56 protein-coding genes and 1 riboswitch (2 of these 57 cut by a window edge) are annotated in these 57671 nt (G+C 57.3%); of the genes, 18 read left to right on the top strand and 38 right to left on the bottom strand.

Annotation, left to right across the window (positions count from 1 at the left end):
* Window positions 1-410, top strand: partial view of a C40 family peptidase gene (locus DHN12_RS12905; RefSeq protein ID WP_108860574.1) — the 3' portion only. 328 nt of this gene lie to the left of the window's left edge; 410 of the gene's 738 nt are visible here — the last part of the coding sequence; its start codon lies beyond the left edge, outside the window; it ends in the stop codon at window positions 408-410.
* Here the strand turns inward: DHN12_RS12905 and DHN12_RS12900 are convergent.
* From DHN12_RS12900 to DHN12_RS12855, 10 genes are all read right to left on the bottom strand, one after another.
* On the bottom strand, window positions 407-757 hold the full coding sequence (locus DHN12_RS12900; RefSeq protein WP_058275250.1) for a DUF2794 domain-containing protein: 351 nt from the start codon (window positions 755-757) through the stop codon (window positions 407-409). The genes DHN12_RS12905 and DHN12_RS12900 overlap by 4 nt on opposite strands.
* Before the next feature lie 76 nt (window positions 758-833).
* Entirely contained in the window at window positions 834-2498 is a 1665-nt protein-coding gene (locus DHN12_RS12895) for an iron ABC transporter permease (protein WP_108860573.1), read from the bottom strand.
* Window positions 2499-2618: 120 nt separating this feature from the next.
* The gene (locus tag DHN12_RS12890; protein ID WP_108860650.1) at window positions 2619-3836 is read right to left on the bottom strand and encodes a phenylacetate--CoA ligase family protein; all 1218 of its coding nucleotides are present in this window, start codon (window positions 3834-3836) and stop codon (window positions 2619-2621) included.
* Between the two features lie 19 nt (window positions 3837-3855).
* Entirely contained in the window at window positions 3856-4689 is an 834-nt protein-coding gene (locus DHN12_RS12885) for an ABC transporter ATP-binding protein (protein WP_058275083.1), read from the bottom strand.
* Window positions 4690-4764: 75 nt separating this feature from the next.
* Complete coding sequence (locus DHN12_RS12880; protein WP_058275084.1) at window positions 4765-6045, bottom strand: ABC transporter substrate-binding protein; 1281 nt, start codon at window positions 6043-6045, stop codon at window positions 4765-4767.
* Between the two features lie 75 nt (window positions 6046-6120).
* Window positions 6121-7197 (bottom strand): branched-chain amino acid ABC transporter permease, encoded by a 1077-nt coding sequence (locus DHN12_RS12875; RefSeq protein ID WP_058275085.1) that lies wholly within the window; start codon window positions 7195-7197, stop codon window positions 6121-6123.
* 3 nt (window positions 7198-7200) lie between these two features.
* Entirely contained in the window at window positions 7201-7458 is a 258-nt protein-coding gene (locus DHN12_RS12870; RefSeq protein ID WP_108860572.1) for a hypothetical protein, read from the bottom strand.
* Window positions 7459-7461: 3 nt separating this feature from the next.
* Window positions 7462-8448: a branched-chain amino acid ABC transporter permease gene (locus DHN12_RS12865; protein WP_058279216.1), complete on the bottom strand. Its 987-nt coding sequence runs from the start codon at window positions 8446-8448 to the stop codon at window positions 7462-7464.
* Window positions 8449-8477: 29 nt separating this feature from the next.
* Window positions 8478-9296 carry an ABC transporter ATP-binding protein gene (locus DHN12_RS12860; protein WP_058275088.1) on the bottom strand — a complete coding sequence of 273 codons (819 nt, stop codon included), beginning with the start codon at window positions 9294-9296 and terminating at the stop codon, window positions 8478-8480.
* A 78-nt stretch (window positions 9297-9374) separates the two neighbouring features.
* A complete protein-coding gene (locus DHN12_RS12855) occupies window positions 9375-11318 on the bottom strand; it encodes an AMP-binding protein (protein WP_199913509.1) in 1944 nt (647 codons plus the stop codon).
* A gap of 410 nt (window positions 11319-11728) precedes the next feature.
* Here DHN12_RS12855 and DHN12_RS12850 point away from each other — a divergent pair, with 410 nt between their 5' ends.
* A complete protein-coding gene (locus tag DHN12_RS12850) occupies window positions 11729-12163 on the top strand; it encodes a hypothetical protein (RefSeq protein WP_159090023.1) in 435 nt (144 codons plus the stop codon).
* Window positions 12164-12235: 72 nt separating this feature from the next.
* Here DHN12_RS12850 and mutT read toward each other — a convergent pair whose 3' ends face one another.
* Genes mutT through DHN12_RS12835 form a run of 3 tightly spaced genes read right to left on the bottom strand, consistent with a single transcriptional unit; the run spans window position 12236 to window position 14711 of the window.
* Complete coding sequence (gene mutT / locus DHN12_RS12845; RefSeq protein WP_108860569.1) at window positions 12236-12634, bottom strand: 8-oxo-dGTP diphosphatase MutT; 399 nt, start codon at window positions 12632-12634, stop codon at window positions 12236-12238.
* Window positions 12631-13857: a bifunctional glutamate N-acetyltransferase/amino-acid acetyltransferase ArgJ gene (gene argJ, locus DHN12_RS12840; RefSeq protein WP_108860568.1), complete on the bottom strand. Its 1227-nt coding sequence runs from the start codon at window positions 13855-13857 to the stop codon at window positions 12631-12633. The genes mutT and argJ overlap by 4 nt, the downstream gene beginning before the upstream one ends.
* Before the next feature lie 5 nt (window positions 13858-13862).
* Window positions 13863-14711, bottom strand: coding sequence for a peptidylprolyl isomerase (locus DHN12_RS12835; RefSeq protein WP_108860567.1), 849 nt, complete (start codon window positions 14709-14711; stop codon window positions 13863-13865).
* A gap of 176 nt (window positions 14712-14887) precedes the next feature.
* Between DHN12_RS12835 and secA the strand changes: the two genes are divergently transcribed.
* The 3 genes from secA to DHN12_RS12820 all read left to right on the top strand — a co-directional run bounded on the left by secA (window position 14888) and on the right by DHN12_RS12820 (window position 20213).
* Window positions 14888-17605, top strand: coding sequence for a preprotein translocase subunit SecA (gene secA / locus DHN12_RS12830; protein WP_108860649.1), 2718 nt, complete (start codon window positions 14888-14890; stop codon window positions 17603-17605).
* A 100-nt stretch (window positions 17606-17705) separates the two neighbouring features.
* Complete coding sequence (locus DHN12_RS12825) at window positions 17706-18632, top strand: hypothetical protein (protein ID WP_108860566.1); 927 nt, start codon at window positions 17706-17708, stop codon at window positions 18630-18632.
* 24 nt (window positions 18633-18656) lie between these two features.
* The gene (locus DHN12_RS12820; RefSeq protein WP_108860565.1) at window positions 18657-20213 is read left to right on the top strand and encodes a phosphate ABC transporter substrate-binding/OmpA family protein; all 1557 of its coding nucleotides are present in this window, start codon (window positions 18657-18659) and stop codon (window positions 20211-20213) included.
* Window positions 20214-20216: 3 nt separating this feature from the next.
* Here the strand turns inward: DHN12_RS12820 and radC are convergent, their stop codons facing one another.
* The 13 genes from radC to dnaK form a co-directional block, all read right to left on the bottom strand.
* Window positions 20217-20972, bottom strand: coding sequence for a DNA repair protein RadC (gene radC, locus DHN12_RS12815; protein WP_108860564.1), 756 nt, complete (start codon window positions 20970-20972; stop codon window positions 20217-20219).
* Between the two features lie 35 nt (window positions 20973-21007).
* On the bottom strand, window positions 21008-21742 hold the full coding sequence (locus DHN12_RS12810) for an ABC transporter permease (RefSeq protein WP_108860563.1): 735 nt from the start codon (window positions 21740-21742) through the stop codon (window positions 21008-21010).
* Window positions 21739-22467 carry an ABC transporter ATP-binding protein gene (locus tag DHN12_RS12805; protein ID WP_108860562.1) on the bottom strand — a complete coding sequence of 243 codons (729 nt, stop codon included), beginning with the start codon at window positions 22465-22467 and terminating at the stop codon, window positions 21739-21741. The genes DHN12_RS12810 and DHN12_RS12805 overlap by 4 nt, the downstream gene beginning before the upstream one ends.
* Complete coding sequence (gene tenA / locus DHN12_RS12800; RefSeq protein ID WP_108860561.1) at window positions 22464-23138, bottom strand: thiaminase II; 675 nt, start codon at window positions 23136-23138, stop codon at window positions 22464-22466. The genes DHN12_RS12805 and tenA overlap by 4 nt, the downstream gene beginning before the upstream one ends.
* Window positions 23135-24070: an ABC transporter substrate-binding protein gene (locus DHN12_RS12795; RefSeq protein WP_108860560.1), complete on the bottom strand. Its 936-nt coding sequence runs from the start codon at window positions 24068-24070 to the stop codon at window positions 23135-23137. Before DHN12_RS12795 ends, tenA begins: the two co-directional genes overlap by 4 nt.
* Before the next feature lie 20 nt (window positions 24071-24090).
* Window positions 24091-25053: a HesA/MoeB/ThiF family protein gene (locus DHN12_RS12790; protein ID WP_108860559.1), complete on the bottom strand. Its 963-nt coding sequence runs from the start codon at window positions 25051-25053 to the stop codon at window positions 24091-24093.
* Window positions 25050-25646 carry a thiamine phosphate synthase gene (locus tag DHN12_RS12785; protein WP_108860558.1) on the bottom strand — a complete coding sequence of 199 codons (597 nt, stop codon included), beginning with the start codon at window positions 25644-25646 and terminating at the stop codon, window positions 25050-25052. Before DHN12_RS12785 ends, DHN12_RS12790 begins: the two co-directional genes overlap by 4 nt.
* Entirely contained in the window at window positions 25643-26407 is a 765-nt protein-coding gene (locus DHN12_RS12780) for a thiazole synthase (RefSeq protein ID WP_108860557.1), read from the bottom strand. The genes DHN12_RS12785 and DHN12_RS12780 overlap by 4 nt, the downstream gene beginning before the upstream one ends.
* Before the next feature lie 3 nt (window positions 26408-26410).
* Window positions 26411-26605 carry a sulfur carrier protein ThiS gene (thiS, locus tag DHN12_RS12775; protein WP_058279229.1) on the bottom strand — a complete coding sequence of 65 codons (195 nt, stop codon included), beginning with the start codon at window positions 26603-26605 and terminating at the stop codon, window positions 26411-26413.
* Window positions 26589-27566: an FAD-dependent oxidoreductase gene (locus DHN12_RS12770; protein WP_108860556.1), complete on the bottom strand. Its 978-nt coding sequence runs from the start codon at window positions 27564-27566 to the stop codon at window positions 26589-26591. Before DHN12_RS12770 ends, thiS begins: the two co-directional genes overlap by 17 nt.
* Window positions 27563-28366 carry a bifunctional hydroxymethylpyrimidine kinase/phosphomethylpyrimidine kinase gene (gene thiD / locus DHN12_RS12765; RefSeq protein ID WP_108860555.1) on the bottom strand — a complete coding sequence of 268 codons (804 nt, stop codon included), beginning with the start codon at window positions 28364-28366 and terminating at the stop codon, window positions 27563-27565. Before thiD ends, DHN12_RS12770 begins: the two co-directional genes overlap by 4 nt.
* Window positions 28367-28411: 45 nt before the next feature.
* Window positions 28412-28517: riboswitch (TPP riboswitch) on the bottom strand.
* Between the two features lie 129 nt (window positions 28518-28646).
* Complete coding sequence (gene dnaJ, locus DHN12_RS12760; RefSeq protein ID WP_108860554.1) at window positions 28647-29801, bottom strand: molecular chaperone DnaJ; 1155 nt, start codon at window positions 29799-29801, stop codon at window positions 28647-28649.
* Between the two features lie 74 nt (window positions 29802-29875).
* Window positions 29876-31786 (bottom strand): molecular chaperone DnaK, encoded by a 1911-nt coding sequence (gene dnaK / locus DHN12_RS12755; RefSeq protein ID WP_108860553.1) that lies wholly within the window; start codon window positions 31784-31786, stop codon window positions 29876-29878.
* A 212-nt stretch (window positions 31787-31998) separates the two neighbouring features.
* Between dnaK and DHN12_RS12750 the strand changes: the two genes are divergently transcribed.
* Window positions 31999-32601: an alpha-ketoglutarate-dependent dioxygenase AlkB gene (locus DHN12_RS12750; RefSeq protein ID WP_108860552.1), complete on the top strand. Its 603-nt coding sequence runs from the start codon at window positions 31999-32001 to the stop codon at window positions 32599-32601.
* Here DHN12_RS12750 and DHN12_RS12745 read toward each other — a convergent pair.
* A complete protein-coding gene (locus DHN12_RS12745; RefSeq protein WP_108860551.1) occupies window positions 32598-33419 on the bottom strand; it encodes an ABC transporter permease in 822 nt (273 codons plus the stop codon). The two genes, DHN12_RS12750 and DHN12_RS12745, sit on opposite strands and share 4 nt — an antisense overlap.
* 123 nt (window positions 33420-33542) lie before the next feature.
* Between DHN12_RS12745 and cysQ the strand changes: the two genes are divergently transcribed.
* From cysQ to DHN12_RS12710, 7 genes are all read left to right on the top strand, one after another.
* Window positions 33543-34340, top strand: a complete 798-nt coding sequence (cysQ, locus tag DHN12_RS12740; RefSeq protein WP_108860550.1) for a 3'(2'),5'-bisphosphate nucleotidase CysQ — start codon at window positions 33543-33545, stop codon at window positions 34338-34340.
* Window positions 34340-35140 carry a 3-deoxy-manno-octulosonate cytidylyltransferase gene (locus DHN12_RS12735; RefSeq protein ID WP_108860549.1) on the top strand — a complete coding sequence of 267 codons (801 nt, stop codon included), beginning with the start codon at window positions 34340-34342 and terminating at the stop codon, window positions 35138-35140. The genes cysQ and DHN12_RS12735 overlap by 1 nt, the downstream gene beginning before the upstream one ends.
* Before the next feature lie 68 nt (window positions 35141-35208).
* On the top strand, window positions 35209-36192 hold the full coding sequence (gene galE / locus DHN12_RS12730; RefSeq protein WP_108860548.1) for a UDP-glucose 4-epimerase GalE: 984 nt from the start codon (window positions 35209-35211) through the stop codon (window positions 36190-36192).
* A gap of 55 nt (window positions 36193-36247) precedes the next feature.
* Entirely contained in the window at window positions 36248-37258 is a 1011-nt protein-coding gene (locus tag DHN12_RS12725) for a glycosyltransferase family 2 protein (RefSeq protein ID WP_234416634.1), read from the top strand.
* A gap of 147 nt (window positions 37259-37405) precedes the next feature.
* Window positions 37406-38392: a glycosyltransferase family 2 protein gene (locus DHN12_RS12720; RefSeq protein WP_108860546.1), complete on the top strand. Its 987-nt coding sequence runs from the start codon at window positions 37406-37408 to the stop codon at window positions 38390-38392.
* Window positions 38389-40089 carry a beta-1,6-N-acetylglucosaminyltransferase gene (locus tag DHN12_RS12715; protein ID WP_108860545.1) on the top strand — a complete coding sequence of 567 codons (1701 nt, stop codon included), beginning with the start codon at window positions 38389-38391 and terminating at the stop codon, window positions 40087-40089. The genes DHN12_RS12720 and DHN12_RS12715 overlap by 4 nt, the downstream gene beginning before the upstream one ends.
* Before the next feature lie 6 nt (window positions 40090-40095).
* On the top strand, window positions 40096-41541 hold the full coding sequence (locus DHN12_RS12710) for a nodulation protein NodH (RefSeq protein WP_108860544.1): 1446 nt from the start codon (window positions 40096-40098) through the stop codon (window positions 41539-41541).
* Here DHN12_RS12710 and DHN12_RS12705 read toward each other — a convergent pair.
* From DHN12_RS12705 to DHN12_RS12670, 8 genes are all read right to left on the bottom strand, one after another.
* Window positions 41525-42043, bottom strand: a complete 519-nt coding sequence (locus DHN12_RS12705; RefSeq protein ID WP_108860543.1) for a murein L,D-transpeptidase family protein — start codon at window positions 42041-42043, stop codon at window positions 41525-41527. The two genes, DHN12_RS12710 and DHN12_RS12705, sit on opposite strands and share 17 nt — an antisense overlap.
* A 57-nt stretch (window positions 42044-42100) precedes the next feature.
* Window positions 42101-42886, bottom strand: a complete 786-nt coding sequence (locus DHN12_RS12700; protein WP_108860542.1) for an ion transporter — start codon at window positions 42884-42886, stop codon at window positions 42101-42103.
* Window positions 42887-42907: 21 nt separating this feature from the next.
* A complete protein-coding gene (locus tag DHN12_RS12695; protein ID WP_108860541.1) occupies window positions 42908-44131 on the bottom strand; it encodes a class I SAM-dependent RNA methyltransferase in 1224 nt (407 codons plus the stop codon).
* A gap of 39 nt (window positions 44132-44170) precedes the next feature.
* A complete protein-coding gene (locus DHN12_RS12690) occupies window positions 44171-46003 on the bottom strand; it encodes an ABC transporter ATP-binding protein (RefSeq protein WP_108860540.1) in 1833 nt (610 codons plus the stop codon).
* Entirely contained in the window at window positions 46003-47838 is a 1836-nt protein-coding gene (locus DHN12_RS12685) for an ABC transporter ATP-binding protein (RefSeq protein ID WP_108860539.1), read from the bottom strand. The genes DHN12_RS12690 and DHN12_RS12685 overlap by 1 nt, the downstream gene beginning before the upstream one ends.
* Before the next feature lie 190 nt (window positions 47839-48028).
* Window positions 48029-49183 (bottom strand): CCA tRNA nucleotidyltransferase, encoded by a 1155-nt coding sequence (locus DHN12_RS12680; protein ID WP_108860538.1) that lies wholly within the window; start codon window positions 49181-49183, stop codon window positions 48029-48031.
* Entirely contained in the window at window positions 49180-49785 is a 606-nt protein-coding gene (locus DHN12_RS12675) for a CoA pyrophosphatase (protein WP_108860537.1), read from the bottom strand. Before DHN12_RS12675 ends, DHN12_RS12680 begins: the two co-directional genes overlap by 4 nt.
* Window positions 49769-50746 (bottom strand): Hsp33 family molecular chaperone HslO, encoded by a 978-nt coding sequence (locus DHN12_RS12670; protein ID WP_108860536.1) that lies wholly within the window; start codon window positions 50744-50746, stop codon window positions 49769-49771. The genes DHN12_RS12675 and DHN12_RS12670 overlap by 17 nt, the downstream gene beginning before the upstream one ends.
* Window positions 50747-50822: 76 nt before the next feature.
* Here DHN12_RS12670 and DHN12_RS12665 point away from each other — a divergent pair, with 76 nt between their 5' ends.
* Window positions 50823-51266, top strand: a complete 444-nt coding sequence (locus tag DHN12_RS12665) for an NUDIX hydrolase (protein WP_058275119.1) — start codon at window positions 50823-50825, stop codon at window positions 51264-51266.
* Here the strand turns inward: DHN12_RS12665 and DHN12_RS12660 are convergent.
* Window positions 51263-52534, bottom strand: coding sequence for a PP2C family protein-serine/threonine phosphatase (locus DHN12_RS12660; RefSeq protein ID WP_108860535.1), 1272 nt, complete (start codon window positions 52532-52534; stop codon window positions 51263-51265). The genes DHN12_RS12665 and DHN12_RS12660 overlap by 4 nt on opposite strands.
* A gap of 151 nt (window positions 52535-52685) precedes the next feature.
* Here DHN12_RS12660 and DHN12_RS12655 point away from each other — a divergent pair, with 151 nt between their 5' ends.
* Window positions 52686-53009, top strand: a complete 324-nt coding sequence (locus DHN12_RS12655; protein ID WP_108860534.1) for an Hpt domain-containing protein — start codon at window positions 52686-52688, stop codon at window positions 53007-53009.
* Between the two features lie 109 nt (window positions 53010-53118).
* On the opposite strand, the gene ilvA is transcribed toward DHN12_RS12655, so the two are convergent.
* Together ilvA and DHN12_RS12645 are read right to left on the bottom strand one after the other, a co-directional pair.
* Window positions 53119-54345, bottom strand: a complete 1227-nt coding sequence (gene ilvA / locus DHN12_RS12650; RefSeq protein WP_108860533.1) for a threonine ammonia-lyase IlvA — start codon at window positions 54343-54345, stop codon at window positions 53119-53121.
* A gap of 61 nt (window positions 54346-54406) precedes the next feature.
* The gene (locus DHN12_RS12645) at window positions 54407-55138 is read right to left on the bottom strand and encodes a hypothetical protein (protein ID WP_234416633.1); all 732 of its coding nucleotides are present in this window, start codon (window positions 55136-55138) and stop codon (window positions 54407-54409) included.
* Window positions 55139-55315: 177 nt separating this feature from the next.
* Between DHN12_RS12645 and DHN12_RS12640 the strand changes: the two genes are divergently transcribed.
* The 3 genes from DHN12_RS12640 to msrA all read left to right on the top strand — a co-directional run.
* On the top strand, window positions 55316-56542 hold the full coding sequence (locus DHN12_RS12640; protein WP_108860531.1) for an argininosuccinate synthase: 1227 nt from the start codon (window positions 55316-55318) through the stop codon (window positions 56540-56542).
* A 146-nt stretch (window positions 56543-56688) separates the two neighbouring features.
* The gene (locus DHN12_RS12635; RefSeq protein WP_108860530.1) at window positions 56689-56970 is read left to right on the top strand and encodes an SCP2 sterol-binding domain-containing protein; all 282 of its coding nucleotides are present in this window, start codon (window positions 56689-56691) and stop codon (window positions 56968-56970) included.
* A gap of 98 nt (window positions 56971-57068) precedes the next feature.
* Window positions 57069-57671, top strand: the 5' portion of a protein-coding gene (gene msrA, locus DHN12_RS12630) for a peptide-methionine (S)-S-oxide reductase MsrA (protein ID WP_108860529.1). It continues 69 nt past the right edge of the window; 603 of the gene's 672 nt are visible here — the first part of the coding sequence; its start codon is at window positions 57069-57071; the stop codon falls past the right edge of the window.

Here is a 57671-nt window from a genome sequence, read left to right as displayed (position 1 = left end):
TGGGGTTCATTCCGGCGATTCACGCCAAACTCAGCGCAACGCACCTGACCGATCCCGTAGCGGTGGCCGAGCTGTTTCTGGGCACACCCTATCTTTGGGGGGGAAACAGTCGCTTCGGTATTGATTGTTCCGGGTTGGTTCAGGCCGGTTTGCTGGCCTGCGGCATACCCTGCCCCGGTGATAGCAACGATCAGGAACGCGAACTGGGTACGGCGCTGCCTGCCGGAACTGAACCAAAGCGCGGGGATCTGTTGTTCTGGAAAGGCCACGTGGCATGGGTCTATGGCGAGAACATGCTGCTTCATGCCAACGCCTACCACATGGACGTGACGTTCGAGCCGATGGATCAAGCAATCACACGGATTCTGGAGCAGGGCGACGGGTCTGTAACAGCCCACAAAAGGCTCTAATCAAGGTCAACCGACCGGATCAGCTTGCGTTCCAACACGCGCAGCACGGTGCGCAGGTCATGGCCTCGCTTCAAGATACGCCCGTCCATGCCGATCACCGAATACATCCCCTGTTTGGACCGCAGACGAGGGTGTTTTTCGACCCGGTAGATCGGATGCTCTGCCGTACGTCTGAAAATGGAAAAAACCGCCATATCGCGCAGGTTGGAAATGCCATAGTCACGCCATTCTCCGGCGGCGACCATCTTGCCATAGACAGACAGTATATGTGACATCTCGCGCCGGTCGAACGCGACGGGCATCTGGGCCGAGTTTGCAGAAAACCGGCTGGGAGGCTGCATGTTCATACCCTCAGCCTTGCCGGAAAACGCATTTGAATCAAGTCCGGTGCCAACAGGTGTGGTAAATTTGAATCGTTTCGTCCTACCGCCGCCCAACTTGCCGACAGATCAGAATCACCGGCAAAAGCCCAACCGCCAGGATCACAAGCGAGGGAACCGCTGCGCCCTCCAACCGTTCGTCTGAGGCCAGACGATAGGCCTGGACCGCAAGCGTATCAAAGTTGAAGGGGCGCATGATCAAGGTCGCGGGCAGCTCTTTCATCACATCCACAAATACGATCAGCAAGGCTGTCAGCAGCGAGGGTGTCAAGATAGGTAGATGCACACGTCGCAAGGTGCCCAGAGGCGATTGGCCCAAAGACCGGGACGCAGCATCCATATTGGCGTGCACAGTACTCTGCCCGCCTTCGTAAGCGCTGAGCGCTGCCGCCAGAAAGCGCACCATGTAAGCTGCAACCAGCAACCAGATCGACCCGGTCACCAGCAGACCCGTCGAGACGTCGAACGTCTGGCGCATCCACAAATCCAGCGCGTTGTCGAATCTGGCGAAGGGTACCATCAGGCCAACGGCGATTACGCCCCCGGGCACCGCATAGCCCAACCGCGCCAGATAGCCTGTGGTCGATGATCCCCGACCCGGGCGAAGGCGCTGAAAGAACCCAACACAGATCGCGGCGCAGACCGTAACCACGGCGGCCACTCCTGCAAGTGTCAGCGAGTTTTGAATGAACCCAATGTAACGCCGCGACAGCAGGTTTTGTTCAGAGGTCAGGCCCATCTGGATCAGAATAAATACCGGCAACAAGAACCCCAGCACCACTGGAATAACGCACAAGGTAATGGCTGCTGCGGATTGCCAGCCCTTAAGCTGCGCCGAAGGCAGGGACGCATGGCTTTTGCCTGCCTGATAGTACTTTGCCTTGCCGCGCTGCGTCCGCTCGGCCACGGCCATGACCAGCGCAAAGCCCAGCAGGCACAAGGCCAACTGCGCCGCACCCGCCCGGTCGCCGATCGAGAACCAGCTTGTGTAAATACCGGTGGCAAATGTCTGAACGCCGAAATAGGCGACGGTTCCAAAATCGGCGATGGTTTCCATGATGGCCAGCAGAACACCACCGGCAATGGCCGGGCGGGCCATCGGCAAAGACACGTGCCAGAACGCCAACCACGGGCTTTTGCCCAGCGCACGGGCGGCCAGAAAAGCGGTGGCGCTTTGCTGCAGAAACGCGGCCCGCGCCAGCAGATAAACATAAGGATAGAGCACTAGGATCAGCATCACCGCCGCGCCCTCGGTCGAGCGGATTTCCGGGAACCAATAATCGCGCGGGCCCCAACCCGTCACGTCGCGCAGCGTGGTCTGCACGATACCGGGGTGATCCAGAATGAACGTATAGGCGTAAGCCAGAACATAGGCCGGGAAGGCCAGCGGCAGGACCAGTGCAATTTCCAGAAAGCGCACACCGGGAAAGCGTGTCATCGTCACCAGCCACGCCGCGCCAACCCCGATAGAGAACGTGCCCATAGCCACCAAAACGACAAGGATCACGGTTGTCAGTGCATACCCGGGTAAAACCGTCTCGAACAGATGTGAGACCGTATCCGTACCCCCCGTCACCGCCGCCAGAACGACCGCAACCATCGGCAGAAGACAAGCCGCTGCTACCATATAGGCCACAGTGGCCACCAACCGGGTGCCCAGCGCGCCGCGATTGCGTTTCCCGTGTTCTGAATAGTCGATTTCGGCCATGGACCCGGATTGTAACTGGCGTTGGCTATTGATCAGCCTTTAATCGACCAAAATGCTAAGAAACACCAGTGCAGGGGAAAACAAATCTGCGACACATACTGCCGCAGACATGGCTCGGGGTCATTCGTAAACGCGCTGATCCTCGATCACCAACCCGTCCTTCGGCAGTGATCCGGGGGTTACGACCTCGATCGCGCCTTTCAGTTTCAGCACCTCGACTACGGATTTGGCATAAGCCATGTCGTCGCCTCCCGCGCTTTCGATCTGAACGGTCATGGTGTCCATCTCACCCTGACGGGCGGCGATAACACGGGCTTTGACGATTTCCTCGTGCTTATCGACCAATGCTGCCACCTGTTCAGGGCGCACAAACATGCCCTTGATCTTGGTGGTCTGATCTGCGCGACCCATCCAGCCTTTAATACGCAGATTGGTCCGCCCACAGGGCGACACTCCTGGCATGATCGCGGATAGATCACCCGTGGCAAAGCGGATCAGCGGGTAATCAGGGTTCAGAGAGGTCACCACAACCTCACCCACCTCACCCGGCTCTACCGGTGTTCCGGTGCCAGGAGTGACGACCTCGATAATGACATGTTCGTCGATGATCATCCCTTCCATCGCGGCGCTTTCGTAGGCGATGTTGCCCAGATCGGCCGTGGCATAGCATTGCAGGCAGGAAATACCCCGATCAGCATAGTCCTGACGCAAAGATGGGAACAGCGCGCCGCCGCCCACAACAGCCTTTGAGAAGTTCATAGCCACGCCCATCTCATCTGCTTTGTCCAGAATGACCTTCAGATAGTCCGGCGTGCCCGCATAAGACGTGCAGCCCACATCACGCGCCGCAGTCACCTGCAATTCGGTCTGGCCGGTACCCGCTGGCAGCACGGCGGCCCCTACCGCGCGCGCGCCGCTTTCAAAAATCATACCAGCTGGCGTGAGGTGATAGCCGAAACAGTTTTGCACGATATCTCCGGGTCCGACTCCGGCGGCGTTCAGGAAACGCCCCATGCGCCACCAATCATGATCCGTGCTGCCGGGCTCATAGATCGGACCAGGCGACTGGAACACATGATGGAAATGCCGGGCAGGTTTGACGGTGAACCCGCCGAACGGCGGGCGCGACGCTTGTGCAGCTGCCAAATCCGACTTCCGAAGCACCGGCAATTTGACTAGATCTTCAAAGGACGTCACCGCGCTGGTATCTGCGTCCGCCAAATGCGCAGCAAAGCCCGGAGCGGACAGGGCGCGGTCAATCTGAGTACGCAGCGCCTGCGCCTGGTCCGCGGAGCGTTCATCGGCTGATCGGGTTTCGAGAGCGTCGTAGTAGGTCATCGCCAGATCCTCCATTCGCTTACAACCACCTCTTGCGGCGGCGGTAAGATCGCACATCACGGAAGCTTTTGCGGCCTTCGTCGGACATGCCCAGATAAAATTCTTTCACGTCTGGGTTTTCGCGCAAATCTGCTGCCGGACCATCCATCACGACGCGCCCGGATTCCAGAATATAGCCGTAATGCGCAAACCTTAGAGCCACATTTGTGTTCTGTTCGGCCAGCAAGAAGGACACACCTTCTTTCTCGTTCAGGTCCTTCACGATACCGAAAATCTCTTCGACCAGCTGCGGCGCAAGTCCCATCGAGGGTTCGTCCAGCAGGATCGTTTCGGGTCGGGACATCAGCGCCCGGCCCATTGCAACCATCTGTTGCTCACCACCCGAAGTGTAGCCTGCCTGCGACCGGCGGCGTTCTTTCAGACGGGGAAAATATGTGTAGACCAGTTCAAGGTCCTGCTGAATGGCGGCCTTGCCATCCTTGCGGGTATAGGCGCCCGTCAGCAGATTTTCCTCAACAGTCAGGTGTTCGAAACAATGGCGGCCTTCCATCACCTGGATGACGCCCTTTTCCACCAGATCGGCAGGATCGCTTTCATGCACGCTGGTGCCGCGATATTCGATCGTTCCCTTGGTGACTTCACCGCGCTCGGAATGCAGCAGGTTCGACACAGCCTTGAGCGTCGTCGTTTTTCCTGCGCCGTTGCCGCCCAGCAGGGCCGTGATACCGCCCTTGGGCACAGTCAGGCTGACGCCTTTCAGAACGAGGATCACGTGATTGTAGATCACCTCGATATTGTTGACCTCAAGCAGGGTTTCCGACTTGGTGTCAGTGGTTTGTGCCGCATCCAGCATCTGCGCGTGTCCTTAAGCGAGTGTGGGGTTCGGGACGGCGGTCTGCCGCCGCCCCGGTTTGTTCAAAGCGCTGTATCAGCAACGCCCTTCAATGTTGTTTTCTGCTGCATAGGCCGCAGAATCTTCATCGATCAGCGCGCCGATCACTTCACCATCGGTCTGCTTGAAGTCCGAGATCAGCGTCCAGGTCTTGTTTGCTGCATCCCACTGCGTCACACCCACAAGGGCGTCACCGCCATGGTTTTCGCATGAGACCGAGAAGGTCGGACCAAAGTTCGCCAGGCCCAGTTCGGCCATCTTCTCTTCTGTCATCTCCAGTGCTTCCATACCGGCACGCATCTCAGACGGGGTAATTTCCGCATTGCCCGAGATTTCCTGGGCTTTCTTGATGGCTTCGGCAGCCAGAACAGCCGCATAGAGACCACGGTTATACAGAACCGTGCCAACCTGATCACCCGCGCCTGCAGCCTTACCTGCATCGACAACGTGTTTCTGCAGATCGTCAAAGACCGGGAAGTCCGTGCCAACGTTGTGGAAAGTTAGTGCTTTGTACCCATTGGCAGCTTCGCCCGCTGGCAGCACGTCGTTTTCAGAACCGGACCACCAGATGCCGATGAAGTTTTCCATCGGGAACCGGATGTTGGCGGCCTCTTGCACGGCAACCTGGTTCATAACCCCCCAGCCCCACATCAGGACATAGTCGGGACGATCACGGCGGATTTGCAGCCACTGCGACTTCTGTTCCTGACCCGGGTGATCGACCGGCAGGGCGACCAGTTCAAAGCCGTGCTTTTTTGACAGCTCTTCCAGCGTACGGATCGGTTCCTTACCATAGGCCGAGTTGTGGTAGACCAGCGCGATTTTCTTGCCGCTCAGATCGCCACCATTCTCCTCAAGCAGGTAATTGACCGCGCCCGAGGCCCCGTCCCAGTAGTTGGCAGGATAGTTGAAGGTGTGACTGAACACATCGCCGTTCTTGGCCGAGGTCCGACCATATCCCATCGTGTGCAGCGGAATGTCGTCTGCAGTGACTTTTGGGATCAGCTGGTACGTAATACCTGTGGACAGCGGCTGATAAACCAAAGCGCCTTCGCCTTTGGTGGCTTCATAGCATTCCACACCTTTTTCGGTGTTGTAGCCGGTTTCGCATTCGACCATCCGGATCGGAACACCGCCGATGCCGCCATCGCGCTCATTCAGCAGGGTGAAATAGTCATTATAGCCATCCGAGAACGGAATGCCGCCAGCGGCGTAAGGCCCGGTACGATAGCTCAGATCGGGGATCACAAGATCCGCCAGAGCGGGTCCTGCAGCCATCAGGGCGCTTAGCGCCGCGGTTGCCAGTTTCAATTTCATCGGGTGTCTCCTCCCTTGGTTAGTCCGATGTTGCATTCAGGCTTGTTCCGCCCGTTTTTTCATTGGGCCGATCCCTTAGTGTGGGAACGGCCATAGTCTGAGTTTCTCTTTCGCCACACGCCACAGCTGCGCCAGCCCGTGCGGTTCCAGGATCAGGAACATGATGATCAGCGCGCCGACGATCACCAGCTGCAGATGTGCCACGATATCCGTGGGCCAGCCCAGAACGTCGACGCCCACCACTTTCAGGACCACCGGCAGCAGAACAAGGAAAGCGGCACCGGCGAACGATCCGAAAATAGACCCTAACCCACCGATAATGATCATGAACAGGACCAGGAACGACTTCTGGATGCCAAAGACTTCGCCAACCTCGACCGCGCCGAGATAGACCGCGAAGAACAACGCGCCCGCGATACCGATAAAGAACGAGCTGACGGCAAAGGCGCTCATCTTGGCCTTCAGTGGGTTAACCCCGATGATCTCGGCCGCGATATCCATGTCTCGGATTGCCATCCATGTCCGGCCCGTCGTGCCGCGCGTCAGGTTGCGTGCGATCAGGGCGCTGACGGCCAGGAAAATCAGGCAGAACAGATAGGTGGCCCATGCCGGTGCATTCGGACCGGTGATGATGATGCCAAACACATCCCGTTCCGGCGCATTGATCTGACCCGAAGCGGAATAGTTGTAGAACCACGGCACCCGGTTAAAGAGCCATACAAGGAAGAACTGCGCCGCCAACGTGGCCACCGCAAGATAGAACCCCTTGATCCGCAAGCTCGGCAGGCCAAACAGCACCCCGACAATGGCCGTTATGCCGCCGGCCAGAATGACATGAATGAACATGCTGACATCAGGGAACGAGGTCATCAGCTTGTAGCAGGCATAGGCACCCACAGCCATGAAACCACCGGTACCCAAGGATACCTGCCCGCAATAGCCCACAAGGATGTTCAACCCGATTGCCGCAATGGCATAAATCAAAAAGGGCAGTAACAGCGCGTTGGCCCAGTAGTCATTGATGACGAAGGGAATTATTCCGAAAGCCACCGCCAGAACCACATAATACCGATACCGGTCGAACTTGATCGGAAAGGTCTGGCTGTCATCTGTGTAGGAGGTTTTGAAATCCCCGGCCTCACGATAAAACATGTCTTACTTTCCCCATTCTTCCTGCGCCCGGTTGCGGGCCTCGGCGTCCAGCTGCCTGGAGCCTTTTGCATATCCGCTCGCCTCTGAGGCGCGCACAAGTTTCATATAAGCCAGTATGCCCATGACCAGCCCGGCAAACGCCAGGATCGCCGCAATCACCAATTGTCCATCGGTCAGGTCGTCGGAGGTGAACGCAATGTAGCCAAAAGCCCAGAACCCGGCCCACGCGATCACGTTGATGATGGCGATCAGCTTAGTCACGTCCTACACCCTCTCAATGATCTTTTCACCGAACAGGCCCTGCGGCCGGAACACGAGGAAGATCAGCGCCAGAACATAGGCGAACCAGTTCTCGGTCGCACCGCCCACCAACGGGCCGATGGCAAACTCGAACAGTTTTTCGCCCACACCGATGATCAGTCCGCCGACGATGGCACCGGGGATCGAGGTGAACCCGCCCAGCATTAGAACCGGCAGCGCTTTGAGCGCGATCAGGGACAGAGAGAACTGCACGCCTGACTTGGTGCCCCACATGATGCCTGCAACCAGCGCGACAAAACCCGCAACCGACCACACCATGATCCAGATGAAGTTCAGCGAGATGCCGACCGACAGAGCCGCCTGGTGGTCATCCGCCACGGCGCGCATCGCCCGGCCCTGCTTGGTGTATTGGCTGAACGCGACCAGTGCGGTCACCAGCAGCGCGGCTATCACCGTCGCCACAAGGTCCAGATTGTCGATAAAGAAGCCGTAGCCAAAAATGTTGAACGTGGTCTCATCGATCCACAAGTTGATACCCTGCGGCAGTCCGACATCCAATGTCTTGATCTCGGATCCCCACATCAGGTCAGCCACGCCCTCAAGGAAATAGGCCAGGCCGATGGTCGCCATGAACAAGATGATTGGCTCTTGCCCGACCAGATGCCGCATCACAAAGCGCTGCACCGCCCAGGCCAGCAGAACCATGACACCCATCGTCAGGATAATCGCCACAAACGCAGGTACATTCCATCCGAACTTGTGGATATGCGTCCCGAAAGTCGCGTTGATCAGGTGGGCAAACGGTACCTGCCCGTTCATGATCCCGACTAGCGTCATGGCGGCAAACAGGGCCATAACCCCTTGGGCGTAGTTGAAGATTCCGGACGCCTTGTAGATCAGAACAAAGCCCAGCGCGACCAGAGCGTACAGCACACCGGCCATAAGACCGTTGAGGAAAACCTCCATCGCGAAAATCAGCTGATCAGGCATGTGTGCCCCCTCTCATGTCTGTCAGTTGCTCAGTCATGGCTCACCCCCAGATAGGCGTCGATGACTTCCTGATTGCTGCGCACCTCGTCCGGGGTACCGTCGCCGATCTTTTTGCCGTAATCCATCACGACCACGCGGTCGCTCAGGTCCATCACCACGCCCATGTCATGCTCGATCAGGGCGATGGTGGTGCCGAACTCGTCATTCACGTCGAGGATAAAGCGGCTCATGTCCTCTTTCTCTTCAACGTTCATGCCGGCCATTGGTTCGTCCAGCAGCAACAGTTTAGGCTCGGCCGCCAAAGCGCGGGCTAACTCGACCCGCTTTTTCAACCCGTAAGGCAGGCGGGAAACCGGCGTCTTGCGGATGTGCTGAATTTCGAGAAAGTCGATGATTTTCTCGACCGCTTCGCGGTTTTCAACCTCTTCCGCCTCAGCCTTGCCCTTCCACATGGCCTGCTGAAAGAGGTTGGTTTTCATATAGTTCAGCCGCCCGGTCATGACGTTGTCCAGCACGCTCATGCCTTCGAAAAGGGCAATGTTCTGGAACGTCCGGGCAATACCTTGCCGCGCAACTTCATAAGGGCGCATCTGCGGACGCTTTGCCCCATGGAACCAGACCTCGCCCTCCTGCGGGATATAGAACCCTGAAATCACGTTCAGCATCGAGGATTTACCGGCGCCGTTCGGACCGATGATCGCGCGGATCTCGCCTTCACGAATGTCGAACGAGATATCCTTGATCGCCACCACACCGCCAAAGCGCAGGGTGATGTTCTTCATCTCCATCACCACGCCGCCGATCTTGCGGCCATCTTCGGTGACATATCCTTCGGAGTTATCCAGCATCAGTCACTCCCTGACTTGCGGAAAAACGGGACGGCGGGCGGGGTGATGACCACAGGTCGAGCGGCGCATGACCGGCCCTCATTCCGCCGCCACCTTGTGCTGAGCAACCGGCACGACCGGTGCATCGATAATCTCAAGCGTTGCGCTGATCGAACCCTTTCGCCCGTCCTCATAAGTCACTTCGGTCGTGGTCGAGACCTGCTTGGACCCGTCATAAAGCGCATCGATGATGTCACTGAACTTGTCCTCGACAAATCCGCGACGCACTTTTCGCGTACGGGTCATCTCACCGTCATCCGCGTCCAGTTCTTTGTGCAGCACCACAAAGCGATGCACCTGGCAGCCCGACAACATTTCGTCAGCGGCCACAGACTTGTTCACCTCTTCCACGTGATTTCGAATCGTCTCTAACACACGGGGATTTGCCGTCAGTTCCTGATAAGACGCATAGGCTACGTTGTTGCGTTCCGCCCAGTTGCCCACTGCTGTCAGGTCGATGTTGATAAAGGCCACGCAGCGGTCCTTGCCGTTTCCGAACAAAACAACCTCAAGGATGTCGGGATAGAATTTCAGCTTGTTCTCGACGTATTTCGGCGCAAACATCGACCCGTCGGCCATCTTGCCCACATCCTTTGCGCGGTCGATGATCCGCAGATGCCCCGAACTTTCCTCGATGAACCCCGCATCCCCAGTGGCCACCCAGCCTTCGGCATCTTTGGTCGAGGCGGTTGAGTCCGGGTTGTTGTAATACTCAACGAACACACCGGGTGAGCGATAGTGAATCTCACCCTTGTCGTCGATCTTCAGTTCCACATCCGGGGCAGGCACGCCAACTGTATCGGCGCGCACTTCACCATCCGGCTGAACCGTGATGAAAACTGTCGCTTCGGTCTGACCGTAAAGCTGTTTCAGGTTGATGCCGAGCGAGCGGTAGAAATCAAAAATCTCCGGGCCGATCGCCTCACCCGCCGTATAGCCAACGCGAAAGCGGCCATAACCCAGCGTATCTTTGAGCGGCCCGTAGACCAACATACTGCCCAGCGCGTATTTCACGCGGTCGCCAAAGCTCACCGGCTTGCCGTCCAGCAACAGGCCACCCACTTTCTTGGCATGCGCCATGAAGTGGTGGAACATCCGTTGCTTCAGTTTGCCAGCGTCCTCCATCCGGATCATCACATTGGTCAGCTGAGTCTCAAAAACCCGCGGCGGAGCGAAGAAATAAGTCGGCCCGATTTCGCGCAGGTCCGTCATCATCGTGTCGGCGCTTTCAGGGCAGTTCACGCAGAAGCCGCACCAATAGGCCTGACCGATGGAAAAGATGAAATCGCCAACCCAAGCCATCGGCAGGTAAGACAGGATGTCTTCGTTCCGGTTCAAATGATCAAATTCGGCGGAGTTCTTGGCGCTTTCGATCACGTTGCGGTTCGACAGCACTACACCCTTGGGTTTACCCGTGGTGCCCGACGTATACAGCATGACGCAAGTTCCGTCGTATTCGATCTCGGCAATCCGGCGGTCCAGTTCCGCATCGAAACGCACGTGACCGGCGTTGCCTTCGGCCATCAGATCGTCCAGTGCGTTCATCTGGCTGTGATCGTATTTCCGCATCCCCCGCTTGTCGGTGTAGAGGATGTGTTTGACCTGATGCAGGTTCTCCTGAATCTCGATGACCTTGTCGACCTGCTCCTGATCACCACAGACGACGTATTTTGCGCCGCAATGATCCAGCACATAGGCCATCTCTTCGGCGACTGCGTCCTGATAAAGCGGCACCGGCACAGCACCCACCATCTGAGCCGCAACCATCGACCAGTAATGCGCCGGACGATTACGCCCGATCACTGCGATGTGGTCGCCTTTTGTGACGCCAAGTTCCAGAAAGCCCAGGGCAATCGCACGGATTTCCTTGGCCGTTTCGGCCCAGGTCCAGCATTGCCAGATTCCGAATTCCTTTTCCCGGTAGGCCGGGGCGTCCCCGAACCGGGTCGCATTGCGGTGTAGCAGCGCCGGAAGAGAGTGCATCCCTTCAGCGCCCGACTGCGTCTGAGCCAATATCTTTCTCCTCCCCATCCGACCCCTCCTCCGAGCCGGAAATGGCAAACCCGAGGATCAACCCCGGACGCCAACGCCCCGATAAGGGACGCAGGAAAGATCAGCGTCAACTTTTTCCTGATGTTTTCTCAATTCTTACGAATTGTAACAGGGGTAGAGACGTAATCTTCCGGTTTGTACAAGTTGCACAAACTGCAAAGTTAGGTGCTTCAAAAAGCTAGCTTGAGTTTGCGCTCCACTTATTCGCCAAAAGGCTGCTGAGTTTGAGAATATGGCCATGGGTATGCGGCGTGCATGAAGGGCATCTTCAAGCCCAAATGGACAGTTTCAAAACAAACACATACGTTGATCTAGTAAGCTGTGTTGCAATGCTTGGATAAATGCCAGTTCGACTTTTTCAAACTGTGTCAGTTACATTTATGCTTTTTTTGGCAGGACTTGCTTGTTCTCCGGCAATTGGGGAGAAAAGCAATCAATCCGAAATCGTAATAAGCTGCACTCTCAAGAGTACAGAAGGAGAAAAAGTAGAGGTCATTCTCACAGAAAAAGAAGGAGAACTAAATTTAAACGTTAATGACTTGGATTTAATCGGCGTAGTTCCACTTCGAGGCCACAGTCATTCACCGACCATTGCTGTCGCCAGCAACATGGACGATAGAGGTGTGTATACCCTGGCCATCCATAGAGCCTTTTTTCGGCATTTTTCTATCGGATTTGACCCGAACAATCCCCCGGCCACGCTGACTGTGCAACAAGCTGAAAACGATTTTGTCCCGACAATCTTAGTGTTCCAAGGAAATTGCAATTTCGACTAAATCTGAGGCATCTGCTTTGTCCGAATACACTATATCCGGGCTTATCAACTCGAATGCCTTTGTCGTTTTCTGCTATAACCAATCCCGCAAAATCGGAATCAGCGGCACATCCGCCGCAGGCATCGAATAGTTCCGCAACTCATTCGCACGGGCCCATTTCAGCGCCTGCCCCTCTTTCGACTGCGGAATACCCTCCCATTTACGACAAGCAAACAGCGGCATCAGCAGGTGAAATTCGTCATAGCTATGGCTGGCAAAGGTCAGCGGGGCGAGGCATGAGGCCCAGGTGTCGATGCCCAGTTCCTCGTGCAATTCGCGGATCAGGGCGGCCTCGGGGGTTTCGCCGGGTTCGATCTTGCCACCGGGGAATTCCCAGAGACCGGCCATAGATTTGCCCTCGGGTCGTTGGGCCAGAAGCACCCGGCCCTCAATGTCGATCAGGGCGACAGCGGACACCAGTAAGGTCTTCACGAGCGATAATCCGCGTTGATCTCGATATAGCCGTGGGTCAGATCGCAGGTCCAAACGGTGGATTTGCCTTCGCCCAGCCCAAGATCGACCGCAATCACAAGGTCTTGACCTTTCATATAGGCGGCGGCGTCATCCTCACGGTAATCCGGGCTGACCCAGCCCTTTTCGGCAACCAGAATATCCCCGAAGGAAATACTCAGCAGGTCGCGGTCAGCGGCGGCACCGGATTTGCCGATGGCCATAACGATCCTGCCCCAGTTCGGGTCTTCACCAGCAATAGCCGTTTTAACCAGCGGTGAGTTGGCAATCGCCAGCCCATGCACCTTGGCGTCCGTATCCGACGCGGCACCGGTTACACGAATTTCCACAAATTTCGTAGCACCTTCACCGTCGCGCACCACCTGTTGCGCCAGATCCAGCATCACGCTTTCCAGCGCCTCGACAAACGCCGGGTTGCCGGTGGCATCTACGCCCGAAGCTCCAGTTGCACAGAGCAACAGGCTGTCCGAGGTCGAGGTGTCGCTGTCCACGGTAATACAGTTGAATGTCCGGTCGGTTTGGGCGCTCAGCATCGCCTGCAGGGCGGACTGTTCGACCTGTGCATCGGTAAAGATGTAGACAAGCATCGTCGCCATATCCGGCGCGATCATGCCTGACCCCTTGGCAATCCCTGCGATAGAGACTGTTCTTCCGTCAATCTCGACCTTTACGCTGGACCCTTTTGGAAAGGTATCCGTGGTCATGATCGCCCGCGCTGCGTCCTCGATCGCGTGTCGGCTGAGGCCCGCCTTCAACGCCTCAAGCTGTGCCACGATGCGGTCGTGGGGCAGCGGCTCACCAATCACGCCGGTGGAAGAGGTGAAGACGCGTTCGACTGCAACGCCGGTCGCTTTGGACACTGCTTGCGTGACCTCAGCCACCGAGGTTTGACCATAATGACCTGTAAAGGCATTGGCATTGCCCGAATTCACCAAAATCGCCGCTGGCCCATCGCTGGACCCGCCGATCTTGTCCTGACAGTCCAGCACGGGGGCAGCGCGGGTGGCCGATCGAGTGAACACCCCGGCCACAGATGTGCCTGGATCCAGAACCGCCAACATTACGTCGGTGCGGCCCTGATAACGCACGCCAGCCTCGACGGTGGCAAAACGCACACCGTCAATGGCAGGCAGATCGGGAAAACCCGCTGGCGCGAGCGGCGAAACCTTGGTGATCGCGGCCACTGGGGTTACTCCTGAATCAGATCGATCTGACGGATGACCTCGGGGCCAACACCGTCCAAAGCGGGACGTTCGATCTGCGACTGCTGCGTCAGCTCGTCAATCTTGGCTTGAATCGCGTCCTGCTGAAGAGACTGGGCCAGCTGTTCACGGACGGCATCAAGCCCCGGCGCTTCGGATTTTCGCGTGTCGTTGAGAATGATCAGGTGCCAGCCGAACTGTGTTTGCACCGGATCCGAGATCTGACCCTTTTCCAACGAAACAACGGCGTTTTCGAATTCCGGAACCATCTGGCCCTTGCCAAACCATCCCAATGACCCGCCATTCGGACCCGATGGGCCGGTCGACTTTTCCTTGGCCGTCTCGGCAAAATCGCCGCCGTCATCCAGCAGGGTTTTGATTTCCTTGGCTTCTTCTTCGGTAGCTACAAGAATATGGCTGGCGTCGAACTCATCTTCGCCTTCGAAGTTGCCGAATTCCGCGTCATAGGCTGCCTGAATTGACTCTTCGGTCACAACATCGCCCAGCAACGCATTTACTGTCTGCACCGCCCGCATGGACCGGCCTTCGTTTTCCAGTCCCAACTGGTTCAGCCGGTTCAGATCGTCCTGCTGCTGCGCCAGCAATTGCTGCTGGATCAATTGCTCGATGACGAATTCGTACAGAACATCATCTTCGACCTCGGAGTAATTCGGCGGCAGCGCCGCGACAGATGCGATAACGTGACCCAGTGTGATTTCATCCCCGTTCACATTGGCGACAACCGTATCCGCGTCCGGCTTGGTTTCGGCAGCAACCGGCATCACCATCACAGCAGCCAGAGCCAGCGATGGCAGAAAAGTGAGGCCTTTGGGCATGGAATCATCCTATTTCTTTGCCGCGACGGGGCGTGGCGTTGACACTCTGGGACCTGCCGCTTACATCGCTTTGAAGCCTTGGACAGGGCCGCCTTTCATCCCCCGTATCTATGGGTTGCAAGCAAGGTGGGCAAGCCTGTCGCAACCAAGACAAGAACAGATCCGCTGGAGTGAACATGCTGGGACTCGGAACGCTCGCCAAAAAGGTGTTCGGAACACCGAACGACCGCAAGATCAAGGCGACCCGCCCGCTGGTCGAAAAGATCAATGCGCTGGAACCTGAGTTCGAAAAACTGTCCGATGAGGGCCTGATCGAAAAGACCGCCGAACTGCGTAAACGCGCACTTGATGGTGAGGCGCTGGACGACCTGCTGCCCGAAGCCTTTGCCAACGTTCGCGAAGGTGCCAGACGCGCGCTGGGTCTGCGCGCCTTTGACGTACAGCTGATGGGCGGCGCGTTCCTGCATCAGGGCAATATCTCGGAGATGAAAACGGGTGAGGGCAAGACGTTGGTTGCCACTTTCCCCGCCTATCTGAACGCACTGACCGGCAAGGGCGTGCACGTGGTCACGGTAAACGAGTACCTGGCCAAGCGTGACGCCGAATGGATGGGCAAGGTGTTTGGTGCCCTTGGCATGACCACCGGTGTGATTTGGTCTGGTCAGCCGGACGCCGAGAAAAAAGCCGCCTACGCCTGTGACGTCACCTATGCCACCAACAACGAGTTGGGCTTTGATTATCTGCGCGATAATATGAAAGCGGAACTGGATCAGATTTACCAAAAGTACCACAATTTCGCGATTGTGGACGAGGTCGACTCGATCCTGATCGACGAGGCGCGGACGCCGCTGATCATCTCGGGCCCGTCCGAGGACCGCTCGGACCTGTATACCGCCATCGACGCCCTGATCCCGTCGCTGCAGGATGACCATTTCTCGTTGGACGAAAAGTCCCGGAACGTGACCTTTACGGATGAGGGAAACGAATTCCTGGAACAACAGCTGAACGCCAACGGTCTGATCCCGGAAGGCCATACTTTGTATGATCCGGAAAGCACCACAGTCGTTCACCACGTCAACCAGGGTCTGCGCGCACACAAGCTGTTTACACGTGACAAAGACTATATCGTCCGTGACGGCAACGTCATTCTGATCGACGAATTCACTGGCCGGATGATGCCAGGTCGCCGCCTGTCCGAAGGCCTGCATCAAGCCATCGAAGCCAAGGAAGGCGTGCAGATTCAGCCTGAAAACGTGACACTGGCCAGTGTGACCTTCCAGAACTACTTCCGCCTGTATGACAAGCTGGGCGGCATGACCGGCACCGCGCTGACCGAGGCCGAAGAATTCGCCGAAATCTACGGTCTGGGCGTGGTCGAGGTTCCGACCAACAGGCCGATTGCCCGTCTTGACGAAGACGATCAGGTTTATCGCACTGCCGATGAGAAATACGGCGCGATGATCAATGAGACCAAAGAAGCGCAGGAAAAGGGCCAGCCGGTTCTTTTGGGCACAACCTCGATCGAGAAATCCGAACTGCTAAGCCAGCTGCTGCAAAAGGAAGGCATCGAACATAACGTTCTGAACGCCCGCCAGCACGAGCAAGAGGCACAGATCGTGGCCGATGCCGGCCGGTATGGTGCGGTGACCATTGCCACCAACATGGCTGGCCGCGGCACCGACATTCAGCTGGGCGGCAATGTCGAGATGAATGTGCTGCAGGCGCTGGCCGAAAACCCCGAGGCCGATCCTGCCGAGCTACGAGCCAAGGAAGAGGCCCGCCACGCCGAGGAAAAGGAAAAGGTTCTGGCGGCCGGTGGTCTTTACGTCATGGCATCCGAACGTCACGAAAGCCGTCGGATCGACAATCAGCTGCGCGGTCGTTCGGGCCGTCAGGGTGACCCGGGCCGTACCGTGTTCTACCTGAGTCTCGAAGACGACCTGATGCGCATCTTCGGATCAGAGCGGCTGGACAAGGTTCTGACCACGCTGGGCATGAAAGAAGGCGAGGCAATTGTTCATCCTTGGGTGAACAAGTCGCTGGAACGCGCACAGTCCAAGGTCGAAGGTCGCAACTTTGACATGCGCAAAAACGTTCTGAAATTCGACGACGTGATGAACGACCAGCGTAAAGTGGTGTTCAGCCAGCGGCGCGAGATCATGTCGACCGATGACTTGTCCGAGATCGTCTCGGACATGCGCGAACAGGTGATCGACGATCTGATCGACGAACACATGCCGCCAAAAACCTATGCCGATCAGTGGGACACCGACGGTCTGCACGAGGCGATCAAGGAAAAGCTGACCATCGATGCGCCCGTACAGGACTGGGCCGCCGAGGAAGGCGTCGATGATGAACAGGTGCGCGAGCGTCTGGTCAATGCTGCCGATGAGATGATGGCGCAAAAGGCGGCGGCCTTTGGTCCCGAAAATATGCGCAACATCGAAAAGCAGGTTCTGCTGCAGACGATCGACAGTAAATGGCGCGAGCACTTGCTGACGCTGGAACATTTGCGCTCGGTCGTTGGATTCCGCGGTTACGCCCAGCGCGACCCGCTGAATGAATACAAGAACGAGAGCTTCCAGTTGTTTGAGTCCATGCTCGACAGTCTGCGCGAAACCGTGACTCAGCAATTGTCGCGCGTCCGTCCGCTGACCGAAGAGGAACAGCGCGAGATGCTGGCACAGATGCAGGCACAGCAAGCACAGGCACAACAGGCGGTGGATCAAGCTACCGATAAGGCCGAAGCACTGGCCGAAGCTCAGGCTTCAGGCGATGCACGCCCCGGCTTTGTCGAAGACGATTCCTCGACTTGGGGGAACCCGTCGCGCAACGATCTCTGCCCGTGTGGATCGGGCAAGAAATTCAAACATTGCCACGGCCGACTGACCTAACGTCACCTTGATCAAAACACATTGAGTCCGTTTCACGGCCACATATTGGCCGTGATTCAACTTCAGGATGCGACTCGCTCCTTCAACTGGGGAGGGTGTTTTGTTTGTAATAAAGAATTACGTGACCACTGGCGGCACCGTCGCTTGTGCCTTAGCCATTGGTTACCTGATGCAAAATGGATCGCCAGCGCAATCGGATGGCGCGCAGGCTCCTGTAACTGTGGCTGCCGCCAATCAGTCCTCGGTGATTGCCGGGCTGGAAGGAATTGTTCTGACCTCCTCGCTTCCGGCCGCTGATGCAACCACCGACATCAAGGCATCGCGGCGAGCCCTGCAACCCGCCCGATCGACCCCCTCTGATCAGAAAAGCTGCACTCTCAGTGCCCGCGCAAAATCCGTCCCCGGCGCTGCGGCGCGCCTGACCGTCAAAGCCCCCTGCCACGGCAATGAACGGATCGAAATCCATCACAGCGGACTAACAGTTACCCAACGAACGGACAAAAACGGCGCTTTGGATCTGACGATCCCGGCCCTGTCGGAATATGCGATCTTTCTGATCTCGGTAGATGATCAGACCGGGACCGTAGCCACCACTCACATCCCCGACCTGGCCAACTACAACCGCATCGCACTGCAATGGCAGGGTGAGACAGACCTGCAGATCCATGCGCTGGAATTTGGGGCCAGCTATGGAACCGCCGGACATGTATCGTCGAACCCTGACGCGAAAGGTGCGGGTAAGGTCGTGCATCTGGGCCAACAGGCGTTCGGCGACGCGCAGAATATCGAAATTTATTCCTTCCCTGCAGGCGAAACCAGCCAGACCGGTTCGATCGAACTGACGGTGGAGGCCGAAGTGACCGAGGCAAATTGCGGCCGGGATTTGGCCGTTCAATCACTCGAGCTGCGTGGCGATCGCCGCCTGCGGTCGCGCGATTTGACGCTGCCCATGCCGGATTGCACGCAGGCCGGTGATTTTCTGGTGTTGAATAATCTGCTCCAAGACCTGACAATCGCGGCAAATTAAACCGCAGGCAGGCTCGACTTTCTTATGACATTTTTTCGTGTGGCAGTGGCCACACTGATTTCGGTGACTCTGGCGTCATATGTGCACGCACAGGATATCACGCTGACCTCGCAAGACGGCAAGGTCGAGGTCACAGGCAACCTGCTGAGCTTTGATGGCGAGTTCTATCGCGTGGATACGCAGTTCGGTGAGCTGACAGTGGATGGGTCGGGTGTGACCTGCGAAGGACCCGCCTGCCCCAACCTTACGGATTTCGTGGCCGAGGTTCGGTTCTCTGGTTCCTCCGTCATGGCGGAAAAGGTACTGCCGGCCCTGATCGTTGGTTTCGCCCAGCAAGAGGGGATGTCGGCGACGCCGCAGCGTTTGGATTCGGGCGCATTCACCTACGAGCTTCACCAGACCGGGCGCGATGCTCCTGTGGGACGGTTCTATTTCGCCCCCAACAACACAGGTAGCGGCTTTGCGGATCTGATCGCCGATGAGACCGATATCGTCATGGCACTGCGTGAAATTCGCCCATCGGAACAGGAGGCTGCGCAGACCGCTGGTCTGGGTGATCTGGCAGATGCAAGGCGATCCCGGGTCATCGCGCTGGACGCGCTGGTCCCAATTGTGGCCCGGGAAAACCCGGTGCGGCAAATTTCGCCCGCAGAACTGATGAGCGTGTTTTCCGGCGAGATCCAAAACTGGTCTGAATTAGGAGGACCTGATGCGCCCGTTTCCCTGCACTTACCAGACGCCGGTTCAGGTTTGGCGCAAGGGGTTGAGGATCGGTTGCTGGCCCCCGCTCAATCCACGCTGGCCGAGGGAATCGTCCGTCACACCCGTAGCAGCGATCTGGTTCGCGCTGTTGCTGACGACCCCTTTGCCATCGGTATCGCCAGCCATGCCGAGGTTGGGCCTGCCCGGGGCCTGCCTTTGACCGGCGGTTGCGGTCACGCGCTGACCGCCACGCGGCAATCCATCAAGACCGAAGACTATCCGCTGACATCGCCGATGTTCCTGTATCTGCCGGAAATCCGCCTGCCCCGCATCGCACGGCAATTCCTGGCCTATTCGCAAAGCGCCGAGGCACAGATGGCGATCCGCGATGCCGGATTTGTGGATCAAGAACCCGAAACCATGCGGATCGGGTTGCAAGGAGATCGTCTGGCCAACGCAGTGGTTTCAGGTGGTGCCGAGGTCGGGTTGGAAGAGTTGCAGCGCATGATCGACACGCTGCGCCCGCAATCGCGCCTGTCGCTGTCGTTCCGGTTCGAGGCAGGTTCCTCAAGACCCGATGCGCAGTCACGCTCAAACATCCGGCAATTGGCCCATGCCCTTGAAACCGGAGCCATCGACGCGCGCAAACTGACCTTTGTCGGTTTCAGTGATGGTGACGGCGCGGCCTCATCCAATGCCAGAATCGCATTGCTGCGGGCAAAAACCGTGCGCAACGCGGTGCTATCGGCGGTAGAAACAGCCATTCCGGATAGCGTCGAGATCGCCGTGGACGCATTTGGCGAGGCGATGCCTATGGCCTGTGATGACACGGACTGGGGTCGCAAAGTCAATCGTAGGGTCGAGGTCTGGGTTCAGTAACCCTTACAAATAGCCCTCGGACCGAAAGCTCAACTCATTCGATTTGCCAATAATCAGATGGTCATGCAGCGTCAGGCCCAGCGCGACGCAGGCATCCTGAATTCGGTTGGTCATATCGATATCCGATTGCGAAGGTGTCGGATCGCCCGATGGGTGATTGTGTACCAAGATTAGCGCCGAGGCATTCAGCTCCAGCGCGCGTTTGGCTACCTCACGCGGATAGACGGGAACGTGGTCGACAGTGCCTTTGGCCTGTTCTTCATCCGCGATAAGTACGTTCTTGCGGTCAAGGTAGAACACGCGAAACTGCTCAGTCTCGCGATGGGCCATCGTCGTATGGCAATAATCCAGCAGCGCGTCCCAGCCAGATACGACGTGCCGTTGCATGACCCGCGCGCGGGTCATCCGATGTGCACAAGCCTCAAGGATTTTCAGGTCGGTGATCACCGAATCACCGACGCCTTTGATTTGCCGCAGCCGTTCTTCGGGTGCGGTCAGCACGCGGTTAAAGTCGCCAAACGTATCCATCAGCGCACGGGCCAGGGGTTTGACATCCTGCCGGGGGATCGAGCGGAACAGGGCAAGTTCCAACAATTCGTAATCCGGCATTGCCGCCGACCCACCAGACATGAACCGTTCGCGCAAACGTTTGCGGTGATCTTTGATATACGACGGCAAGCGACCAGACGGCAGCGGTTGCACCGGGGCTTCGTCGGTTTCAAACAGCATCGGGGCTTCGGCAAAGGCGTCCTGAGTCATGGGACCACCGTGCCGCAGAATCGGTTTCTGAATGGTTAACGCGTCTCACCCGCAATGCCTGCAGTTGCCCGTCGGACAACCATGTGCAACAGGATCGAAAACACCCCCAACGTCAGCATCGCCGCAAACATCAAATCGGTTTTGGCCCGCCCATTGGCCAGCAGCATCAGGTACCCCAACCCTTGCGACGACCCGACCCATTCGCCGATCACCGCTCCGATCGGGGCATAGACGGCCGCCAGCCGCATGCCCGAAGCCAATGAGGGCAAAGCTGCGGGGATACGAATGTGCCACAACACGGCGCGCCGGCTGGCCTGCATCGTCCGCGCAAGATCAAGATATCCGGGCGGCGTGCGCATCAACCCGTCGAAAAAGGAAGAGGTGATCGGGAAATAGATGATTAGCACTGCCATTGCGACCTTGGACCAAAGACCATAGCCCAGCCAAAGGGTCAGCAACGGAGCCAGAGCAAAGACCGGCAGCGCCTGCGTAAACACCAGCATTGGCTGCACCAGCACCCGCGCAGCGCGGGAATTCGCCAGTTGCAGCGCGGTAACGACCCCCAATACTGTCCCGCAGGCCAGGCCGATTATGACCTCAACGGCCGTGACCCATGTGTGTTCAGCAATGATCCAGCGGTTTTGCCACCAGGTCTCAGCCACCAAAGCAGGGCCGGGAAGAATGAATTTCGGAAGGCCGGTTGCCGAGACGATTGCCTGCCAGATTGCCAACGCGAACAGAGTGGCGGCAAGGCCCGACAGCAGTTTCATGCCGCCTCCTCCCGCAACAGCCGCAGTAGCGCGCCTTGCGTTTCCAGCGTTTCCAGATCGTCCACCTTGCGCGGGGCCGGTGCGTGTGGGGGCTGGCAGGGCGTTATGCCGTTCTGCGTCATGACCACGATGGATTGACCCAACCGCGCAGCCTCGCCCGGATCATGGGTGACCAGCAGAACAGTTCGGCCCTGTAACGCTTCGGCCGCAAGGTCCTGCATATCCGCGCGGGTGCGGGCGTCGAGGGCCGAAAACGGCTCATCCAACAAAACGATGGGCCGATCCTCCATCAACGTGCGAGCCAAGGCCACGCGTTGACGTTGCCCACCAGAGAGTTCGCCGGGCTTCTTCGTCATATGATCCTGCAGGCGCATCCGTTCGATCAGCTGATCACAGCGGCGCAAATCTGGCTTTTCTCCGCGCAACCGCGCACCCAACAAGACGTTCCGCGCCACAGTCGCCCAAGGCAGCAACAGATCGTCTTGCGCCATGTAGGCTACCCGCTCCCGCACAGATTGCCCGTCACTGGCGGTAATCTGACCGGTGAACTCTGCGCCAGTGTCCAAGCCAGCAATCAGGCGCAGAATGGTGGTTTTGCCGACCCCCGATCCACCCAGCAGACACGTCCACCGCCCTGCTGCAAGCGTCAGGGTCAACCGCGCGAACAATAGCGCGTCGCCAATCGCAGCCGAACCACGGACGGTCAGATCGGGGGCTGGGGTCATGGGGTCAGGCCCATTTGCCAAAAATTGACCTCTAACTCGGTCGCGGTACGGAAGGTGTGGCACAGACGAGTCCAACGCGGGGATGCTTCGAAATTCTCGCCAATACGCCTCGTTAGAGCCATATCCAACAATTCCCCAACCGCCACGCAGGCATCTTGGTAGTCATCGCTGGCATAGGTGGCGATCCAATCGCGATAGGTGTCAGACGTCGCCTCGGTCGCCAGTCTTGTGCCAATCTCACCATAGCCCATCACACAAGGCGCAAGCGCCGCCAGCAGGTCCAGCAAATCGCCGCTGAAACCGGCCTCAAGCACGAACCGCGTATAGGCGAGGTTCTCGGCACGTTCCGGCGTGGCAAACAGCTGGTCCTGCGGGATGCCTTCAGCCTCGCAGATCCCGATATGCAGCTTCATCTCTTCGCTGATCAGCCCATTCACGGTGCGCGAGGCTGCCAACATTTCCGCATGTGTTTCCGATTTCACGATTGCCAGCGCCCAGGCGCGCGAGAAATGAATCAGGAACACATAATCTTGCCGCAAGTAATGCAGAAACGCCGCACGCGGCAGAGTTCCGTCCTTCATCCCTTCGACAAAGGCATGACGGGTGTAATCCCGCCATGGCCCCTGCGCGGCATCGCGCATAAGCGCAAATGCTTTGCCATAGTCGCTCATTGCACGGTCACATCTACTGAGATGTCGCTGACCGGATTGATGCTGTCGATCATGCCGCTGTCTTTCAGGAACGCCTCGAAACGGGCATAGCGACCTGCATCAAACCCCGCCGGGCGCAGCGCGAAGCGGGGCAGTGTATCCACCCAAGCGCGCGCGTTCAGTTCATCCTGCAGTTCGGGTGAGGTGGCGGCAAAGATATCCCAGCTTTTTTCCGGGTTGTTAACGATGAACTGGGTCGCTTTTTCGGTAGCGGCCAGGAAACGGGCGACCTTGTCGGCATCCATCGTGTCGGGATTGGCGACATAGATCAGCTCATCATAAGACGGTACCCCTTCTTCCTCGATGTAGAAACAACGGCCCGCGACGCCTTCGATGTCCATCTGGTTCAGCTCAAAGTTCCGGAAGGCACCGATCACCGCATCCACCTGTCCCGTCATCAGCGAGGGCGACAGCGAGAAATTGACGTTGACCATCTCAATATCATCCAGCGCGACATCATGGGCGTTCAGCATGGCGCCCAGAACGGCCTCTTCAACGCCCGCGACCGAGAAGCCGATTTTTTTGCCCTTGAGGTCGGCGAGCGTTTTGATCGGACCGTCCTGTAGCACCAGCAGGCAGTTCAACGGCGTCGCGACCAAGGTGCCGACGCGCTTCAGCGGCAGGCCCTCATGGATTTGCAGGTGAAGTTGCGGCTGATAGGACACCGCCAGATCAGCCTGACCGGCGGCAACCAGACGCGGAGGGGCCGATGGGTCGGCGGGTGGCACAATCTCAATCTCCAGCCCCTCGTCGGCAAAGTATCCGTTCTCTTGCGCCACGATGATAGGCCCGTGGTCGGGGTTAACGAACCAATCCAGCAGAACGGTCATCTTGTCTTCGGCCCAGGCCGGCGCGGCGGCCAGCAGGGCAATTGCTGTCATCAGCTTTTTCATATCTCGCGTATCCTTTTCATTCACGAGGTTGAGGCCGCGACGAGAACGATCTCGACCGGCCAATCCGGTTGCAATTTTTCGGCGGCACGCCACGCACGCAGGCCGGTGGCACAGCAAAGTACCAGCCTTTTTCTTTTGTTAGGCTCATGTCTTGACGATTCAGGAGACCCGCGGAGCGCTTTGGGATGAATGGGTTCAGGGGCCTCATCCGGGCTCCGCAACTCGATGATCAGATCATCCGTGGTCAGTTGGCAGACCGACACAAACGGGAAGTGATGGTTGGGCTCAGGCGCATCGTTAAAGCGGAACGTGCTGCTTCGCATCGTCCGGGCATCGAACTGAACAATCTGCCCGAGTGGCGAAGGGTCCAGCCCGAGAATAACGCTCAGCGTCATTTGCGCCTGCATTGCGCCAATCATTCCAACGACCGGACCCAACACTCCGGCGGTGGCACAGCTTGCACCGCTGACCGGCGCGTCGGGAAAAACCGCGCGCAAAGATGGAGCGCCGCCACAGAAACCGCCAACATAGCCGGACAACCCCAGCACCGAGGCGCTTATCAGCGGTTTGCCCAGCGCGCGACACGTATCCGACAACGTATAGCTTGCAGCATAACTGTCTGCGCAATCGAGAATGACGTCGGCTTGTGAGACAAAATGTTGCGGATTTAAACTAGTTAGAGCCTGATTTTTTGTGGAGATCGTAATTTCAGAGTTTAAGGCCTGACACCGCTCAGCCGCGACTTCGGCTTTGGGGCGGCCACAGTCCCCTTCGACAAACAAGGTCTGGCGATGGAGGTTCGACAGGGCGACTTCATCGGGGTCTATAATGGTCAAAGATCCGACGCCAGCACCAGCCAGCAAAGGCAAAACCGGCGCTGCCAGCCCCCCGGCCCCCACCACAAGAACCCGAGCGTCGGACAGGCGAGCCTGTCCACTCACGCCGACCTCCGGCAAGATCATCTGACGGGCGTAGCGGCTCATCTGGTGGCCTCGATCCACGCACGTAAGCGGGTTTCGGGATCTGCGTTCAGAGTGATGTCGGTCACGACCGAGACGATATCCGCCCCGGCCTGCAAGACGCCCGGCGCGCGCTCGACGCTCATCCCGCCAATACCGACCAAAGGGATATCCCCAACCCGCGCTTTCCATTCAGTTACCCGAGGAAGGCCTTGTTGTTCCCATTTCATCTTTTTCAGGATCGTTGGGTAGACGGGACCAAGCGCGACATAATCGGGGGTCATGGCCAGAACACGCTCAAGCTCGTCATCGTCATGGGTCGAGACACCCAGTTTCAGCCCTGCGCGTCGGATCGCCTTTAGATCTGCGTCATCCAGATCCTCTTGTCCCAGATGAATCCAGTTGCAGCCTGCGTCGATGGCAACCCGCCAATAGTCATTCACCACCAGAACAGCACCATGCGCACGGCACAGATCCCGCGAAATCGCGATCTGTTCGTGCACGACCTTGTCCGGCTGGTCCTTGATCCGGAGCTGAACCAGCTTCACGCCCAGGGGAAGCATCCGGCGCAGCCAGTCGGAATGGTCGAAGATTGGATAAAACCGGTCGAGGTTCATGACAAAAACGCCTTTCCGATAACGGGGGTCGAGGCTTCGGCCATATCGCGCGCTTCGATCGGGTCGGCCTGATAGGCCAATCGCCCGGCCTCAATGGCCAGCTTCATCGCCTTGGCCATTGCGACCGGATCTCCGGACCGCGCTACGGCGGTGTTCAGCAGAACGGCATCATACCCAAGCTCCATCGCATGTGCGGCGTGGCTGGGCAGGCCGATACCAGCGTCAATCACCAGTGGTATTTCGGGAAACTCAGCGCGCATTGCGCGCAGGGCGTATTCGTTGTTCAGACCGCGGCCCGAACCAATCGGGGCCCCCCAAGGCATCAGAACTTCACACCCTGCCGCCAAAAGGCGCTCACCCACGATCAGGTCGTCCGTGGTATAGGGAAACACCTCGAACCCGTCTTCGGTCAAAATGCGCGCGGCTTCGACCAGTTGGAACACATCAGGCTGGAGGCTGTCGGTATGCCCGATCAGTTCCAGCTTGATCCATTTGGTGTCAAACACCTCACGCGCCATGTGGGCCGTCGTCACGGCTTCTTTCACCGTATGGCAACCTGCTGTGTTGGGCAGAACAAGAACGCTCAGATCGCGGACCATCTGCCAAAAGGTTTGCCCTGCGCCAGCTTCGCGTCGCAAGGACACAGTGGCCACACCGGCCCCGCTGTTCCGAAATGCGTGTTCCAGAATTGCAGGGCTGGGGTATTGCGCGGTGCCCAGCATCAACGGGTTCGACAGAGGTGTGCCATAGAACGTCTTCATCGTTCAGCCCCCCTGCATCGGGGCGACGACTTCGATCCGATCGCCATCCTTGATTTTGCGAGCTTTGCGCAGGCTTGAGGGCACAAAACCCTCGTTCACAGCCGTCGCCACCCGGCCCGAAAACCCACATTCCTGTAATAGGTCGGCAAGAGTTCCGGCCTGCACCTCGCGCATCTCGCCATTAAGTACGATCTTCATCAACCATCTCCGAATGCTTGTTGTCCAACGCCAGGTCAGCCACACCCTTTGCCAGTGCAGGAGCCAGCAGGTAGCCGTGGCGATAGAGTCCATTGGCGTAAATTGTCGGTCCCAGCCGCCGAATACGCGGCAGGTTGTCGGGGAAAGCGGGGCGCAGATCGACGCCGATTTCCAACACTTCAGCCTCACCAAAGGCGGGGTTCAGGGCGTAGGCTGCGCTCAGCAACTCAAGCATCGAGCGTGCGGTAATTCGGCTGCTGTCCTCGGATTCGATCATCGTGGCGCCCAGCATGTAGACGCCGTCGCCGCGTGGAACGATATACAGCGGCACGCGTGGATGAAGCAGGCGTATAGGCCGGGTCAGTGTCACGTCTGGGCACCGGATCACCAGCATCTCACCCTTCACGCCGCGCAAGTCCTGCAGGTATTCGCGCGCGTGCAGACCTCGGCAATCAATGGCGTGGTCCAATCCCGTCGGCGCGCGCGCATGATGGAACTCAACACCGTGATCCTGAAGCTGGTGTGACAGATCCAACAAGGCCTGACGTGGATTCAATTGGGCTTCCGCATCAAAGTAGAGACCCTTTTCGAAACCGTGGAGATCAGGCTCTAATAAGGTAATTTTTCGGTCATCAACTTCAGAAAATCCCTCCGTTCGTCGGGCGAAACGACGTAGATCCGGCAGGTCCCGTGGGTTAGCAACAACCAGTGTGCCACGCCTGTGGACCTGAGTTCGCTTGGCCCACCAGTCGATTGCCATTTGCCCCAGACGCAGGACAGGTTCCTCGGCGTTTTCATACTCGCACCAAGGTGCCAACATTCCGCCCGCCCACCAGGAGCAGCCATGCGGCCCAGGTGCACCACCGGGATCAAACACCTGAACCTTGGCCCCGCGCGCGACAAGTTCCGAAGCAACGGCCAACCCGGCCACACCTGCCCCTATGATCGACCAGACGGTCACGCGGGCCAAACCTGATGGAAGTGATGAACAGGCCCGTGACCTTGTCCGATGTTCAAAGCATCGGCCTGAGCGATAGCGCCCTGCAGATAGTCATGTGCTTGCGCCACGGCCTCGGTCAGCGAAGAACTCTTGGCCAACCCGGCCGCTATGGATGAGGACAGGGTGCAGCCGGTTCCGTGGGTGTTGCGGGTCTGTCGGCGCGGCGCTTGAAACTGAGCAATCACGCCCGAATGTGAGATCAATATGTCATGGCAGATGTCACCCTTGCCGTGACCGCCCTTCATCAGAACCGCGCCAGCGCCAAGTGCACACAGATCTTGCCCTTGTGCGATCATCTGTTCGAGGCCATCCTCAGACTCAGAGCCCAGCAGACAAGCTGCTTCGGGCAGGTTTGGCGTCAACACGGTCGCGCGTGGCAACAATACGTCGCGCAGGGTTTGCACCGCCTCTTCTGCCAACAACGCATCGCCGGATTTCGCAATCATGACCGGATCCAAAACTACCGGCCCATCAAATTCGGCGATACTGTCTGCGACACATTGGATGATCTGAGGGGTCGCCAGCATTCCGATCTTGATCGCACCAACATCCAGGTCGGTCAGAACAGCCTCGATCTGGGCTGCAATGACGTCCAGAGGGATGCCATGCACCGCCGTAACCGCGCGGGTATTCTGAGCCGTCACGGCGGTAACCACGCTGGCCCCGAAAACGCCAAGCGCCGACATGGCCTTGAGGTCTGCCTGAATTCCGGCCCCGCCGCCGCTGTCAGATCCTGCGATTGTTAAGGCAATGGGTGCCATGTCGTTGCTCCGGTTCAAAATGGGCAACGGGCATGGAAAACGTCTAAGCACTATAAGACCGTTCCCTACGCCGGTATTGCCCGGATCAGGTTCGATGGGTTAGCGCGTTCACGCCTCTCAGCCCCCAAACAGGGCACCCCAACGGTTGGGGCGACACTCTCAGGGGAAGGCGGGGGAATCAAGCGCCAATTTTGGTGCAGATCACGGTCAAACTGGACTTATAAAATGCAAAAGCCGGCCTCAACGGACCGGCTTTTGTTTGATGTTCAGATGTGCGGGCTCAGCCCTTCATACCGTCCCAAAATGACTTGACGGAAGAGAAAAAGCTTTTTGATTCCGGGTGGTTATCTTCGCCCAGATCGTCGAACTCACGCAGAAGCTCTTTTTGACGGCTGGTCAGATTGACCGGAGTTTCGACGGCCAGTTCGATGAACATATCGCCAACGCCGCCGCCGCGAAGGGCGGGCATGCCTTTGCTGCGCAAGCGCATCTGACGCCCTGACTGGCTGCCAGCTGGAATTTGCACGCGACCGCGGCCACCGTCGATGGTGGGTACTTCGATCGAACCGCCCAGCGCTGCCTTGGCCATGCTTACCGGAACGCGGCAATACAGATTCACACTGTCGCGCTCGAACAGCCTGTGGTCCGACACCTCGACAAATATGTATAGATCACCCGGAGGGCCACCGCGCATCCCGGCCTCACCTTCACCCGCAAGACGGATGCGTGTACCGGTTTCGACACCGGCCGGAATGTTGACCGACAGCGCGCGTTCTTTTTCGACGCGCCCGGCGCCGCCGCAGGACTTACAGGGGTTCTTGATAATTTGACCCAGACCCGAACAGGTCGGGCACGACCGTTCGACTGTGAAAAAGCCCTGTTGCGCCCGCACTTTACCCATGCCGGAACAGGTCGGGCAGGTTGTGGGCTCAACCCCGCCTTCCGCACCTGAACCATCACAAGCTGAACAGGCCACGGCGGCAGGCACGTTGATCGTCTTTTGCAGACCGGAGAATGCTTCTTCCAAGCTTACGCGCAGGTTGTAACGCAGGTCTGACCCGCGCGCGGCCCGTCGACCACCCCCGGTAGCACCGCGCTGGCCACCCATGAAATCGCCGAACAGGTCGTCGAACACGTCCGAGAAGGCACTGGAGAAATCGCCCTGTCCGCCAAATCCGCCACCTGGACGGCCACTGCCGCCCATACCGTTTTCAAACGCGGCATGACCAAAACGGTCATACGCGGCCTTTTTTTCGGCATCGCGCAAGACGTCGTAAGCTTCGTTCGCTTCTTTGAACTGAGCCTCGGAATCCGGGTTGTCCTTGTTACGGTCGGGATGCAATTCCTTGGCTTTCGTTCGAAAGCCCTTCTTGATCTCGTCCGCTGATGCGCCCTTGGACACGCCGAGCACATCATAGTAGTCGCGTTTTGACATCAGTATTTCCTTCTGCCGCAACGTAATCGGGCCGGCCCGGTGACCGGACCGGCCCGAATTGGCCCGGTTTCCCGTTACTTACGCTTTTCGTCGTCAAGATCTTCGAATTCGGCATCGACGATATCGTCTTCACCAGCCGGAGCAGCATCCGCCGCCGCAGGCTCATCCTCGGTCTCTTCAGACTGCGCCTTGTAGATGGCTTCGCCCAGCTTCATGGCGGCTTCGGTCACGTTCTGAATGCCTGACTTGATCTTGTCGGCATTCTCGGTTTCCAGCTCGTCCTTCAGCGCGACAATCGCCAGCTCGATGGCTTCGATGGTGGTCGGGTCGACCTTGTCGGCATGCTCTTCCATCGACTTCTCGGTCGAGTGGATGAGGCTTTCCGCTTGGTTCTTCGCCTCGATCAGCTCGCGGCGTTCCTTGTCCGCCTCGGCGTTCTCTTCGGCGTCCTTGACCATCTTGTCGATATCTTCGTCCGACAGACCACCCGATGCCTGGATGGTGATCTTTTGCTCTTTGCCGGTGCCTTTGTCCTTGGCCGAAACCGAGACAATGCCGTTGGCGTCGATGTCAAAAGTCACCTCGATCTGAGGCATGCCGCGCGGTGCCGGCGGGATATCTTCAAGGTTGAACTGACCCAGGATCTTGTTATCCGCAGCCATTTCGCGCTCACCCTGGAAACAGCGGATGGTCACGGCGTTCTGATTGTCCTCGGCGGTCGAGAAGACCTGAGACTTCTTGGTCGGGATCGTGGTGTTGCGATCGATCAGACGAGTGAACACGCCGCCCAGGGTTTCGATGCCCAAGCTCAGTGGGGTTACGTCCAGCAGAACCACGTCTTTGACGTCGCCCTGCAGAACACCGGCCTGAATGGCGGCGCCCATGGCAACAACTTCGTCCGGGTTCACGCCTTTGTGGGGCTCTTTGCCAAAGAATTTGGTGACCTCTTCGATCACCTTGGGCATGCGGGTCATACCGCCGACCAGAACAACCTCATCAATGTCGCCCGCCGACAGACCGGCGTCTTTCAATGCGGCCTGACAGGGTTTCATCGACTTCTTGATCAGATCGCCGACCAGCGATTCCAGCTTGGCACGGGTCAGTTTCATGACCATGTGCAGCGGCTGACCGTTGGCGCCCATCGAGATGAACGGCTGGTTGATCTCGGTCTGCGAGGTCGAGGACAGTTCGATCTTGGCTTTTTCCGCGGCTTCTTTCAGACGCTGCAGGGCCATCTTGTCGCTGGACAGATCGACACCGTGTTCCTTTTTGAACTCATCCGCCAGGTAGTTGACGATGCGCATGTCAAAGTCTTCACCACCCAGGAAGGTGTCGCCATTGGTCGATTTGACCTCGAACAGCCCGTCGTCGATTTCCAGAATGGTCACGTCGAACGTACCACCACCAAGGTCATAGACCGCGATGGTTTGGGTTTCTTCTTTGTCCAGACCATAGGCCAGCGCAGCCGCTGTCGGTTCGTTGATGATCCGCAGCACTTCCAGACCGGCGATTTTGCCTGCGTCTTTGGTGGCCTGACGCTGGGCGTCATTGAAATACGCGGGAACGGTGATGACCGCCTGAGTGACTTCTTCACCCAGATAGCTCTCGGCGGTTTCCTTCATCTTGCCCAGAGTGAAGGCCGAAATCTGGCTTGGGGAGTATTTTTCACCGCGGGCTTCCACCCACGCGTCACCGTTGCCGCCATCCACGATGGCGTACGGCACCATTTTCTTGTCCTTCTGGACTTCTGCATCATCCACACGACGACCGATCAGACGCTTGACGCCAAAGATCGTGTTGTCGGGGTTGGTGACCGCCTGACGTTTTGCAGGCTGACCGACCAGACGCTCATTTTCGGTGAAGGCGACGATCGAGGGCGTGGTCCGCGCCCCTTCTGCGTTTTCAATGACCTTTGGCTGAGAGCCGTCCATGATGGCCACACACGAGTTGGTGGTGCCGAGGTCAATACCGATTACTTTTCCCATATGTTCAATCCCTTTCTCTTCAAGGCGATGTCTCGAGGTCCGGACCCGTTATGGCATCCGGTCCCGATCTGGTTTGCGCAACAGCACTACACCATCGCGCGTCCCGGCGTATATAAGGGCGAGATCAGAGGCCTGCAAGCGGTGTAAAAGGCAGGTTTTCGGGAATCTGCGGCCTTTTTGGCAAGGTTTTGGCAAGGATTGGGGAATCTTCGATGGCGCGGCTGCATTTGCGCGGATTTGACATCAGAAAAGCCTATCTGGACGTTGCGGCACAAACGCAACTGATTGAGGCGTTGCGCCCGATTCTGAAATCTGCGCCGCTGTTCCGGCCGGTTACGCCTTCGGGCAAGGAAATGTCGGTGCGCATGACCTCAGCCGGAGCGCTTGGCTGGGTCACAGACAAAGGGGGCTATCGATATCAGGCGCAGCACCCTAAAGGAACGGTGTGGCCAGACATTCCTGATACGATACTGGGCATCTGGCGCAAGCTTGCCAGCACCCAACGCGATCCGGATTGCTGTCTGATCAACTATTACGGCGAAGGTGCGCGCATGGGGTTGCATCAGGACAAGGACGAGGCAGATTTTTCTTGGCCCGTCTTGTCGATATCCCTGGGCGACGACGCCCTTTTCCGCATCGGAAACGAAAGCCGGGGCGGCAAGACCGAGTCGATCTGGCTGAACTCCGGCGACGTTGTGGTCATGGGCGGCCCCGCCCGCCTGACCTATCACGGGGTAGACCGCATCCGTTTCGGTTCATCCAAGTTGTTGCCCAAAGGCGGACGGATCAACCTGACCTTACGGGTGGCAAACTAGCGGCGCGCGCCCCAACTAGCCGACACATGTTGGCGGGTGTAAAAAATTCCCAGCAATCCAATTGTCAGCAAGGCCAGCCCAACCCAAAGCGCGTATTCCCAACTGGAGTTACGCGGAAAGTAGTTACGAAAGATAAAGCCACGGCATTGGTCAATTATGTGAAACAAAGGGTTCCAGGCAAAGAAACTCAGCAAAAAGCCACCCAACGCATTCCCTACAACCATTTTTCCCGAAAAAATCATGTTCATGCGTCGGTACAAGTTTTTGAGAATTTCAGAAGTCCCGGGGAACCACGGCTTGAGCGCCATGAAAACAACACCCACCGCACATCCCGTAAACCAGGCCAAGATCAGCATATAGAACGCACCGCCGGGTTCTTGGATCTCCAGCGGTTCAATCATAACGCTGTAGGCGAAGAGGATCACAAGGATCGAAACCAATTGCGTATAAAGCGATCCGAAGGCAGTCGCCAACAATGCGACCATCATATTCATCGGAGAGTGCAGCATCATCGGGTTGTTTCCTGTAGCCACGCCAGCGACGGTCGCGACGGCTTTGATGTGAGTCAGGAACAGAAAGACACCTGATAAGAGAAACAGGATAAAGTTACCCCGGATCTTGGCCACACGTGTGCCCAACATCGACAAGATCAGATAAAAAACGGTCACAAGTGCGAGAATTTGCACGATATTGATGATGATCGCGATCACGGCATTCGCGTGTTTTGATCGTATCCCTTGCACAACCGCATGATAGATAAGCTCAGCAGTCGTGAAAGCGCTGCCTAAAAGCGTCTGTTTTCGCTTAAAATAGAACACTCCGTGCACTCTTTCCCGCTGAACTGCCTGCAAACTGCCACGAAATTCTTGCCGTTCCGTAACCGCCGCATCATAAGGCCCACAAGGATTTCGATCAACAAACTACAGCAACGGAGCATTTTTGTGACCTATGATGCCCTTATTCCCGTAATCAGACGTCTGGCACTGGAAGCCGGGGACATGATCATGCAGATCTACGAGGCGGATGATTTCGACGTCAAAGTCAAATCCGACGCCAGCCCGGTGACCGAGGCGGATGAGGCAGCCGATGCCCTGATTTCGGCAGGCTTGCGCGCGGCATTCCCGGATATTTTGCTGGTGACCGAAGAACAGGCCGCATCACATTCCGAAAAAGGCGACACATTTCTGATCGTCGATCCGCTGGACGGCACCAAGGAATTCATCAACCGGCGCGGTGATTTCACGGTGAACATCGCACTGGTCGAAAACGGAGTGCCAACTCGGGGCGTTGTGTATGCACCGGCCAAGGGGCGCATGTTCTACACGCAAGCAGACGGCCAATCGGTTGAGGAAACCGGCGCGCTGAACAAAGTGCAGGTCGGCGACGTGACCCCGATTTCGGTGACTGAACCGGACAATTCGGCACTTTTGATCGTCGCGTCAAAATCACACCGCGATCAGGCGACCGAAGATTACATCAACAAATATCAGGTCAAGGACAGCAAAAGCGCAGGCTCGTCCCTGAAGTTCTGTCTGGTCGCGACCGGAGAAGCGGATTTGTATCCCCGCGTTGGCCGCACAATGGAATGGGACACCGCCGCAGGTCATGCCGTGCTGGCTGGCGCTGGCGGCAAGGTTGTTCGTTTCGATGACCACTCGTCATTGACCTATGGCAAGGACGGCTATGCAAACCCGTTCTTTATCGCCTACGCTCCGGGCGTTGACCTGAAGGAGGCCTGATGTCCGTATTAATCGCCATCCCCGCCCGCTATGCCTCGACCCGCTACCCCGGTAAGCCGCTGGTTCCGCTGACCGGGGCAAGCGGCAATGCGATGACCCTGATCGAGCGATCCTGGCGCGCCGCATGTTCCGTTTCGGGCGTGGACAAGGTGGTTGTCGCCACCGATGACGACCGCATCCGCGACGTGGCCGAAGGTTTCGGGGCCGAGGTGGTGATGACATCTGAGACCTGCGGCAATGGCACCGAGCGCTGCGCCGAGGCCCATACTGCTCTGGGCGCGGGCTATGAGATCGTGGTGAACCTGCAAGGGGATGCGCCACTGACACCACATTGGTTTGTCGAAGACCTGATCGCCGGTCTGCGCGCCGCACCCGAGGCAGGTGTCGCCACGCCGGTTCTGCGGTGTGACGGAGATGCTTTGAACAGCCTGCTGAACGATCGCAAAAACGGGCGGGTCGGCGGCACAACAGCCGTATTTGCCACCGATCACAGCGCAATGTATTTCTCGAAAGAGGTTGTGCCCTTTACCGCCGAAACTTTTGCTGGCACCGAACCGACGCCGGTGTTCCACCATGTCGGCGTCTACGCCTACCGCCCCGATGCGCTGGCAGCCTATCCAACCTGGCCAGTGGGACCTTTGGAACAATTGGAAGGGCTGGAACAGCTGCGCTTCATGGAAAACAGTCGCAAGGTTCTGTGCGTTGAGGTTGAGGCAAAGGGCCGCCAATTCTGGGAATTAAACAACCCGCAAGATGTGCCGAAGCTCGAAGAGATGATGGCCGCTATGGGGTTGGATTGACCCATTTTCACCTGAACTCCTGTCAAGACGACGTCTAACCGGGCGTGGCACCGCAATTTGGAACGATTATGAAAAACATTCTTGTCACTGGCGGTGCCGGGTACATTGGATCTCATGCCTGTAAGGCGCTTTCTCAGGCTGGTTACACGCCTGTGACCTTCGACAATCTGGTTACCGGCTGGCAAGATGCGGTGAAGTTTGGCCCGTTCGAACAGGGCGATCTGTTGGATCGTGCCCGGCTGGATGAGGTGTTCGCCAAATACGAACCCTTGGCCGTGATGCATTTTGCCGCTCTCAGCCAAGTGGGTGAGGCCATGTCCGAGCCTGGCAAATACTGGTCCAACAACGTGACCGGTTCACTGACTTTGATCGAAGCCGCCGTGGCCGCCGGATGTGAGAACTTTGTATTTTCGTCCACCTGCGCCACCTATGGCGAGCATGACAATGTGGTGCTGGACGAAGACACGCCGCAACTGCCGCTGAACGCATACGGCGCCTCAAAACGTGCCATCGAAGATATCCTGCGCGATTTCAAGGCCGCGCACGGGCTGAACCACGTGATCTTTCGGTATTTCAACGTGGCCGGTGCCGATCCCGATGGCGAGGTGGGCGAATTCCACCGCCCGGAAACCCACCTTGTGCCGCTGATGTTGGACGCCATCGACGGCAAGCGCGATGGGCTGACCGTTTTTGGGACGGACTACGAAACACCAGACGGCACCTGCATCCGCGATTATGTACATGTTTGCGATCTGGTCGATGCCCACGTTTTGGGATTGAACTGGTTGGAGCAAGGCAAAGACAGCCGCGTCTTCAACCTGGGCACCGGATCGGGGTTTTCGGTGATGGAGGTGATCAGCCACTCCAACGCCGTCACCAACCGCGACGTGCCCTATACAATCGGACCGCGCCGAGCTGGGGATTGCACAAAGTTGGTTTCTGGTTCTGTGCGCGCTGGGGAAGAACTTGGCTGGTCCCCCGAAAGATCAACGTTAGAGACAATGATTGCCGATGCGTGGCGCTGGCATCAGAACGGCCACTACGATAAATGAGCCTGTTGTGACTGGTTCAGGGGAAGATGCACTTCCGCCCATCTCATGGGTGCAAATGTACAAGTTGCGGCTAAAACGACAGCGGTTGTTGTGGCGGTCCTTTCGCAGCCGCCATCAATTGTCTTGTCTGAGCGACCGCACGGCGAACATTAAACCCGGTGGCATTCTGGCTTTCACTACGCTGCGCAATGAAATCACCCGCCTGCCCTGGTTCCTGCGCCATTATCGTGCATTGGGGGTTGATCACTTTCTGATCGTCGACAACGACAGCGACGATTGCTCGGTACCCTTTCTCAAGGAACAGCCGGACGTGTCACTGTGGCAGACTCGGGACAGCTATCGCACGTCGCGCTATGGGCTGGATTGGCTGACCTGGCTGCAAATGCGCTATGGGCACAACCACTGGACCCTGATGGTCGATGCGGATGAGTTGTTGATTTACCCCAATCATGACGCCCGGCCTCTGCGCGATCTGACTGACTGGCTGGATGATCAGGGGCGGGTGGCATTCGGCGCGCTGATGCTGGATCTTTATCCCAAAGGCCCGCTGGGGGAACAAGGCTACGATCCTGAAACCGACCCGGTCGAGGTGGTGAGTTGGTTTGATGCCGCCCCCTACCGGGCACAACGGCAAAGCCCGCTGGGCAACCTTTGGGTGCAGGGCGGCGCGCGCGAGCGCATGTTTTTTGCCGACACCCCGCGTCGATCTCCGACACTGAACAAAATCCCGTTGGTCCGGTGGTCGCGGCGCTACGCCTATGTAAATTCGTGCCATTCCGCATTACCACGCCATCTGAACGCCAGTTACGGAGGCCCCGGCGACACAGCGCCTTCCGGTGTATTGTTGCACACCAAATTCCTGCCCGAAGTTGTGGAAAAATCAAAGATCGAGAAAGAGCGCCGGCAACACTTTCACGATCCCGAACAGTTTGCAGACTACTATGACGGCATCACGGATCGCCCCGTCATATGGGCGCCAGAGTCCAAGCGATACACCGGTTGGAACTCATTGCAGCAGTTGGGTCTGATGGGAACAATTGACTGGGAAAGCCACAACTCAAACTAACGGTTTTTAAAGTCGTTGCTTCGAAAGATGGAAAAATGGCATAAAACGGCAATTGTCCGGCACCACTCTGGCTTGTACAGCCTCCGGGCACGCTCGCGTAAATAACAAAGGTTGGGCAGTCGCGTGGGCCTATTGGATTCATACCGAATGAGATTGCGGCGCAAGCGCCGTATATTGCGTTGCCTTCGAAAGCTGCGCGACCTTGTTCCCGTTTCCGTAAATACAAATTTGATAACGCGGAAAGACGTCCTGCTGGTCAGCGTCATACGGAATGAGAAAATTCGCCTGCCGTATTTTCTGGCCTACTACCGGCAACTGGGCATCAACCATTTTCTGTTCGTAGACAACGCCAGCAATGACGGATCACTTGAATATCTGGCGGGTCAACCCGACGTGTCGGTCTGGCGAGCCGATGCAAGCTATAAGCGTGCGTCGTTTGGGGTGGACTGGACAAACTATCTGTTGCGCAAATATGCACACCGCCACTGGGTTCTGACCGTTGATCCGGACGAATTCTTCATCTATCCGTTCTGCGATACCCGACCGATCCGTGCCCTGACCGACTGGCTGGACGGCTGCGCCGTGCGCAGCTTCAGTGCAATGCTGATCGATATGTATCCCGAAGGGCCGGTCGAAGACGCCATCTATTCCGAGGGGCAAAACCCGTTCGAAATCGCCAAATGGTTTGATGCAGGCAATTATACGATCACAAAAAACCCGACCTACGGAAATCTCTGGATTCAAGGCGGACCCCGCGCGCGGGTATTCTTTAAAGACACGCCGAAAAAAGCGCCTGCGCTAAACAAGATTCCATTGGTGAAATGGGACAAGCGCTATGTCTATGTCAGCTCGACCCATGCGTTGTTGCCGCGCGGATTGAACCAGGTATTTGATGAATGGGGTGGTGAAAAAACAAGCGGTGCGTTGTTGCACGCCAAACTCATCAGCACATTGGGCGAGAAGGCCCAGGAAGAGATGGAGCGCGGCCAGCATTACCGCAGCTCTGACGAATATCGCGCCTACGCCGAACATCTGGCGGGCATGCCCGAGTTCTGGTGCGACAAATCCGAAGCCTACATCAACTGGCGACAGCTTGAGATTCTGGGCCTCATGTCGAAAGGAAACTGGGCATGAGCAACCTGGGCATCATCATGCTGGTTCACACCGCGCTGAACCGGGCCGGCCAAGTGGCTCGACACTGGACCTCTTCGGGGTGCCCGGTGGTGATCCATGTGGATCGCAAGGTGCCAAACAAGGTCTATGCGGAATTCGTTGCCGCCTGTGCAAATGACCCGCTGATCCGGTTCTCTGACCGTCATGTCTGCAACTGGGGTGGGTGGGGCATCGTTGCCGCCTCGCAATCTGCTGCCACGCTGATGCTTGAGACGTTTCCAGATGTCCGCCATGTTTTCCTGACTTCGGGCTCCTGCCTTCCGTTGCGGCCAGTGGATGAATTGGTCAACTACCTCGCGGACCGGCCGCGCGTGGATTTCATCGAAAGCGCCACAACCTCTGATGTAAGCTGGACTATGGGGGGCTTGGATCAGGAACGCTTTACCCTGAGATTTCCGTTCTCGTGGCGCAAGAACCGTAAATTGTTTGACGCCTATGTGAAACTGCAACGCGCATTGCGCATTCGACGCTACATACCCGAAGGGCTGGTGCCGCATATGGGTAGTCAATGGTGGTGCCTGACCCGCCAAACCCTGTCAGCCATATTGCAGGATCCAAAGCGCAAGACCTATGACCGGTATTTTCGGCGCGTCTGGATCCCCGACGAAAGTTACTTCCAGACACTGGCGCGCCTGTATTCCACCCATATCGAAAGCCGGTCTCTGACCCTGTCCAAATTCGACTATCAGGGTCGTCCGCATATTTTCTATGACGATCACCTGCAGCTACTGCGCAGATCCGACTGTTTTGTTGCCCGCAAAGCCTGGCCCAACGCGGATCGCCTGTATCAGGCCTTTCTGACCGATCAGGCCGGCGCCATGAAACCCACAGAGCCCAACCCAAGCAAAATTGACCGGGTGTTTTCCAAAGCGGTCGAACGGCGCACACGTGGGCGTGACGGGTTGTACATGCAAAGCCGGTTTCCAAGGCACGGCAACGAAAACGGGCTGACGTCCTCTCCGTATTCGGTTTTTCAGGGCTTTGCCGAAGTGTTCGAAGATTTTGAACCCTGGTTGAGCAACATCACCGGCGCGCGTGTCCACGGGCATCTGTTTGACCCGAAGCGCGCTGAATTCGCCGGCGGAGAAACCATCGTCAACGGCAGTCTCAGCGATTGCGCAAAGCTGCGGGATTACAACCCAACGGCTTTCCTTTCGAACCTAATCTGGAACACGCGTGGCGAAAAACAGTGTTTTCAGTTTGGCCCCGCTGACACGCAAGAGATCAACTGGCTCTTGGCTCGGGACAAGAATGCACTGATTTCCGTCATAACCGGGGCTTGGGCAATCCCGCTGTTTCGATCAAACCTGAACTTTGCCGATATCCGCGCCGAAGCCGCCCGGCTGCAGCAGATCGAAACCAAGCAACTGGAAATTCTGTCTTCTGTCTGGACCAAGGCGCGAGTTCGCAGGTGGACGTTGGCAGAATTCGTTGAATCTCCGGTCGAGCCTTTGCAGACCGCGGTCGAGGATACCGGAACCACACAAACCAGCCACCTGACCGAAGCACCAAAAATGGTGGATCTGTCCGGGTTTGGCCAGTTCCTGCAAAACCTGAAGAACCAGGGCATGCACCCGTATCTCATGGGCGATTTCCCACCGGACGACAGCTTTGCAGACCGGGTCCGGCCATATCGAAAACCCTATCTGGTGCAGTAAAGATAAATGACGCCCCAATTTGACTATTTTATCATTCTTGCAGCCATGCGGACCGGTTCCAACCTGCTTGAGGCGAACCTGAACGGTATCGAAGGAGTCACCAGCCATGGCGAGGCGTTCAATCCCCATTTCATCGGGCGCTTAAAATCCGACACTCTGCTGGGCATCTCGGTGGAAGAGCGGGATCGTGACCCTGCCACATTGCTTGAGGCAATTCGGCAGGCACCAGGAGAACTGAACGGGTTTCGCCTTTTTCAGGGACATGATCCACGTGTGTTAGAGCCTGCTTTGGGCAATCCGCGTTGCGCCAAGATCATTCTGACCCGAAATCCTCTGGACAGTTTCATCTCATTGAAGATTGCGCGCGAAACCAAGCAGTGGCAGCTGAAAAACATCAAGCGTCGTCGCGAAGCACGCGTTGAGTTCGATGCCGAAGCGTTCATGAAATACCTGAACCGGCAGCATGAATATCATCTGATGCTATCGCAGCGTTTGCAGCAAAGCGGCCAGACCCCTTTTTACATTGCTTATGAAGACCTTAACCAGGTGCGCTTGTTGAATGGTCTTGCCGCCTGGCTGGGTGTGTCCGGCAGGCTGTCGGCAATCGACGAAACACTCAAACCGCAAAACCCCGAGCCGGCCCTGGCAAAGGTGACGAACCCTGATGAGATGGAGCAGGCGTTGTCACAAATCGACAGCTTCAACCTGCACAGCACTCCGAATTTCGAACCGCGCCGACGCCCCTTGGTGGCGAACTACGTTGCCGCACCAAAGACGCCGCTGATGTACATGCCCATCCGCGGGGGAATGGAAAGCCCGGTAACAAGGTGGATGGCCGCGCTGGACCATGTTGATGTCGAGCAATTGCTGACCAATCAAAACAGAAAGCAGACGCGTCAGTGGTTTTTATCCAATCCCGGGCATCGAAAGTTCGCCGTGCTGCAACACCCAATGGCGCGCGCGCATCGGGCTTTTTGCAGACATATCCTTAACACGGGTTCCGGCGCCTATCCGAAAATCCGACACGTCCTGCGCAACCGGCTAAAGATTCCGATCCCCGGACAATTGCGCGATGGAAATTACCCGGTTGAGCAGCATTACGAGGCGTTTTCGGCGTTCCTGAAATTCCTGCGTCAAAACCTTGCCCAACAGACCGCCATACGCGTGGATGCGGCATGGTGCAGTCAATCGCAGGCCCTTGAGGGGATGGCGTCCTTCGCATTGCCCGACCTGATCCTGAGGGAGGATGAAGTCACAACCGCCCTGCCCGCTCTGGCGCGCCGGATGGGTCACAGCACAGCGCCCCTACCCGAACTCAGCGAACCGGATACTCCGTTTACCCTGGCCGAGATTTATGACGACAAACTGGAAACGCTGGCCGGGCAGTCGTACCAGCGTGACTATATGCAGTTCGGATTTGGGCCCTGGAAACCGATTAGGGACGCAGAGTAATCAGCGTACCCCGGTTTACCATTGAATAGATCTCTTCGATCTCGTCATTCTTGACGGCGATGCAGCCCGCGGTCCAATCCGACGTCTTTTTAGCGCGCCTACGCTCTTTGCGACGGTTCGGTTGTCCGTGGATAAAGATATCGCCGCCCGGATCGACACCCATGGCCTTCGCTTTCGCAACATCTTCAGAATTCGGGTACGAGATCCCCAGAGACAGATGATAGCGGCTATTGGGATTGTGCCGATCAATCAGGTAGCTGCCTTCCGGCGTACGCCCGTCGCCTCGCTTTGCTTTGGTACCGTTGGGCGCAAATCCAAGATCAACCCTGTATTCTTTCAGGATCTTATCATTGTGCAGAAGATATAGTTTCCGCGTTCCCTTGTTGATGACCAGAGAGGTCACTTCGGGTCCGTTGTAAGTTAGAATTCTGGGGTTGGCCGAGGCACAAGCTGAGAGGCTCAGCGTTGCCATTGCACCCAATCCAAATGCTCGACGATCCATGTTCACTGCCTGCTGCTCTTTTTTTCTGTATTATGCCAGAAAATGTGAAAACTGAAATCACTTTTTGATGTTTTGCTGCTCTGTCAGGCGACGTTCGATGCTTTCAAGCCGCTCCAGCACTTCGTCACGATAGGCGTCGGTTTTGACTTCGTCCTCGGCATGGTGCGCGTCTTGCATCGAATTCACGATCAGACCAACCAGTAGGTTTACCACCGCAAAAGTGGTCACCATTATGAACGGCACAAAAAACAGCCAGGCGTAAGGATAGATCTCCATTACCGGGCGCACGATCCCCATAGACCAGCTTTCCAGCGTCATGATCTGGAACAGCGTATAGGCTGAAAGGCCCAGATCGCCGAACCAGTCCGGGAAAGTCTGCGAGAACAGTTTGGTTGAAATCACCGCGCCGATGTAAAACAAGATCGCCATAAGAAGGAACACGCTGGCCATGCCAGGCAAGGCCGAAATGAACCCTTCGACCACGCGGCGCAGGCGTGGCGCGACCGAGATGACGCGCAGAACCCGCAAAATCCGCAATGCCCGCAGCACCGACAGGCCGGACCCACCCGGTACAAGAGCGATGCCGACAATCACGAAATCAAAGACATTCCAGCCGTTGGTGAAAAACCTGCGCCCAGTGGCCAGAAGTTTAATCGAAATTTCAACAACGAAAATGGTCAGGCAAAGGCTGTCCAATGTCACGATCAATGGACCTGCAACATCCATAAGGGTGGGTGATGTCTCCATTCCCAGCAGCACCGCATTGAAGATTATGACACCGGTAATGAACTTCCCGAAAGCTGGTGCTTCGATTAGGGTCAGCAGGCGTTGGGTGATCCCCATTCGGGTGGTCTCCTGTAAGTCTTAAGGGTTCAGGGTGAACCGTGCCGCAAGTTCGGTGTGTGACGACCATCGAAATTGGTCAACGACCTGTACCCATTCAAGGGTGTAGCCCGCATTAACAAGAATTTTCGCATCGCGGGCGAAGGTCACCGGGTTGCAGGACACATAGGCAATCACCGGGCGCAGGGCTTGCGCCAGTTCGGTCACTTGCGCCTCGGCCCCGGCGCGTGGCGGGTCGATCACCACAGCGTCAAAAGACTTTAGCTCATCCGGCATCAGCGGTCGCCGAAATAGGTCCCGTGCCTCGGTCGTTATCCGTTTGAGGCCCTGCGCCCTGCGCCACCCCTGATCCAGCGCTTGCGTCATCGCAGCTTCGCCCTCGACGGCGTGAACCTCGGCCCCTTCTGCCAGAGGCAAAGAGAATGTGCCGCTGCCGGCAAACAGATCCACAATGCGTTTGGAACCGCCCACAGCTTCGGAAACGGCCTTTAACAGAGCCTGTTCTCCGTCCTTTGTCGCCTGCAGAAACGCGCCGGGCGGCAGAACAACATCTGCATGCCCAAATCGCTGGACGGGTGGCCGGCGCATGGCAATTACTTCACCATCCCAGCTGAGCCGGGCAAGACCGTGTTTCTCGGTCGCTTGTGCCAAAGCTGACTCAAGCGGGCCGTCCAGCGGTTTGCCGCCTTTGACCGCCACATCAAGCCCGGATTCGGACAAGGTTAGCGTCACCGCCAACACGCCTTTACGGCTGCCACCCAGAATCGCCAGTGCTTCGGCAACCGGAATGGCCGCGATCAGCGCCGGGTCGAGCAAATGGCAATCCGGGATCTCGGTGATCGTGTCTGACGCACGGCCATGGAACCCGGCCAGAGCGCCCTTTTTCGTCCGTCGAACCGCGATCGTCGCGCGACGGCGGGACCGTTCTGGTGACGTATGGATCGGGCGCATCGACGCCTCCAACCCCTGAGCGGCCAACGCGGTGCGCACCACCTCGACCTTCCAATCCGCAACGAATCCATCTGTCGCGTGCTGCAACTGACATCCACCACAGGACTTGTAGTGACGACACGGTGCCTTGATCCGCTGGTCCGAGGGCGTCTCGACACGGATTTCTGTCAGAAATTGATCCAGCAGCGTGCCGCTGACGACCTCACCCGGCAAGGTACGCGGAGCGTAAACGGGGCCATCAGCGATGCCATCGCCTTGATGACCAAGGCGGGAAATAGTGTAAGTTTGCGTCATGGGGTGCCTGATACCGGGGCTTGGCCGGCAACAAAACCCTTATTCCGCAGCTTCAGCCTGAATGAACCCGCCTGACTGACGATGCCAGAACCGGGCATACAGCCCACCCTGGTCCAACAACGCGTCATGTGTGCCGGTTTCCACGATACGCCCTTGGTCCAGGACAATAATCCGGTCCATCTCGCTGAGTGTGGACAACCGATGCGCGATAGCCAGAACCGTCTTGCCTTGCATCACCCGATGCAACGCCGTCTGGATCGAGGCCTCAACCTCGGAATCCAGCGCCGAGGTTGCCTCATCCAGCACCAATATTGGCGCATCCTTCAAAATGGCGCGCGCCAGCGCAATCCGCTGTCGCTGGCCACCGCTAAGCTTCACTCCGCGCTCGCCCAGATGTGCTTCATAGCCGGTGCGTCCGTGGGCATCCTGAAGGCTGAGGATGAATTCATGCGCCTCGGCCTTTTTGGCCGCCTCGATCATTTCCTCTTCCGAGGCGTCAGGGCGGCCATAAAGAATATTCTCCCGCGCCGACCGATTGAACATCGCGGTTTCCTGCGTGACCATGCCGATCTGACGGCGCAAGCTGTCCTGCGTTACTCCGGATACGTCCTGACCATCTATCAAGATCGTGCCCTTTTCACCGTCGTACAGGCGCAACAGCAGCGAAACCAAGGTTGATTTCCCTGCCCCCGAAGCGCCGACAATGCCCAGTTTCTCGCCGGGGTGCACGGTCATGTTCAGGCCTGATACACCGCCAACATCCCGACCGTAGGCAAAGCTGACATGGTCAAAGGTGATCTGGCCTTCGGGCACGGACAACTCCGCCGCGCCCGTTTGATCCTCGACCCGTTCGCGCTTGGCCAGCGTATTCATGCCGTTCTCGATCTCGCCAACATTTGCGTAAAGACCCATGAGGGTGAAACTGACCCAACCGGTCATCTGGGCAATGCGGATCGAAATGGCACCCGCGGCCACAATGTCACCGGCTGTCGCGGATCCCACTTGCCACAGCCACAGCGTTGCACCTATCAGCAAAACCGGCAGAACCCCGGCCAACAGCATTAAGATAAAGCGGAAACTGGCCGACAGGCTTCCGAACGCCAACATCTTTTCTCGCAGATCAACCATGGAATTCCGCGCGGCCTGATCTTCGAAGTCAGAGTGGGCAAACAGTTTAACGGTTTTGATATTGGTGATCGTGTCGACGACTTGCCCGGACACCATCGCGCGAGCGCCTGCCCGCGCCGCTGAGCGTTTACGGATGCGCGGCAGATACCAACGGACAAGCAGGAAATACACAACCAGCCAAGCCGCAAATGGCAACATAACCAACGGATGAATAGACCCTAACAAAAGCAATGAGCCCGCCAGCGAGGCCAAGGCAAACACGATCGCACTGATCGTCTCGGATACCACCGACGCCATCGCGTTGGATGTTTGCATCTGCTTCTGCGCGATCCGCCCTGCAAAATCGTCGTCAAAATAGGTGACCGACTGGCCCAGCGTCCACCGGTTCAGCTTGGCCAGAACCAACGGCGTGATATTGGGCATGACGATATAGTTGTTGGTCAACGACGAAAGCCCGAACAGGGCTGGCCGCAGTAGCATGAAAAACGCAACGACCCCAAGGATCATCCAGACGTTGTTGGCGGTCAGAAAGTTCTCGGGTCCGCTTGTGGTTGCTGCGTCAATGACCAGGCCCAGCATCCACGCAGTGCCCGCCTCCATCGCACCCGCAGTAGCCGAGAAAAACGCTGCGACGAAGATCATTGGCCATGCGCCAGACAGGCACCAGCGAATGAACGCCCCCAGCGATTGCGGCGGGGGCGTTTCGATGTTTTTGAACGGGTTTATGAGGTCGGCAATCCTCATTAAGCGGCCTCCGGATTCAGGAAGCCCCCAGATTGCCGCGCCCAGAACTGGGCGTAAAGCCCACCTTGCGCCAACAGTTCGGAATGCCCGCCCTGTTCAACGATCCGACCACCATCCATGACCAGAATACGGTCCATCTGCGCGATGGTGCTCAGCCGGTGGGCAATGGCGATCACGGTTTTTCCTTGCATCATACCGTAGAGAGTTTCCTGAATTGACGCTTCGACCTCGGAATCTAGAGCGGATGTCGCCTCGTCCAACAGCAAAATGGGTGCGTCCTTCAGGATCACCCGCGCCAGCGTCACGCGCTGCCGTTGACCTCCGGACAGTTTCACACCTCGCTCGCCCACATGCGCATCATACCCCATGCGCCCTTCTGGGTCTTGCAGATCAAGGATGAACTCATGCGCCTCAGCCTGTTTGGCGGCGGCAATCATCTGTTCTTCGGTGGCATCGGGGCGACCATAGAGGATGTTGTCACGCACCGACCGATGCAACAGGGCGCTGTCCTGCTGAACCATACCGATATGGCTGCGCAAACTGTCCTGCGTGACCCTGGAAATGTCCTGATCGTCAATCAGGATCGCGCCCTGTTCAACGTCGTAAAACCGCAATAGCAACTTAACTAGGGTCGATTTTCCCGCACCGGACCGCCCGATCAGACCGATCTTTTCGCCCGGATTGAGGGTCAGATTGATGTGATCCAGCCCGCCGGTCTTGCGACCGTAATGGTGTGACAGATCACGGATGTCGATCTGGCCCTTGCTCAGCTGCAAGGGCTTGGCATTCGGCACATCCAACAGGTCAACGGGCTGGGCAATGGTCTGCATGCCTTCGGCCACGACACCAAGCTGACGGAAGAAGCTGGTCAGCGCCCACATGATCCATCCAGTCATCGCGTTCAGTCGCAGGGTCAAAGCAGTCGCCGCCACAACGACACCCACAGATGCGCTCCCTTGCATCCACAGGGAAATGGCCCAACCAACCACGCCGACGATCAGCAAACCGTTCAGAGCGACCAGTACCGCATCCATTATGGTGAAAATCCGCATTTCGACCTGAAAGGTACGACGCGTTTCTTCAATGGCTTCGCGGGCATAGTCCAACTCTTGTTCGTTATGGGCGAACATCTTGACCGAATGGATGTTGGTATAGCTGTCCACCACCCGACCCGTCACGGCCGAGCGCGCATCGGACGCAGCCTGCGAAGCCGGACCGACCCTTTTTACCGTCCAGCGCACCAGAATGGCGTAAAGCGCAAACCAGATCAGCAGCGGCAACAGCAACCGTGGATCCGCCGCCATCAACAGGATCGCCGCGCCAATCAGATAGGCTATTGAAAATGAGATGGCGTCAAACACCTGAAACACAGCCTCGCCTGCGGCGGGCGGCGTTTGCATGATCCGATTGGCAATGCGTCCGGCAAAATCATTCTCGAACCAACCGACGGATTGGCGCAGAACGTGTTTGTGGGCACGCCAGCGGATCAGGGTGCCAAAGTTCGGCAGGATCGTGTTGTTTAACAACAGCACATCCACGACATGCAGCATCGGGCGCAGCAGCAGCACAAACGCCGCCACCAAGATAAATTCGGTGCCGTGGTTCTGCCAGACCTCGGCCGGTGGACCCGACAGCAGGTCAACCACCCGGCCCATGTAGTAAATCAGGCCAACTTCAACTGCCGCAACAACGACAGAGATTAAACCAGCCCAGAAGAACACCCGCATGAATGGTTGCGAGTAATCCAGCATGAATGGCCACAACCGCGTCGGCGGCGTGTCGGTTTCCTTGTAGGCAATAAAAGGGTCAACGAGGTTTTCGAAATAGCGAAACATGGAGAGTGCTCCGGTTGAGCAAAAAGTAAGTCATGCGAAGAAAGATGGCGTCAGAACACCACCCTTACGGGTCAAAGTGTTCCAGCCTTAGCTGTCCCAGATCCCGTAATACATTCGCATCCCTCCATTCATGTGACAGGGGCAAATAATCATAAACTCTTTTACTTGTCATCCCCTTTTGAGACTTCCTTTATCCGCCAAGCAGATCTTCGCGGCCCAGTGTGAACCCCGAGGCGATCCACTTCGCCTCAAGATCGGCCAGTTTCTTGCCCAGCGCAGGGCCGGTAAACTCGGGGATCAGATCAGTTGCCCTGATCGGGAAGGTCGCGCCCGCACCAACGTTGAGATCGTGCTTTATCGAGTCTAACCAAGGCTGTTCCAGAAAGGCACACCGCAAAAGCGCTTCATGAAGCCCGTCTGTTTCACCGTACCGAAATCCCAATTCGGCAAAGCTGGCCGGGCTGGACGCCTCATCCCGCATTCGGGTCAGGCGCTGCAATTGCGCGCGGCTCAGGCGCAGGGTTTTTGCGACTTCCGGCGGCGCAATCGCAGCCAGTCGCCGCACCGGTTCCGGATCAGCGCCTGCCTGCTGTTCCAATGCAATCAACGGGGCCAATGCACGATCATCAGCGCCCGGCAATAGTTGCACCAGTACCCCGGCGCTGCGCATCGCAGCAACGGACGGCGCAGGGTCAGGTGCGCCAAGCAGTTTCAAAAGCTCTGCCCCTACGCGTTCACGGGACAAGCCGGCCAGACCATCCAGGTTGGACGCAATGGCGGCCAAAGCGTCGGTATCGAACCCCGCCTCGGCATCGCCATACCAGGCGTGAAACCGGAAATAGCGCAGCGAGCGCAGGTAATCCTCGCGAATACGGTTGGCGGCAGTGCCGATAAACCGAACGCGACGCGTCTTTAGGTCAGGCAAACCGTTCAGAGGGTCCAGTACAGCGCCATCGGGCCGTGCATATATCGCGTTCATCGTGAAATCGCGACGCGCGGCATCCTCTTCGACCTTGTCGGAAAAGGCGACGACGGCGCGGCGGCCATCAGTTTCCACGTCACGGCGAAAAGTGGTGATCTCATGCGGGATGCCCTGGCTAACCACGGTGACTGTGCCGTGATCGATCCCAGTGGGTATGGCCTTGAGCCCAGCTTGCTGCGCCAACTCGACCACTTTGTCGGGCCGCGCATCTGTGGCGATGTCAATATCCGACACCGGAGCGCCCAACAGCGCGTTGCGCACACATCCACCCACAAACAAGGCTTGGTACCCGGCATCGGTCAGGGCAGCGCAGACCTGTTGCGTTGCCGATTCCGACACCCAGTCTTCTTTGATTTGCGTCATTCGTTGATCCGTGCTGCCAATCCCCGCAGAATTCGAGCTGTTGCGCCCCAGATGTAATAAGGGCCGAAAGGTACCGTGAAGTAATACCGCCTTTGCCCCCGCCAGCGGCGCGATTCAACGACATAATTCGCGGGGTTGAGCACATGTGCAAGCGGAACCGAAAACACCTCTGCCACTTCACCCGGTTCAGGCACCGGTTGGAAAGGTTCCCGCAGGATCGCCACCACAGGTGTGACCGTGAAGGAGGTCACCGTTTCATGCGTTGGCAAGTGGCCAAGAATTTCCGGCATTTCCTGCGGCAAGCCGATTTCTTCGCGCGCCTCACGCAGTGCGGTGGCGGTTACATCCACATCGCCGTTATCCTGCTTGCCGCCTGGAAACGCTATCTGCCCCGGGTGATGCTTAAGCGCCGAGGATCGCTTGGTCAAAATCAAGCGCGGGGCGCCATCGGCTACTGAAATCGGAACCAAAACACCGGCGGGGCGCAGTTTGCGACCCTCAGGCAGGACAAATTCGGGGTTCAGATCGAAATCACTGGACCCGTTGCCGGGGCGGCGCAAGGCCGCCCGCAGCTGATCTGTTGGATCAGGCGTTGTCAGCATCAAATCCGACCGTAGCAGGATCCAGCACGTAATGTGCACCGCAGAACTGACAATCAGCCGTCACGTCGCCTTCGGGCGTGGTCATCTTTTCGATGTCCTTGGCCGAATAGATCGACAGGCTCTGCCGAACACGGTCTTCTGAACAGGTACAGCCGAATTGGACTGACTGCGCATCGTATACCCGCGGCTGTTCCTCGTGAAACAGCCGGACCAACAGATCCGTAGGTGCAATCGACGGACCGATCAGTTCCAAATCGTCGACCGTATCCAGCAGGATGTTGACGCGGCCCCAGTTTTCACCTTCTTCACCATCGACAAGGTCATCCGCTGTCAGGATGTTCCCGTCGCCCTCGCTGGATGCCACGAAGGGCGAAGCCTTAGGCATGTGCTGCAGCATGACACCACCGGCGCGCCAATGTTTGCCAACGCCGGGTTCGGTCGATTTGCCAAAGCTCAGCGAAAACCGGGTCGGCAACTGTTCTGATTGGGCAAAATACGCCTCGGCACAGGCACTCAGCGAACCACCGGCTAAGGGGGTGATCCCCTGATACGGCTGGGTCCCCTCACCCTGGTCGATCATGATGGCAAAATACCCCTCGCCCACTTGATCAAAGGGCGCACCATCGGTCAGACGGTCGCGGTCAAAGCTGGCATAGGCGCGAATGCGGGCCGGCTCCCCCTCTTGCTGAGGCGCATAATAGTCGGTCGCAATCATGCGCACCGGACCTTTAGACTGAACCTGCAGGGACAGCTTCCAGCGCAGCGCAACTGTCTGGCCGATCAATGCGGTCAGCAGGGCCATCTCGGCCACCAGAGCCTCGACCTTTTCTGGATAGTCATGCTGGCTCAGGATGCCATCAAGCACACCATCCAGACGGGCCACGCGGCCGCGCATATCCGATACATCAAGTTGAAAGGGCAGGACGGTGTCGTCCCACGCGATTTTTGTTCCAAGAGACATGGGGTTTCCTTACACGCCACAGGTTGGCATACCGCCAGCATATAGGTCGAACTATTCGGGTTTTAAGGGGCCATACATGATCAGACGGTTTGGTGAAACCCCTCAGGCCGGGCGAACATATACACGCCGGGTGGGGGTTTATGCGTTGTTGCCCCGTGGCCGCAGCCTTTTGCTGACCTGTCAGACAGAACCCGGGCCCGATCTGCAATTGCCCGGCGGCGGAATTGATCCGGGCGAATCACCCATCACTGCCCTGCACCGAGAAGTGTTCGAGGAAACCGGCTGGTTGATCGCGTCGCCCCGCCGCATCGGTGCTTTTCGTCGCTTCACTTATATGCCCGAATACGATTTGTGGGCCGAAAAGCTGTGCCATATCTATCGCGCGCGTCCCATCCAGCGCATGGGTCCACCGTCTGAGCCGTTCCATGAAGCCATATGGATGGACACCGCCGATGCGGTCCAATTGCTGGGCAATGACGGAGATCGCCACTTTGCCGGGCTGCATGAACAGCGGCTTTAGTGTCCGTTGTATTCAAAGAAAACAGCCGAAACATCATCATCCATACCTCGGCCAGGTGCCATCGCTTGCGTCAGCCGCCAGAACATATCGTCCAGGAACTCCGTCCCGTTTCGATCCGGCCCGCAATCCAGCGCCATCTGCCGCAAGCCATCCTCGTCCAGCAGGCCACCGTCGGCGAGACTGCATTCTGTGAACCCATCGGAATACAGCAATAGCCTGTCGCCGGGTTGCATGTAGAATTCGGTCCGCTGAAACGTGACGTCCGGTAGCAATCCGATAGGTAACCCGCCTTCGCCCAGAAATTCCGTTCTGCCGTCCTGACTTAGCAGCAGCGGGTGCGGGTGCCCGGCCTGCACCATTTTCACATGCCCGTTGCGCAAGTCTACGATGGCATAGACCATCGTGAAGTACTCTTCGATCCCCGTATCCGCCATCAGTCGCGAGTTCAGGGTTTCGGCTACTTCTTCCGGCGGTAGCAGAGCATAAAATTTGTCGAACCGCCGCGCCATCGCCACGTTCTGATCAAAATGATTGCTGGACAGATAGCCCCCCAAACGCGCGGTCATCATCGCAGACGTGATGCCATGCCCGGACACATCGATACTGTAAAACCCAAGCCTGTTCACACCCGGAGAGAACATCCCCACCAGATCGCCGCCGATATGGCCGCAGGGTTTCAGCAACATGCTGACCCGGGACTTGCCGAAATCGCGCGTCAATTCGGGTACTAGCGATTCCTGTATCTTGCGTGCCTGGATCAGGTCCTTGTCGATCGCGTCATGGGCGACGCGCAGCTCCTCAAGCGCGGTTTCGATCATCTGATTTTTCTTGGACAATTCGCGCTGCATATCCAGAATACGCGCACCAGCTGATATACGCGCTCGCAGCTCATCTGCCTCAAGCGGTTTGATCAGAAAATCATCCGCGCCGGCATCCAGACCGCGCGCCACTTCTTGCTTTTCGCTTTTGGAGGTCAGAAGGATGAAATAGCTGTATTGCTTGTTGTCCAAGGCGCGGAACGCCTTGCAGAAATCCAGCCCGCTCATCCCCGGCATAACCCAATCGCTGAGTACAAGATCCGGCGGGTCCGCCGCGCACATTTCAATCGCAACGTCGCCGCTATCGGCCTCAAGCACGTCGAAGCCCCATTTTTTGAGCGAGGCGACCAGAATACGGCGCTGCAGGCGGCTGTCATCGACAACAAGCACCTTTTGGATCACACCAAAATCCAGATCTGATCCACTGTCTGCCTGACTGACCCTCGTCACCTTAACCCTCTACCCAACGGCGCTTATCGGAATGGGAAGACCCTATCGAGCCGCAGTTTAACAATGGGTGAAAGCCGAAATTCATTCCGCTTAACCTGCTCTTTACCGGTTCCGCGATACCAAATCCCCGGGCAGATAAAGCGAGGATGGTATGATCAACTGGTCCAGGGTCCGGCAACTAAGGGACGTGGTTGGCGCCAATGAGTTTGATGAAGTGGTGCAGATCTTCCTTGACGAGGTGAACGAAGCCCTTACCCGGCTTCGGAACGACACCGCCCGCACAGAGTTTGAACAAAACCTGCATTTCGTAAAAGGTAGCGCGCTGAGCCTTGGATTCGAGGCTGTGGCCAAGCTGTGTCAGGACGGGGAACGACAATCGGCACAAGGGGACAGCAAGGCGGTCGACTTTGCCAATATCCTCAGCATTTTTGAACGCTCAACCGCCGAATTTAAGGCGGGGCTCGGCAGTCTTTAGCGAATGTCAGCGTGGCTTCTTCTTGTTCGCGACGCTACATTTCCCGGCAATTCCAGAAATCGAAATGAAGATTGAACAGGCCGGAGAGACACACAAATTGATCGTGGCTTCAGATCACGAACTGCGCCAGCGTTTCGTCTTCGGTAATGTCGGTATAGGTAAAGCCCGCATCATCAAGATGCGCAAACAGGCGCACAAAATTCTCAGGCTTTCGCGTTTCGATACCGATCAGGACGGATCCGAAATTGCGGGCCGATTTTTTCATGTACTCAAAGCGGGCAATATCGTCCTCAGGACCTAGAATGCCCAGAAATTCCTTCAATGCGCCTGGACGTTGTGGCAGGCGGAGGATGAAGTATTTTTTGACGCCCGAATACCTCTGCGCCCGTTCCTTAACCTCGGGCAAGCGTTCGAAATCGAAATTGCCGCCCGAGGTGACGCACACCACGGTCTTACCCCGGATAAAGCTTTGCACGTCGCCCACAGCCTCAACCGCCAGGGCCCCCGCTGGTTCCAGCACGATGCCCTCGACGTTCAGCATTTCGATCATGGTGGTACAGATGCGATCTTCGGACAGAACCAAAACGTCGGACAAATGGTGAGATTTCAACAGCTCAAACGGCTTTTCACCGATCCGACCTACTGCCGCACCGTCGACAAATGTATCTACGTGATCCAGAGCCACCGGATGGCCCGCCGCCAAAGCCGCGCGCAGACAAGCGCCACCCGCCGGCTCCACGAACAGACAATGCGTCCGACCCTCGAACCATGTGGCCACGCCAGACGACATGCCACCACCACCCACTGGCAAGATGACATGATCGGGAACCTGTCCAAGCTGTTCCTCAATCTCAACCGCTAAGGACGCCTGACCTTCGATCACGTCCTCATCATCAAAGGGCGACAGAAAGTACCCACCTTGCTGGGCGCACCAGTCTTGCGCGGCGGCCAGCGTGTCGTCGAAATAGTCTCCGGTCAGGTGGATCTCGATATTGTCGCCGCCGAAAATCCGGGTCTTCTGGATTTTCTGCTGCGGCGTGGTCACAGGCATGAAAATGACACCGCGTACGTTCAGATGTTTGCACATATAGGCAACGCCCTGCGCATGATTGCCCGCACTGGCGCAGACGAACAGGTCCTGCCCTTGCTGCTTGCGCATGGCATTGAACGCGCCGCGGATCTTGTAAGACCGCACTGGGCTGAGATCCTCACGCTTAAGCCAGATATCGGCGCCATAGCGGTCGGACAGATGGGCATTCCGTTGCAGCGGCGTTGCAGGAAACACAGAGCGCATTGCCTGTTCGGCAGCGCGGGCGCGGGTCACGAAATCGGTCATGATCGCTTCACTGGCTTATCCCGACTAAAAGGGCAAGGAATACATATGTGTACGGGCGCGGTCAGGTGAGTTTCCGCTTTTCGATGAAGATTCCGTACATGGTTGTCAGGATGCTGACGTTGATCATCGGGAGAACCAGAGTTCCAAAGAACACCGTCAACAAGATTCCCAGCACCGGAATGATCGCCAGAGCCGTAAAAACAAGCTGCACAAGAAATTGGAACAGGAACGAAACAACGAGCAGCACCAATATCGAGCCTGCGATACCCTGCGTTTTGGTCCATGCTTCGCCGAGTGTGATGGGGACCCCAATTGCGGCTGCAGGCAGGATAATCGACAGCCGGTAGAAGCACACCAACAGAAAGACCACGTAAACCAAAAACAGGATGATCGACAAACCTGCGAGGCTTTCCCCAAGCAATGCAAAGACCAGCCCCATCGGCATCCACGCGATTACCATCAGTATTCCCAACATCAAGGCGCGTCCCAGATAGGCGAGAATTCTATCAAACCGAAAGGTTGGGAAGATACCAGTGGGATATTCTTCGAGTAGGATATAGCGGTGCCAAGAAACCGCGATCCAGAAGATTGTGACAAGAAGCACGGCGATCAGGCCAATAACGAATAGAAAAATACCACCTACCGACGCTCCCGGTGGCAATTCTCCTGCGCCTTCGTCAAAAGCTTCCAACGGAATGCCTGACACCATGAATAGCGCTACGATCAGCGCTGTTGCGATCAAGGCGGGACCTACAGTGATCTGCAGCACCTGTTTGATATTTCCAAATACCATCCGCACGGAATGGACAAAAATCTGCCAACCCAACATCTTTGAACCGCCCTCGCAACCAATCCTTGTTCTCTATCCGACCGTTTCACCCCAATTCAGACCCTGCGTCAACGCAGATAACTTGCCCCCGCTCACAAAACCCGTTAGGGGCCAATCGTCTTATGAATAAGGGGAAGTCAGATGTCCGCGCCCAAGAAAGTTGTTCTGGCCTATTCCGGTGGCCTTGATACTTCGATCATCCTGAAATGGCTGCAGACCGAGTATGGTTGTGAGGTCGTAACCTTCACTGCCGATCTGGGTCAGGGTGAGGAACTTGAGCCAGCGCGCCAAAAGGCCGAGATGCTGGGAATCAAGCCCGAGAATATCTTTATTGAGGATGTCCGCGAGGAATTCGTCCGCGATTTCGTCTTCCCCATGTTCCGCGCCAATGCGCAGTATGAGGGCCTGTATCTGCTGGGCACCTCGATCGCGCGCCCGCTGATCTCGAAACGTCTGGTTGAGATTGCCGAAGCCACCGGTGCCGACGCGGTGGCCCACGGCGCGACCGGCAAGGGCAATGATCAGGTGCGGTTCGAACTGGCGGCTTACGCGCTGAACCCCGACATCAAGGTGATCGCGCCCTGGCGCGAATGGGACCTGACCAGCCGGACCAAGCTGTTGGAATTTGCCGAAGCAAACCAGATCCCGATTGCCAAGGACAAACGCGGCGAGGCACCCTTCTCTGTCGATGCCAACCTGCTGCACACCTCGTCCGAGGGTAAGGTTCTGGAAGACCCCGCCGATATGGCGCCCGACTATGTCTATCAGCGCACCGTTCACCCCGAAGATGCGCCGAACAAGCCCGAATTCATCGAGATCGGTTTCGAAAAAGGCGACGCGGTCAGCATCAATGGCAAAGCGATGAGCCCCGCGACCATCCTGACCAAACTGAACGAATACGGCGGCAAACACGGCATAGGCCGTCTCGATCTGGTCGAGGGTCGCTTTGTGGGAATGAAATCGCGCGGCATCTATGAAACGCCGGGTGGCACCGTTCTGCTGGAAGCGCACCGTGGCATCGAGTCGATCACCATGGACCGTGGCGCGATGCACCTTAAAGATCAGCTGATGCCGCAATATGCGGAAGCAATCTATAACGGCTTCTGGTACTCACCCGAACGCGAAATGTTGCAGGCCGCCATCGACAAGTCGCAGGAACACGTCACCGGTACCGTCCGCGTCAAACTGTACAAAGGTCTGGCCTCGACCGTTGGCCGCTGGTCGGATCACTCGCTGTATTCAGAAGAGCACGTGACTTTCGAAGACGATGCCGGGGCATATGATCAGAAAGACGCAGCCGGGTTTATCCAGTTGAACGCTCTGCGCCTGAAATTGCTGGCCGCGCGCGAAAAGCGTCTGTCCAAGTAATTCACGTCATTGTTGGAAGACGAACCCGGTGTCCAAGAAGGCGCCGGGTTTTTTTGTCTTCGCTGACCAGTCAGTTCCAGTAGCGTCACCCTTGCCTGTTTCGCCCGTTTTTCTTTACGCAAAGGTCAACGGGGAAAGGACATACCATGCTTCAGGACATCGTCGACGGGATCCAGAAAGGTCTGAACGGCAAGACATTTGACGGCTCTCTCAAGTTCGATTGCGGTGATGACGGGGTGATCGTGCTGATCGACAATCAGGCGACGACGCAAGATCAGGATGCAGACTGTACGATCAGAATTTCACAGGAAAACTTGACCAAGCTGCTGACCGGCAAGCTGAACCCAATGACTGGTGTGGCGCTGGGTAAGCTCAAGATCTCGGGCAATATGGGTGTGGCTATGAAACTGGGGCAATTGTTGGGCTAAGCTCCGATAAACTCGTCTCACCAGCGCGTGACAAACCATGTCAGCGGATTGCAACAGCAGAAAAGTCGGGGCAGCCTGATCTCAGAAGGAGATCTGCCATGACCCGGACCGCATACCTCGATTTCGTTAAACCGTCGCTTCTGTTTGTCCTGATCACTCTGGCCGCGATGCTTCGCGCCCTGCCCGCACCAGCTGCCGGCACCGAAACTCTGACCGTCGCCGGAGGGTGTTTCTGGTGCGTTGAATCCGATTTTGAATCGGTTCCCGGCGTGATTGGCGCCGTATCCGGCTTTACCGGCGGTAAGACAGCCAATCCGACTTATGACCAAGTGACGAAAGGTGGCACCGGACATTACGAGGCTGTTCAGATCACCTTCGACTCTTCGCGGGTTTCCCGTGAAACGCTGCTGAGCATGTTCTTCCGTTCCGTTGATCCAACCGATGCAGGCGGCCAGTTCTGTGATCGCGGCAACAGCTATCGCACTGCTGTATTTGTCTCTAACACAGGCGAAAAGACGTTAGCGCAGAAAGCCAAAGCCAATGCGCAGCAAGCGCTGGGTCAAACCGTAGTCACGCCCATCTTAAACGCGGGCACCTTTTACCCGGCCGAAGCTTACCATCAGGATTACTACAAGGGCGACAAGCTGGTGCTCACCCGCTTTGGTCCGAAACGCCAGAAAAACGCATACAAAGCCTACCGC

The organism is Ruegeria sp. Alg231-54, assembly GCF_900143525.1.
Lineage (GTDB): Bacteria > Pseudomonadota > Alphaproteobacteria > Rhodobacterales > Rhodobacteraceae > Ruegeria.
This window is presented reverse-complemented; position numbering and strand designations above follow the sequence as displayed.

Bases quoted from the DNA above. Each gene is read 5' to 3' on its own strand.
- DHN12_RS12900 (WP_058275250.1), bottom strand. From the start codon at position 757: ATGAACATGCAGCCTCCCAGCCGGTTTTCTGCAAACTCGGCCCAGATG.
- DHN12_RS12895 (WP_108860573.1), bottom strand. From the start codon at position 2,498: ATGGCCGAAATCGACTATTCAGAACACGGGAAACGCAATCGCGGCGCG.
- DHN12_RS12890 (WP_108860650.1), bottom strand. From the start codon at position 3,836: ATGACCTACTACGACGCTCTCGAAACCCGATCAGCCGATGAACGCTCC.
- DHN12_RS12885 (WP_058275083.1), bottom strand. From the start codon at position 4,689: ATGCTGGATGCGGCACAAACCACTGACACCAAGTCGGAAACCCTGCTT.
- DHN12_RS12880 (WP_058275084.1), bottom strand. From the start codon at position 6,045: ATGAAATTGAAACTGGCAACCGCGGCGCTAAGCGCCCTGATGGCTGCA.
- DHN12_RS12875 (WP_058275085.1), bottom strand. From the start codon at position 7,197: ATGTTTTATCGTGAGGCCGGGGATTTCAAAACCTCCTACACAGATGAC.
- DHN12_RS12865 (WP_058279216.1), bottom strand. From the start codon at position 8,448: ATGCCTGATCAGCTGATTTTCGCGATGGAGGTTTTCCTCAACGGTCTT.
- DHN12_RS12860 (WP_058275088.1), bottom strand. From the start codon at position 9,296: ATGCTGGATAACTCCGAAGGATATGTCACCGAAGATGGCCGCAAGATC.
- DHN12_RS12855 (WP_199913509.1), bottom strand. From the start codon at position 11,318: ATGCACTCTCTTCCGGCGCTGCTACACCGCAATGCGACCCGGTTCGGG.
- DHN12_RS12850 (WP_159090023.1), top strand. From the start codon at position 11,729: ATGCCAGTTCGACTTTTTCAAACTGTGTCAGTTACATTTATGCTTTTT.
- DHN12_RS12835 (WP_108860567.1), bottom strand. From the start codon at position 14,711: ATGCCCAAAGGCCTCACTTTTCTGCCATCGCTGGCTCTGGCTGCTGTG.
- secA (WP_108860649.1), top strand. From the start codon at position 14,888: ATGCTGGGACTCGGAACGCTCGCCAAAAAGGTGTTCGGAACACCGAAC.
- DHN12_RS12820 (WP_108860565.1), top strand. From the start codon at position 18,657: ATGACATTTTTTCGTGTGGCAGTGGCCACACTGATTTCGGTGACTCTG.
- radC (WP_108860564.1), bottom strand. From the start codon at position 20,972: ATGACTCAGGACGCCTTTGCCGAAGCCCCGATGCTGTTTGAAACCGAC.
- DHN12_RS12810 (WP_108860563.1), bottom strand. From the start codon at position 21,742: ATGAAACTGCTGTCGGGCCTTGCCGCCACTCTGTTCGCGTTGGCAATC.
- DHN12_RS12805 (WP_108860562.1), bottom strand. From the start codon at position 22,467: ATGACCCCAGCCCCCGATCTGACCGTCCGTGGTTCGGCTGCGATTGGC.
- tenA (WP_108860561.1), bottom strand. From the start codon at position 23,138: ATGAGCGACTATGGCAAAGCATTTGCGCTTATGCGCGATGCCGCGCAG.
- DHN12_RS12795 (WP_108860560.1), bottom strand. From the start codon at position 24,070: ATGAAAAAGCTGATGACAGCAATTGCCCTGCTGGCCGCCGCGCCGGCC.
- DHN12_RS12790 (WP_108860559.1), bottom strand. From the start codon at position 25,053: ATGAGCCGCTACGCCCGTCAGATGATCTTGCCGGAGGTCGGCGTGAGT.
- DHN12_RS12785 (WP_108860558.1), bottom strand. From the start codon at position 25,646: ATGAACCTCGACCGGTTTTATCCAATCTTCGACCATTCCGACTGGCTG.
- DHN12_RS12780 (WP_108860557.1), bottom strand. From the start codon at position 26,407: ATGAAGACGTTCTATGGCACACCTCTGTCGAACCCGTTGATGCTGGGC.
- thiS (WP_058279229.1), bottom strand. From the start codon at position 26,605: ATGAAGATCGTACTTAATGGCGAGATGCGCGAGGTGCAGGCCGGAACT.
- thiD (WP_108860555.1), bottom strand. From the start codon at position 28,366: ATGGCACCCATTGCCTTAACAATCGCAGGATCTGACAGCGGCGGCGGG.
- dnaJ (WP_108860554.1), bottom strand. From the start codon at position 29,801: ATGTCAAAACGCGACTACTATGATGTGCTCGGCGTGTCCAAGGGCGCA.
- dnaK (WP_108860553.1), bottom strand. From the start codon at position 31,786: ATGGGAAAAGTAATCGGTATTGACCTCGGCACCACCAACTCGTGTGTG.
- DHN12_RS12750 (WP_108860552.1), top strand. From the start codon at position 31,999: ATGGCGCGGCTGCATTTGCGCGGATTTGACATCAGAAAAGCCTATCTG.
- DHN12_RS12735 (WP_108860549.1), top strand. From the start codon at position 34,340: ATGTCCGTATTAATCGCCATCCCCGCCCGCTATGCCTCGACCCGCTAC.
- galE (WP_108860548.1), top strand. From the start codon at position 35,209: ATGAAAAACATTCTTGTCACTGGCGGTGCCGGGTACATTGGATCTCAT.
- DHN12_RS12725 (WP_234416634.1), top strand. From the start codon at position 36,248: ATGTACAAGTTGCGGCTAAAACGACAGCGGTTGTTGTGGCGGTCCTTT.
- DHN12_RS12720 (WP_108860546.1), top strand. From the start codon at position 37,406: ATGAGATTGCGGCGCAAGCGCCGTATATTGCGTTGCCTTCGAAAGCTG.
- DHN12_RS12715 (WP_108860545.1), top strand. From the start codon at position 38,389: ATGAGCAACCTGGGCATCATCATGCTGGTTCACACCGCGCTGAACCGG.
- DHN12_RS12710 (WP_108860544.1), top strand. From the start codon at position 40,096: ATGACGCCCCAATTTGACTATTTTATCATTCTTGCAGCCATGCGGACC.
- DHN12_RS12705 (WP_108860543.1), bottom strand. From the start codon at position 42,043: ATGGATCGTCGAGCATTTGGATTGGGTGCAATGGCAACGCTGAGCCTC.
- DHN12_RS12700 (WP_108860542.1), bottom strand. From the start codon at position 42,886: ATGGGGATCACCCAACGCCTGCTGACCCTAATCGAAGCACCAGCTTTC.
- DHN12_RS12695 (WP_108860541.1), bottom strand. From the start codon at position 44,131: ATGACGCAAACTTACACTATTTCCCGCCTTGGTCATCAAGGCGATGGC.
- DHN12_RS12690 (WP_108860540.1), bottom strand. From the start codon at position 46,003: ATGAGGATTGCCGACCTCATAAACCCGTTCAAAAACATCGAAACGCCC.
- DHN12_RS12685 (WP_108860539.1), bottom strand. From the start codon at position 47,838: ATGTTTCGCTATTTCGAAAACCTCGTTGACCCTTTTATTGCCTACAAG.
- DHN12_RS12680 (WP_108860538.1), bottom strand. From the start codon at position 49,183: ATGACGCAAATCAAAGAAGACTGGGTGTCGGAATCGGCAACGCAACAG.
- DHN12_RS12675 (WP_108860537.1), bottom strand. From the start codon at position 49,785: ATGCTGACAACGCCTGATCCAACAGATCAGCTGCGGGCGGCCTTGCGC.
- DHN12_RS12670 (WP_108860536.1), bottom strand. From the start codon at position 50,746: ATGTCTCTTGGAACAAAAATCGCGTGGGACGACACCGTCCTGCCCTTT.
- DHN12_RS12665 (WP_058275119.1), top strand. From the start codon at position 50,823: ATGATCAGACGGTTTGGTGAAACCCCTCAGGCCGGGCGAACATATACA.
- DHN12_RS12655 (WP_108860534.1), top strand. From the start codon at position 52,686: ATGATCAACTGGTCCAGGGTCCGGCAACTAAGGGACGTGGTTGGCGCC.
- ilvA (WP_108860533.1), bottom strand. From the start codon at position 54,345: ATGACCGATTTCGTGACCCGCGCCCGCGCTGCCGAACAGGCAATGCGC.
- DHN12_RS12645 (WP_234416633.1), bottom strand. From the start codon at position 55,138: ATGGTATTTGGAAATATCAAACAGGTGCTGCAGATCACTGTAGGTCCC.
- DHN12_RS12640 (WP_108860531.1), top strand. From the start codon at position 55,316: ATGTCCGCGCCCAAGAAAGTTGTTCTGGCCTATTCCGGTGGCCTTGAT.
- DHN12_RS12635 (WP_108860530.1), top strand. From the start codon at position 56,689: ATGCTTCAGGACATCGTCGACGGGATCCAGAAAGGTCTGAACGGCAAG.